Consider the following 56707-nt stretch of genomic DNA (forward strand, 5'->3'; position numbering starts at 1 on the left):
AGGCGCGGATGGTGGTGGATTTGCCCGTGCCCCGATCCCCCATGATCAGCACGCCGCCGATGCGGGGATCGATAACGTTGAGGAGCAGGGCCAGCTTCATTTCTTCCTGGCCAACAATGGCCGTGAAAGGGAAAACCGGGCGACGTTCCAAGTTCATAAAGCTACAACCAGCAATCCACCCTCATTATCCCCCTTCTGGGCTGTTCAAGGCCCCAGTAGGAACCTCAGGGCCACTTTTTGGTCAAAAGAAGTAGGCGCCGGCGACAACTAGCGGTGGCTTGCCTGGGGTAGCTTGAAGCGGGTTGCAGACAAAAGCTACACCTAGGAGAAGATCCCAGCGACACCGGCAACGCAGTGATTGGGTGGGGAGATAGTAGCGGTGTTTGGTCAAGCAGGTCGGAAAGGAGGAGCGGCACTCTCGCTGGCAAGCGTGGCCCAGAAAGGGCTGGTGGGCTTGATCTGGGCTTGTACCTGGATCCCGCTAGTGGGTGTTTCCCTGGCCGTAGCCCAAACCCCTGCCATTCCCCTAGCTCTAAGCGATGAACAGGTTACCAAGTATGCCCGCATCGTCTTGGAGATGGAGCCCCACCGGCAGGAAGCCCAGCAGCGCTCTCAGGCTACCGAGGATCCGGCCACCAAGGATCAAATCCGGCGGGAGTTCATTCGCACCGCCACCGAGATCATCACCCGCCATGGCATGACCGTGCCGGAATATAACCGCATCACCTTGTGGATTCGCTCTGAAGAAGGAAAAGAGCTCAAACAACGCATCGAGGCGGAAATCCTGCGCCTGCAAAGCAGGGACTCCCGTCGCAAGCCCTAGCCTCCTAGATGACCCCACGGCTTGAGGTAGAGGCTTCTACACCGCGCCTTGCGGTGACGGCGGGCAGAGGATGGGGATAGGCTGGAAGCGGATAGAGAGCGGGGGAAGAAGGATGAGCGGACCCATGTCGCAGCTAGGAGGGGCGACGGTTGAGCGCATGCGGTCTCGCTTGCGCTTGACGCGCCGCTTTGGGTTCTGGTTTCAGGGGGTTCTGGGGGCAACGGCCCTGCTGCTGTGGCTTGGTTTTTTAATTGGCCAGAATACCGTCTATCGAGATGACTCGCTGGGGGCTACTATCGCCTTCTGGTTTACTCTGCTGACTTTACTCACTCTAGCAGCCGGCCTCTTCCTCAACTGGCGCTACTTGCTGCACGCAGAGCGCCGCTCAGCTTCCGCTACTGCCTCAGGCCAATTCGATTTGCCCAAGCAATTGCAGTTGGTTACCTACGTCAGCCTCATTGGAGCGTTCCTGGCTTTGATTGGCATGGAAGCCCAAGTCGGCGAGCTATTGGCACGCATTTTCGCCCGCACCCAGGCCAACCAGGTAACAGGAGTACTGCTCTTGGCTGCCAATATCAACGTCACCTTCGCCCACTTTGTCTGCTTGGCAGGAGTGCTCTGGATTACCGGTGTCCTTGACCGCGATCTCTGACTCTTCTAAAAGAGCTACTAGCCTGGGGCAGGGCATTCTGCAAAGACAACTAACCCCTCCGCGAGTGCAAGAGGGGCAAGCCGGAGCTACCGATTCCAGCCGACTGGGACGTTACTTAAAGCCCACCGCCGCCTGCCAGACAAAGGCAAGCAGGAAAAACAGAACGGGGATGATCGGCAAAATATCGACCAGTGGGTCGAACAGTTCATAGCCTTCTGGCAAAGCAGCCAGGAGCATCGTTACAGGCATGACACCAAACCTCACCAGGAAGGAAGTGGGACTAGAGAAACGAGTTCGTTAGGGATTTTCCTATTGGCTCCAGATCTTGGCTGGGTCGCAGTTTTCCTGAACCGCTCTGAAAGACTTATTCAACCCCGGGCAAAAGCAGACTTTCGCTCGGCGTTGAGGCTTTCTTCCTGCTTCCACGACCCGTAGCTAGTAGTAGAGTTCACCTCTACTACCCCGCCAGAGGGATCTCCACAGGCGTCACTTCCCCGCGAGCTGCAGGTAGTTGCCCCTTGCTCTTGATCGAGCACACCGGCTAAAGACGGAGCCAACTTTAGCCTAGGCAAAACGCCTACCCAAGAAGATGTACCTGCTAGCCTACTAGCTCAGCCCATCTACGTCAAGGCAGAAGGTTAGTTAGGTCCGGTGAATCAAGGACTAGAGGAGAACCCTGAGGGCAGGAGTGCTTTCAAGAAGCTGCGTCGCCACCTTACTGGCAAAGCCATAACTAGGCTAGCACAAGGCGACTTGTGCTCGGTCGCGGCAGCAGGGCAGAGCGCTTGGCACGAAGGCCAGGGCTTGCGTTGCCATGCAACCTAGAGAACCCCCATGTTGGAGAGGCCCAAGATTACTCCTACCCCCAGCAGATGACCAAAGCTGGCAACTCCCAAGACTTCTGGCCAGGTCATCCCCAACACCGGTCCAGTTTCTGAAGCCACCCCCGAAGAGGACTTGAAGCTCAGGTATGCCAGTCCTGTGCAGAGCAGAATGATCACCGCGCTTAGGGGAGACCAGGGGCTGGTGTGAGCGGTTATAGCTAGCGGCGCAACAAGGGGCAGCATGGTTTTCCTCCTTGGCTTAGGTTAACCGCCCCCTAGATTACCCCCGTTTTGCAAGACTTAAAGGGATCCCCCCGCGATCTTCACATGAATTGCAACAGAGGCCGCAACAAAACCTCACAACAGTTCTTGCCGGGATCCCTGTCGGCGTCAGTTGGGGTTGGCGGGAAAATCAGGCCTGACGGGACAAGCTGAGCAGTTCTGTGCCGTATACTAACGAAAGTTAACAAAGTTTATCCCTGACGCTTGCTGGGGTTTGGCGGGTTGCCTTAAACCATCCCCACCGTCTGCGCTGTGCACACTCGAGGATGGCTGCCGATGACTGCTGCTGTGACTCCGCAACCGGACTCCAGGCCTTTTACCTTACCTCGTGAGCTGCTGGGGCCGCCGCCAGAATTTTGGAATCCCACCCTATTGATGTTTCTAGGGTCCGTGGCGCTGTCAGCCGCCTGCTTTTGTGGGTATGCCTTTTGGCATTGGCCCCGCTGGTTGGTGTTCTGGCTAAACTTTGTCGCCCTCTATGTGCTGGGCACGGTAATCCACGATGCCTCCCACGGCTCAGCCCACCGCAACCGCTTTTTGAACGAGGCTATGGGGCATGGCTCTGCTCTGTTGCAGGGCTTTGTCTACCCTGTCTTTAAGCGGGTGCATATGCAACACCATGCCCACGTCAACCATCCTGAGAACGATCCGGATCACTACGTCTCCACGGGGGGGCCGCTGTGGCTTATTGCGCCGCGCTTTTTCTACCACGAGGTGTTTTTCTTCAAGCGGCAGCTCTGGCGCAAAGGCCGCTGGGACCTGCTGGAGTGGGCTTTGAGTCGGCTAGTAGTGGTCTTGACCTTTGCCTTGGCCTTCCACTTCGGCTACACCGACTACCTCCTGAACTACTGGCTGCCCCCTGCTTTTATCATGGGGCTTCTATTGGGCTTGTTTTTCGACTACCTGCCCCATCGCCCCTTTCAATCTCAGGAGCGGTGGTACAACGCCAGGGTCTACCCTAGCCGGCTAGCCAACATCCTCCTGTTGGGACAGAACTACCATCTCATCCACCACCTCTGGCCTTCGGTTCCCTGGTACAAGTATCAGGCGGCCTACTGGGTGGCTAAGCCAGAGCTGGACGCTCGCAACTGCCACCAAACCCTGGGCATTTGGCGAAAGGGTGAGTTTTGGAGCTTTCTCTACGACGCCCTAATTGGCCTGCACTGGCACAAGCCTGCCCCTGCGGCTGCCCAGGCCAAGTCACTAGGAGCGTCATCCTCTGCGGATCCTCAGCAGGGCGAAGAGGCCGATTGAGAGGGTCTTGCCCACGCCCGGATCCCTCAGTTGCTGCTGTTTGTCGAGGCAGCTAGCTTGCTGCAGGACGCCGGCCAAGCCGTTGTGGGCGCAGGTGCGCGGGTCCAGGGTCCGGCGGCACCGCTATCGCGAAGGCAAGCCAGCAGGGGCTCGATCCCGCTAGAGGGAGATCTTGGCATAGGCCTGGCCAGCCTCTCGGCGCAGCTCTTGGGCCCGTCGAAACAGCTCTTGCCCGGTGTGCAGGTGGCGGTCGTCGAAGTTAAGCGGAAAATGGCTCAGCTCCTCCAGAGCATCTTCCAGGTGGTTGAGGGCGTAGTAGAGGCAGGAAGCCACTTTCCCCAAGCTGCTGGGGTTGGGAAGACGGCGAAAGATCTGCTGAGCTTGGGCCAATTTCTGCGCGCATTCCTCTAGGTATAGGCCAAAGGCCGCCAGCAACTCGGGATCGAAGGGATCGGCGGACAGAGCGTTGAGCTGGGGTTTTAGGGAAGCCAACAGAGATCCCAAGAGTCGGTTCAGGGGGGTGTAAACCTGTCGAATCCAGGCTTCGCGGAGGAGGGCTTCTTGGCTGACCGTCGGCGGCGGGGAGGCTATCGGCTGAGAGCGGCGCCAGGTCTGGCTGGCAAGCAGTTGCCGGTCGTATTCGCGGCGGGCTTGGGGATCCCGGAGCACGGCGTAAGCGGCGTTGATCTGGCGGATCCGCTCAGCAGCGGCCTGATCCTTTTTGGCTAGCAGACTATCGGGGTGGTAGTACTTGACCAAGCGGCGGTAGGCACGCTTGATCTCGGCTGCCGTCGCCTGCATGGAGACTCCCAAAACCTCGTAGTGGGAAACCGCTTCCAATCCGCTCCCCATCGTCTTCCGCTAGCAAACCTTCACATTCTACGCTGGAGCCTACAATAAAGGTGAGCTCTCCCGTGTTGCCCCATGTCTTCCTCCTCTCCGGGATCCCCCCATCCCCTCAGCGCTCTCTTGGGGTCCACCTTTGCTGCCGGCCTAGGCTACGGTTTCCTGCAATTGCTGCTCTCAATGCTGGCCAAGCTGCCGCCTGTTGATCTAGACAGCGGATCCCTGGCACGGGGAGTCGGCATTTTGGTGCGCTACCTGTTGGTGGGCTCCGTTTCTCTAGTTGCCTTCATGTTTGTCATGGTAGGCTTGGGGCTGGCGGCCTACTCGGTGCAACTGCTGAGGGAGCGGCTGACCTCTTCCCGGCACCGGTCTAGCCTCTAGCTGGAGCGCGCTGGCCAGGGTGCGTCCTTCCCGCGTGTAGAGCTGCCAGTAGTTCCAGTAGTTGCCGAACACCGCCTTGACATAGCCGCGGGTTTCGGCAAAGGGGATCTGCTCCACAAACTCGTCGGGATCCTCAAAGCCAAATTGGCTCAGCCACTTGGCGACGTTGCCGGGACCGCCGTTGTAGCTGGCCAGGGCCAGCAGGGTGTTGTCTTGATAGGCCCGGTGGGTGTAGTCGAAGTACCAGGATCCCAGGCGAAGGTTGTCGGCAGGGTTGGTGAGGCTGTACTGGGCTAGGCCAATTTTTTGGGCAATCCAGCGGCCGGTGGCAGGCATCACCTGCATCAAGCCCAGCGCTCCTGAGGCCGAGACGATCTCCGGCTCAAAGCGGGATTCCTGGCGAATCAAGGCCGCCACCATCAGGGGATTGAGGTTAAACTGTTGCGCCCAGTGGGCCAGGCCAGGCTGGGCATGGGGATCCCTCTCCCACCTGTTCTCGGGGCTGGCGTAGTAGTGCAGCGGGTAGAGGGCCTGCCAGAAGTCTTGCCGTTGCCTTAAGCTCTCCAGCAGCGGATCCGCCTCGGTGCTAAAGCGCAGGGCAGCCACCTGGTTGATGCCCCGCAGGTGCTCGCCGGCGTTGTTGCGCAAAATGCCACTTGCAAAGCGCTCGGCCACACTCATCTGGCCCGCATCCCGTTTCTGCAAAGCCATTTCCCCCTGCCAGCGCTCCCAGGCCATTTGGCTAGCGCCGAGCAAATGCAGGGCCTGGGTGGCCTCGGAAACAGCAGGCAGAGGTTGGCGAACCGGCTGGAAATCCACTTCAACCCTTTGGCGCCCGCTGGAGAAATCTCCTACTGGCCAGCCCAGTTGCGCCGCCGCCCGCCAGCCGTAGTAGGTGCGAGGAAATCGCTGCAGCACCTGCTGATAGGTTTGCCGCGCCGCCGCCATGTCCCCCAGTCGTTCCCGCCATTTGCCTGCCCAGTAAAGTAGTTGCGCCCCCATTTCCGTATCCCGCTGGGCCAAGCCAATCTGCTGGGCCACAGCAATAGCTGCCCTCAGGTTGCCCGCCTGCGCCTGGCGCCAAGCCACTGTCCAGGCGGCGTTGGCTGCTGCTTCGCTGGCCGGGAAGCGCTCCCAAAGAGCCTGCCGCACCGCTTGGGCCAACTGGGGACTGTTGTTGCGCTCATGAAGCTGGCTGAGGCTGAGGAGAGCCTCTGGGGCCTCTGGATCCGAGCCGGATCCCACCTGGCGAAGTAACTGGATTGCCGTCGGCAGGTCGCTCAGCTCGGCCAGGCGACGCCGGGTGAGGGAGGCCTCTGCAGCGTTGGGAAATTGCGCCAGTAGCGCTTGGTAGGCGGCCCTGGCCTGGGGAAACTCCCCCGAGATCTGGTGGCTGCGGCCCCAGCGGTAGAGGTTCTGGGGGGTGGCAGGGGCGTACCTGTAGGCGCGGGCGGCTTTGCCGTACTCCCGTTGCTCCCAGTAGGCATCGGCCAGGATCTGCCAGTCGGAGGCCGTAAGGGATCCCTCTTGGGCTTGCCGCCAGCGATCCAGGAGGGGGGTTAACCCAGGGGTTTGCGGGTGATGTTGGGCCAAGTCCCGCAGCAGGTCATAGTGGTTGGGATCCTGCTCCAGCAAGTGCTTGAGGGCGCGAGCAGTCAAGGGGTGGGTGGGAAATTGCTGCCGCAGTTGCTCCACCTGGCCTATTCCCCAAAGAGCATAGGCGGCTACAGGACTGTGGGGGTACTCCTGCAAAATCTTGGGCCACCAGACCCTCTGAGCAGTTTCTCGATCCCCCAGCTTTTCGTAGGCCTGGGCCCTGAGCTTCCAAATCTCATCGGTTAGAACGGGTAGCTTCTCTTCCAAGCCTTGCAAGTCCTCCAGGGCCGCTTGGGCTTGGCCGGCCTGCAAAGCTCTGTAGGCGCGCAAAAAGGCCGCGCCAGCAGTCGAGCTCAGGGGTGCTGGAGGCACTGCTGCCATCTCGACAGGTTCTGCCCAGGTGTAAAAGCCCCAAAGGGCACCGCTTAGCGCTCCGCCTGCGGCTAAAGCGCCAACAACCCATCGCCGCCAGCGTCCTCGGTTGCTCATTGGGATCCCCATGCCTTTACGATACTCAACGGCAAAGTCTCGAGCTCCTTACCGGCTGGGAGCCGGTCCTCAAGGGGAAGCGCTCCAGTTTTTGATCGCAACTGGCTCGATGGGCTCTGCCAGGGGAAACCCCAGGATCTGGGCATAGAAGTAAAGCTCTGCCTCCAGGGCCCGTTTGAGGTTGGCTGCCTGGCGAAAGCCGTGCTGCTCTCCAGCAAAAGGCACGTAGGCCACTGGGATCCCTTTGGCCTGTAGGGCAGCCACCATCCTCTCCGCCTGGTTGGGAGGGACGATGGCGTCTTCCAGGCCCTGAAAGAAGATAACCGGGCAATTGAGGTCCTCTAGGTGGTAGATGGGAGAGCGTTCCCGGTAGAGATCCTGCCGCTCCGGGTAAGGGCCGATGAGGCTGTCGAGGTAGTGCGACTCGAACTTGTGGGTCTCTTTGGCCAAAGCTTCCAGGTCGCTGATGCCATAGTAGCTAGCGCCGGCCTTAAAGACGTTGTGAAACGTCAAAGCCGCCAGGGTGGTATAGCCGCCAGCGCTGCCGCCGCGAATGAGCAATCGCTCCCCGTCCACCCGGCCTTGTTGGGCCAGAAACTTGGCCCCAGCGATGCAATCTTCCACGTCCACCCGGCCCCATTGGCCCTTGAGGGCCTCCCGATAGGCCCGTCCATAGCCGCTGCTGCCGCGGTAGTTGACATCCAAAACGGCAATCCCGCGACTGGTCCAGTACTGGATCCCGAGATCGAGTACAGCTGGCGTTGCCCCTGTGGGCCCACCGTGGCTTTTGACCAAAAGAGGCGGCTTCTCGCCGGCAGAGGCCACGAAGTCGGGGTTCTTGGGAGGATAGAAGAAGCCGTAGGCCACTGCCCCGCCTGAGGTGGGAAAGGCGATGGGCTCGGGGATCGACAAATACTCTGGATCGACTGCCACATGGCTGGAGCGGGCCACCACCTCCAGCTGTCCAGACGGCAAATGCAAGCAGACTAGGGCAGGGGCTTCGCTAGGGGAGGCGGCCAGAAAGGCAGCTTTTTCGCCGCTAACTTGGAGGTTGTGCAGCTCGGTGTAGGACAAGGGGATCTCCTGAAGCTCTCCTGAACGGGGATCCAAAAGCGCCAGGTGGCAGAGCCCCTCTTGGCGATAGATGGCCAGGATCCGCCCGTCCTCACAAAAGCCGTAAGTGCTCAAGCCAAACACCCACTGGGGTTCTCCAAACTCGGCTTCCATAGGGCAGAGGGGAAGGGGGCCCTGGGGATCCCAGCGGTAGAGGTTCCACCAGCCGCTGCGGTCAGAAACCAAGTAAAGCTCCCCCTGCGGTGACCACTGGGGCTGGAAGATGGACTCAGCCGGGCCGCCGGCCAGTTTCTGGGGCTCTCCCAAACTGCCGTCGGGGGCAACCTCAGCCCGCCACAGCTCCGTGCCGTCCCAGGGCATCTGGGGGTGATCCCAGGTCAGCCACACCAGGGCTTGACCGTCTGGGCTGAGCCGCGGGCTGGCGTAGAAATCGTGGCCCCCGGCCAAAACCTGCTGAGCTCCGCTTTCAAGGTCAATGGCAACCAGCGTGTTTTCTGGCTCTCCCTGGCGGCTATGATCCTCGCGCACACAGAGAATGCGCCGGTGCCTCCTGTCCACCACCCCGTCGGCATAGCGGTAGGGGCCAGCTTCGGTGAGGGGCCGGATCTCCTCCCCTGGGGACAGGTAGTACAGCCGTTGATCGGCAAAGTTGCAGAAATACACCACTCCCTCAGAGACCCAGTAGGCGCCGCCACCGTACTCGTGGACTCGCGTGCGCACGTTAAAAGGCTCCGGTGTCAGCTCCTCCACCTTTCCGTTAGCCAAGCGCCGCCTCAGGACGTTGCGTCCTTTTTCCTGGGGCCGGCCCTCGATCCAGTAGAGATCCTGCCCTTCCCAGACCGGTTGTCCCAGGCGCAGGGATCCGGCTACCACCAAATCCGCGCTAATCGGGGACCGCCAGGATCCATAGCCAGCCTGTTGCACCATTTCTGCTCTGATCCAGGTCGATGCCTTCTTTTTCTACCATCCCGCCAGAGAGAAGGATCTCCACAGCCGTGACTTCCCCCCGAGCTGCAGGTACCTAGCCCTCAGCGTCGCCTAGGCAAAATGCCTGCCAGAAAAGACGCACCGGCAAGCGTACTAGCCAAGCTAGTCCAGGTCAAAGCAGGATGCTCGTTGTGCCCCAAAGCACCGTTTGCGCTACGCAAACGCAAGGGATCCCTGCAAGAGGGAGTATTCTACTGCTCCCGCAGGCAGAAATCTGTCAGGATCGAGCAAGAGAGAATCTCACGCCCGTGGCTGCTCCCATTCACGTCACCGCCGAGCCCTGGCTGCACACCTACAGCGAGATTATCGACGTGCGCTCGCCAGTAGAGTATGCTGAAGACCATTGGCCAGGGGCCATTAACCTGCCTGTGCTCGACGATGCGGAACGGGCGGAGGTGGGCACGCTCTACAAGCAGGTGGATCCCTTCACAGCCCGCAAGCGGGGGGCCAGCCTGGTGGCCCAGAACATCGCCCGTCACCTGCAAACCCACTTTGCTGACAAGGACCGGGACTACCACCCCCTGATCTACTGCTGGCGGGGAGGACAGCGTTCGGCCAGCTTGGCCTTGGTGTTGTCCCAGGTGGGCTGGCAAGTAACTGTCTTGCAAGGCGGATACAAAACCTACCGCGCCTGGGTGCGTCGGCAACTGCAGACCTTGCCCCAGCAATTTACCTACCGAGTGCTCTGTGGGCCAACGGGGAGCGGCAAAACCTTGTTGCTCCACTATCTCCATCAGCAGGGGGCCCAAGTCCTGGATCTGGAAGAGCTGGCCTGCCATCGGGGATCCCTTCTGGGGGCCGAGTGGGGGAGGCCCCAGCCCAGCCAGAAGAGCTTTGAAAGCCAGTTGGTCCAGGTCTTCCTCAAGTGGGATCCCGCCAAGCCAGTTTGGGTGGAGGCAGAGAGTGCCAAAGTGGGCCAACTCCACCTGCCCCCTGCCCTTTGGCAAGCCCTCACCCAAGCCGACTGCATCGAGGTGCAGTTGCCCCTAGAGGAGCGCGTGAAGGGGTTGATTGCCCACTATCCCCACTGGATAGCCCATCCCCAGGCGCTCAAGGAGAAGTTGCTGCCCCTAAAAGCCCGCTATGGCCGAGCGCGTCTGCAGCGCTGGTTTGAGCTCATCGACGCCCAAGACTGGCCGCAGTTTGTCCGGGAGCTGCTGCTGCAGCACTACGACCCCACCTACCAGCACGGCCTACAGTGGAACTTCAATCGTATTCGGGCTCGGCTTGAGCTGCCTGACCTCTCCGAGACCACCCTTAAGAAGGCTGCCACCTACCTCCTCGAGGGGCAGTTTGAGGTTGGCCTGACGGGGATCCCTGCACTTCAATCTCCCAGCCCGCCTCTAGCCTGGATATTAAGATAAGCAAATCAGCACCCAAAGAATTGTCTGGGCCTGAGCCTCAAGGGAGGCTTGCAGTTGGTGCAGAAGTCTCCAGGGTGCCCCTCTAGGTTTAGCAGGAGTGCATGTGAGGAAAGTCGGGCAGCTCCAGTCAGCGCAGCGACGCAACTTAGGCGTCCTGTTCGTAGCCGGCTGGCTCTTTTGGGCCAGTTTGTCCTCGCTGATACCCACCCTGCCCCTCTATGTCCGGGATGCCGGCGGCACTAGCCAACAGGTGGGCTTGGTGATGGGATCCTTCTCCGTTGGGCTGCTAGCCTTTCGGCCTTGGTTGGGGCGCCTGGCAGATGGCTACAGCCGTCAGATTGTGCTTCTTATCGGCATGGGGGCAGCAGCAGTGGCTCCCTTGGGGTATTGGCTTTCGGACTGGATCCCATGGGTAGCGCTGGTGCGGGCCTTCCATGGAATTAGCATTGCTGCTTTCGCCACTGCCTACGTGGCTCTGGTCGCGGATCTTGCCCCCGAGGAAAGACGCGGCGAGATCCTAAGCTTCATGAGTTTGGTCAATCCTCTGGGTATTGCCATTGGCCCCGCTTTGGGGGGCTTTTTGCAGGAACTGGCTGGCTATGGGCCCCTATTTTTCTTCGCCGCTTTGCTGGGAGGGGTGGGCTTTCTCTGTACCTGCGCCGTCCAAGAGCAGCGGCGGGAACAAGGGGGATCCCTGGCCTGCAAGGGGGCCTTCTGGAGCCTTTTGCTTCACCCGAAGGTGTGCTCCCTCACGGGAGTGATGCTGCTGGTGGGGTTGGCCTTCGGCACCCACACAACTTTTGTGTCTCTGTTAATGCAGGAGGCTGGAGTTCCCTTGAATCCAGGTCTTTTCTACACGGCCGTGGCCTTTGCCAGCTTTGGCGTGCGCCTGCTCACGGGTCCCGCTTCCGATTGCTACGGGCGGGGGCCATTTATCGCTCTTAGCTTGGCCACCTATGCGCTGGTTATGGGAGTGCTGCTTGTAGCCAACAGCGCTTGGGCCTTTCTGGCTGCTGGGATTGGGGTGGGATCGAGCTTTGGCACCCTGATCCCGCTCATCTCTGCCCTTGTAGCCGACCGCTCTGAGCCAGCAGAGCGCGGGCGCCTGTTTAGCCTGGTGATGTGTGGGTTTGACTTGGGCGTGGGCCTGGCAGGGCCTCTTCTCGGCACCCTGGCGGTTGGGTCTAGCTATCGAATCCCGTTTGGCTACGCCGCTCTCCTGGCCTTTGCCTCTTGGGTCTGTTTTGTCTGCTTCTGCAACGGCAAGCTGGTCTCCTCCCTGCGCTTTGCTCTAGGCTGGGAGCCGGATCGCTACAGGTGGCAAGACAAGTCCCCTCAGCGGGATCCCGCTAACTTTCCCTCGCCTCTTGCCCTATCCTAAGCTGAGGTGGCTGGAGAAACCCTAGCTAGATGAAAGCACGGCGTTGGCTTGCCTTCCTCGGATCCCTGCTGCTGGGCCTCTGGGGGGAAGAGGTGGAAGGCGCTTGGGCGGTAACGGTGCGGGTTCAGTTGGCTGATACCACCACTCCTTTGGTGGTGGGGGTTTCTCTGCCTGCCCGGCTGACCAATGGTCGCGGAGAGGTGTTGGCAGATCTGCCGCCCCTACGGGGGTTTTGGGCCCGCCCCAGCCGCCGGGGAGTACACCTGCACGAGGCTGTGAGCCCAGTGCTGTTCATCGAGCCGCCGGAGGGGGGTCTTGTGGCAGTCAACGGCCGTTGGTATTCCGGCAAGGTGCTCTTGATGGGCTACAACCGCGTGCAAGCCATCAATTACGTTCACCTCGAGGACTATGTGGCCAGTGTAGTGGAAGCTGAGATGGGAGCCCGCTTCTTGCCGGAGGCCCTGAAGGCGCAGGCGGTAGCTGCTCGCACTTATGTCCTCTACCACCGCAATTCCCGGCGCTGGTTTGATGTGTTTAGCGACACCCGCTCCCAGGTGTACCGCGGCCTCTCGCAGCGCTCGGCAGCCGCCCTAGAGGCAACACGGGCTACCCGCGGCGTGGTCTTGGTATATGGAGGAAAGTTTGTCAATGCCATGTACAGCGCCAGTGCCGGAAGCCGAACTGTGGGAGTGGACGGGATCCCTTACCTGCAGAGCCTGCCGGACTTTAGTCCCTACCCCAAGTTTGGCCATGGCATTGGCATGAGCCAGTGGGGTGCCCAGGAATTGGCCCGCCGGGGCTGGAGCTACCGCCAAATTTTGGCCTACTACTACCCAGGCGTTAGACTTGCCCGCTTGCCAGACTAAGACGTTCCTTGAGGTCTTTTGAGGGAAGGGGGGAAATGCCGCAGAATAGGGATGGCTATCCCCGCTTAAGTTTGCTTGCGCACCTCACCATGAACGAAACGACTTCCTACGATCCAGCCACAGCGGCCCCTGCTGGGGATCCTGCTGCTCCCAAAACTGCCGCGGGCTCTGAAAAGGGATCCCTTGGCCGCCGTCTCCGCCAATTGCTGGGCATGAAGGGGGCGGAGGTAGAGTCTCGCTCCGTCTGGCAAGTCCACCTGCAACTGATGAAGCCGGTTACCTGGATCCCGTTGATGTGGGGCTTGATCCCAGGAGCGGCTTCCTCTGGCCACTTCACCTGGACTTGGGAGAACGTGGCGCTAGTCTTGGCGGGCATGGTCCTAGCCGGCCCTCTGATGGCAGGTTACACGCAAACTCTGAACGAGTACTATGACCGCGACATCGACGCCATCAACGAGCCCTACCGCCCCATCCCTTCCGGGGCCATTTCCCTGCGGCGGGTGGTCATCCAAATCTGGGTGCTGCTGATCCTGGGGCTGGCGCTGGCCTATGCCCTCGACTGGTATACTGGCCACCCCTTCCCGGTGATTACCGGCATTGCCCTGGGGGGAGCCTTGCTGGCCTACATCTACTCGGCGCCGCCCCTGAAGCTGAAGCGCAACGGCTGGCTGGGCAACTACGCCCTGGGCGCTAGTTACATCGCCCTGCCCTGGTGGACGGGCCACGCTCTATTTGGTGAGCTGAACTGGACGGTCTGCATCCTAACCCTCCTCTACAGCTTGGCGGGCCTGGGGATTGCCGTGGTCAACGACTTCAAGAGCATGGAGGGGGATCGGCAGTTTGGCCTGGCCTCGCTGCCGGTGATGTTTGGCGCCATGGGGGCAGCCTGGATCGCGGCGCTGATGATCGACCTGTTTCAGCTTGGCATGGCCGCGTTTTTGCTGGGAGCTGGTCTAAAGCTCTACGCCGCGGTTTTGGTGCTGCTCATTCTCCCCCAGATCACCTTCCAAGACATGTACCTGCTGCGGGATCCGCTGAAGAACGACGTGAAATACCAGGCCAGCGCTCAGCCTTTTTTGGTGTTGGGCATGCTGGTGGTGGGACTGGCGTTGGGCCGCTCAGGGCTGTGGTAGTCAAGCCAAGGTGCCCATTCTGGCAACCGAGGTGACGGTTTCTGCCCTAGATTGCCCCCGCTGTCTGGGCCAAGATCAAGCCAGGGATCCCGCTGGGATGAACAGTGGGATGGCCCCAGGCCAAAGGAGGTGTTCGATGAAGCTGTTTCTTCCCCTCCAACTTAGCCTGAGCCTGGCTTTGCTCTTGGGGACTGGCGCTCCTGCCCAGGCACAGCGGATTGTTACCGACGAGCGTGGGATTGTGGTTGAACCCAGCCCAGGTGGCCTGCTCATTCCCAACCAGCCGCTTTTTGCTCCGATCCCACCCGGGAGAGTTCCTTTTTCCATCGATGCAGAGGGCCAAGTGGTCTCTGCCCCTGGCTATCGCTGCAGTGCCGCTACCGCTGCCGACAACTCTCCCATCCTCTGCCGATCCCAGTTCAACCCTAGCGAGGTGGTGGTGTACGAGCGGGATGGCCGCCCCAACACCTTCTTTGCCGACAACGTGAACCGGCCCACCGGCAGCGGCCTGCGGATTCTGCCCAACCCTGGGCCAGGGCAGTCCTCCGGTAGTGGCCTACGCATTATCCTCAACTAAGAGGCGAGGAGCGTCCAGCCCGCCTTGCTTCCAGTTCCTGCAGGATCTGCCGATGGCGCTGCCGGGTAATGGGGTAAAGCCACACCAGCCAAATGCCGCCGATCAAAGCCACTGCCGGCAGGGGGCCGATGGCGAGGCGGATGGCCAGCAAGGCTGATTCGGGCTGGGAAGGCAGAGGCTCTCCAGCTACCGAAGGGATAAAGCCAGCCCAATCTAGAACTTGCCCCAGGAAAAACAGCCCCAGCCCCAGGCCTACCTTTTGCAGGAACACCATCAAGGCATAGAAGATCCCTTCCCGCCGCTCCCCGGTTTGCAGCTCGTCCAGGTCAATGACATCTGGCAACATCGACCAAGGCCCGAGGTAGGCCGTGGCTGAAACCCCTGCTCCTGCCAACAACGCCAGCGCAATCATGAGCTGCTCCTGGCCGGGCTGTAGGAAGAACAGGCCTGCCTGCGCGATCAACCAGAACCCCGCCCCGATCAGGTACATGGCGCGCTTGCCTAGCCGGGCGCTCAGTCGCGTCCAGGCAAACAGGGTCAGCACGGCAACGCTCTGAACCGCCAGCACCACCAGGGAAATCCACACCTCGGGCAAGTCCATCCAGAAAACGATGAAGTAGGGGATGATGGTGGCCGTAAACTGAAATGCCAGCCAGGAACACAGGTAGATGCCGCTTACAAATAGATAGGGGCGGTTGCTGAGGGCCACCCCCAACTGCTGGAGCAAAGGCAGCGGATCCCGCCAGGACTGATGCCGTTCCCGCACCCCCCAAAAGCAAAGCACTAGAGGCAGAGTGGAGATCACCCCAAAACAGCTCCCTGCCAGCAAATGCCCACTAGCTCGATCCGGCAGCAGGTTAACCAAGAGGGGAAAGGTGGCCACCGCAACCATGCTGCCCCCCACCGAGAAAGCAAAGCGGAATTGGTTAAGCTGGGTGCGCTCGTCGTAATCCTGGGTCAGCTCCGCCGTCAGGGAGGCATAGGGGATGTTGGCAGCCGAGTAGAAGGCGTTAAACAGCAGCGACACCGCCAGGTAGTAGGCAAACAGAAGCCCAGTTCGACCGGGAAAAGGGATCCACCACTGCGCTACAAAGGTTAGGCCAAAAGGGATGGCTGAAAACAGGAGCCAGGGGCGGCGGCGACCCCAACGGCTGCGAGTGCGGTCGCTGAGGAGGCCGATGATGGGATCGTTGATGGCATCCCAAAAGCGGGTGAGGGCGGAGATGCTGCCGGCCAAGCCTGCTGCCATGCCGACGGTGTTGGTGAGAAAGGGCAGCAGGAAAAAAATGAGGATACTGGCCGTCATGCCCGTGCCCAGATCCCCCACCCCGTAGGCCAGCTTTGTCTGCAGGCTGAGTTGTTGTCTGGTCATCATCCCCCCTGGAATGCCAGGATTCCAGTGTAGGGGGTATGGGGATCCCTTTAAAGCTCAGGGTCTTCTCCCAGCTCTCGGAGCCGCTGGGCCAGTCGTTCGGCCCGGGAGCGTTCTAGGTCCGCCCGCTGCCGCTCCATTTCTGCTCTCTGCCGTTCCAACTCTGCCCGCTGTCTCTCCAACTCTGCCCGTTGCCCCTCTAACTCCGCTGCCGTGGGCAACAATTGCCCTGCTCTGTCGTACCAGCGCACCCAAAAGCGTTCTCGCCCCTCGTAGGATCCCCACCACCGACCGATGCTCAAGTCCAAATCGGGCAACAGAATTGGGGGATGTTCCCCAGCGCCTGAGCCGGGGAGCAGCTCATAGTGTCCGCCTTGGAGCTGATAAACGTTCAACTCACTGGTCTCTAGCTCGAAGGTGACGTAGTAAGGGATCCGCAGCCGCCTTTCATAGAGCTGGAACTTGGCTTGCCCGGGTTTTTCTTCCCCCAGGTCGTTGCAAATGATCTCCAAGATGAGGACAGGCAAGATATTCCCTTCATCCCAAACCACATAGCTTTTGCGGGCCGTGCCATCCCGCCAACGAGGAACCCCTAGCACTAGAAACAAATCTGGAACAACGACCTGCCGGGGTAGGGCGTAGTAAAGGCCCATATTGCAAGCCACAAAAAAGTCTTGCCGGTCTGACCAGTGCAGCAGCAGCGGTTCCCGCAGCAGGGGGTATTGGCGGCCTTGATCCTCGTTGTCCAAGGGAGTGTCATCTGTGTCGGGCAGGTCGTGCTGGGTGGGCCAGCGATAAGGGGTAACGGTCATGGTCAGGGGGAAGCAGTACACCTCCACTCTAGCAATGGGTCAGGCCTGCATCTGGCTCATCGCCTCCAGATCCAGTACCTTGGCCACTTCTTCCGGGCTCATCAAGTTGCGCTCCAACAGGATCTGGCGGATGGGCTTCCCGGTTTCCAGGGAGATCTTGGCCACCTCTGCCGCCTGCAGGTAGCCAATGTAGGGATTGAGGGCAGTCACCAAAGCCAGGGTTCCCTCGGCATAGCTGCGACAGCGATCTGCCTGGGCCTTGATGCCGCGGACGCAGCGCTCAGTAAAGACGCGCAGGCTGTTGTTGAGGATCTGCAAGCTATGCAGGAGGTTATAGGCAATCAGCGGCATCATCACGTTGAGCTCAAATTGCCCTGCCTGAGCTGCCAAGGTGATGGCGGTGTCTAGCCCGATTACCTGAAAGCAGACCATGTTCAGCATCTCAGCTATCACCGGGTTGTACTTGCCAGGCATGATGGAGGAGCCAGGCTGCACGGGTGGCAGTTGGATCTCTTTGAGGCCAGTTTTGGGGCCAGAGTCCATCAGGCGTAGGTCGTTGGCCACTTTGATGCCGTCTTGGGCCAGGTTGCGTAGGGATCCCGACAGGTGCACAAAGGGAGCCATGCTCTGCATAGCCGCCATGGGATGGGGAGCCGGTGCGAGGGGCAACTGGGTGTACTCTGCCAGCCGCTGCACCACCTTCTGCCGGTACTGGGGATGGGTGTTGAGGCCAGTGCCCACGGCGCTTCCCCCTAGCCCCAAGCTGCACAGGGCTTGGCTGGCCTCCTCGATCCACTGACGATGTTGGGCAAAGATGGCTGCGTAGGCGCCAAAGCTGTCGCCCAGCCGCACCGGCACCGCATCCTGCAAATGGGTGCGGCCCGCCTTGAGGATGTCGCGAAACTCCTGGGCCTTTTGCTCCAGCGCCGCCACCAGGTTGTCCAGCGTGCCCAAAAGATCCCGCCGCACCCGCAGCAAGGCCGCTAGGCGAATGGCGGTGGGAATGACATCGTTGGTGGATTGGCCGTAGTTGACATGGTCGTTGGGGCTGACCCGCTCGTACTTGCCCTTGGGCTCCCCTAGGATCTCCAAAGCCCGGTTGGCCAGCACCTCGTTGACGTTCATGTGGTGGGAGGTGCCTGCCCCGGCCTGGTACACATCCACCACAAACTGATCCCGCAGGGATCCCTGCAGGATCTCATCGGCTGCTTGAACAATGGCCCTGGCCACCTCCACTGGAATGCAGCCTAGCTCGCCGTTGACCTCCGCCGCCGCCTTTTTAATCAGCACGCAGGCTTCCACGTACTCTGGCAGCGGCTTGAGGCCGCTGATGGGAAAATTCTCCAGGGCGCGGGCCGTTTGAATGCCGTAGTACACCGACTGGGGCAGTTGCCACTCCCCCATCGAGTCTCGTTCGCTGCGCACCTGTGAAGGCATGGCCATTTGGCTGGCTTAGCTGGCGGGGTTGGATCCCTTTTCCTGCAAAGCAGCCAACTGCTGGCTGAGGCGCTCGTTGTTTTCCGCCAAGACCAGCACCATGGCTGCACAGGCCAAGTGAACTGCCGCCCGAAACTCTGCCGAAGTCTTATACTGGGCCAACGCCTCGCTGTCGCCTTCGCGGGGGCTGAGGATCAGTTGGACGGACTTTTGAGCCAGCTCTTTCAGTTCTCGTTCCGTTAAACCCAGTTGCACCGCTTTTGCCCTCCCTGTAAACTAGAAGGCTAACTTTGCCCCACCCTCTTTGCCAGCAGGGCTGCCACCTGGCTATCCTACCGCAGTTGTTACCCCAATCCAGCAGTATTTTTCCCGTGGGCAAGCCCAAAGCTTCTAGAAAGAAACAGGAAATACCGGCTAGTATAAGTGCAGAAGCTTCTGCCCTTCTGGCCAATAACAGGGTTTTTTGCCCATTGGCCGGCAGCGGCGCAAAGTAAACTAAATTCTGTTGTTCGTTCAGAGAGAGGAGAACTTGTCCGTCGAACGTCCACTTGACCCCTCTTCCCCCAAGCAGCGCGCAGAGCTGCCCGCTATCAACGAGCGGATTCGCTTCCCCAAAATCCGTCTCATCGATACCGATGGCACCCAGCTGGGGATCATGAGTCCTCAGGAAGCGCTGCGCATAGCAGAGGAAAAGGATCTGGACTTGGTCTTGGTGAGTGACAAAGCGGATCCTCCTGTCTGCCGCATTATGGACTACGGCAAGTTCAAGTTTGAGAAAGAGAAAAAAGAACGGGAGGCCCGCAAAAAACAACACACTGCCGAGATCAAGGAAGTGAAGTTTCGTTACAACATCGGCGAGCACGACTACCACGTGCGCCTGCGGAGTGCCCAACAGTTCCTGGGGGAGGGAGACAAGGTGAAGGCTACGGTAATGTTCCGTGGCCGCGAGGCACAGCACGCCGAGCTGGGGGAAGAGTTACTGCACCGCTTGTTCAGAGACTTACAAGAGGTGGCGGAAATGCAGCAGCCTCCCCAGAAGGAGGGTCGGAACATTACGATGATCCTTGCTCCTAAAGCTGCTCCTAAAAAATCAACCTAAGGAGGGATCCTACCCATGCCCCTTGCTGTTGGGGATCCTGCCCCGGAGTTTACCCTGCCGGATGCCGAGGGTAGGCCGATTAGCCTCAGCCAACTGCGGGGCCAGCGGGTGGTGCTCTACTTCTACCCACGGGACAACACTCCCGGCTGCACCAAAGAAGCCTGCGGCTTTCGGGACACCTATGCCGACTATCGAGCCCACGGGATTCAGATCCTGGGGGTGAGCCCCGACGATGCCCGCTCCCACCAAAAGTTTGCCCAGAAGCTGCAACTGCCCTTTCCGTTGTTGGTGGATGAGGGGGCTAAGGTGGCCACTGCCTACGGGGTCTACGGCCCGAAAAAGTTCATGGGCAAAGTCTACAACGGCGTCCACCGCACCACCTTCGTTATCGACCCGGAGGGGAAGATCGAGGCCGTTATCACTAAGGTCAAGGTGGAAACCCACGCGGCAGAACTGCTCAAGCAGCTAACCGGCTCCTAGCCTTTGGAGCTCAGCAGAGTTTTTGCTGGTGGATCCCGCCCCAAGCAAGGAAAGCGATTCCCCTTGGGCTAGACTGTGTCCCGGCGCACCCGCACCACCAAGTCAATCCACGACAGCTACCAGATCCTAGGCTTGGCTGGACAAGGACAGTATGGGCGAGTCTTCTGCGCCCGGCCCCGCCAAGGAGGGAAGCTGGTGGCTCTCAAGGAGCTGCCGCTGGAGCGCTTTCCCACCCCTAACCTACTGCGGGAGCTGCGCTATCTGCTGACGTTAAACCACCCCAACATCACCCGCTGTTACGCCCTGGAACATGCCCGCGAGGGGCGCTATCTGGTGTTGGAGTACTGCGAGGGAGGTACCCTGCGGGAGCTGATCAACCAGGTGGAGCAGGGGCTGTGGCTGCCCGTCAAGCTGGTTTTGGGCTTTGTGGATCAGATCCTGGCTGGCCTAGACCATGCCCATGGGCAGGGAGTCATTCACTGCGATGTAAAGCCCGAGAACATTTTGCTTAAGCCCACGCCCCAGGGCTGGCAACTGAAGTTGACCGATTTTGGCATTGCCCGCCAGCCGCAGCCAGTTCCTCGGGAGAGCGCTGCTACCGGCTCACCGGCCTACATGGCTCCCGAGCGGTTCTACGGTCAGTTTAGCCCTGCCTCGGATCTCTATGCGGTGGGAATCATCCTGCTGGAGCTGTTGACGGGCCGGCGGCCCTTTTCCGGATCTCCCCCCCAGTTGATGCACGCCCACCTCAACCAGCGGTTTGTCTGTCCGGAGGGGATCCCGGCGCCTTTGCAGGAGGTGCTAGAGGTGGCTTTGCGCAAGCTGCCCCTGCGGCGGTTCCGCACAGCAGCGCAGATGCGTTCGGCCCTGGCGGCGGTTGCCCAGAAGTGGCAAGAGCCAGCTGCCTGTTGGGTTGGCCCGCGCCTGCTGCGCCAGTCCCCCCCCGGGGTTCAGGTTTGGGATCTGCCAGCCAACGGCGGCTTGCAGAAGTTTTATGTCTGTGAGGATCCCAGCGGCTGCCGTTCCCCCCTGCTGCTGCGAGTTACCCCCCAGAGCTTAGAGTGGCTGGAACTCCAGACCCTTGCCCTGGGGGCGCCGCCGCTGGCCTGTTTTCCCTTGGCCGAGCCCCTGCAGGAGGTGGTGTTCCTGGGGACTTTTCCAGAAGCCCTGGCTGTTTCCAAAAGTAGCCTTCTGCACCTCAGTCCCACCCGCATCCGCACCCTCCTGAGTTTTGAGGAGAGGTGGCAAGCCACCTGGCTAGAGGAGCGCCAGGAGCTCATCTGGGCCACTGCCAAGGAAATTGGGGCAGTGCAATGGCTGCCAACTGGGCCAACTGCAGCTCAACCTTTTCCCGAGTTCCACTGCTACTTCCGCTGGCCTTGGCGGGTGCCAACGGGATCCCTGCCCCGTTTACTGGCCCTCTCGGAGCAGCTGGTGCTGCTGGTAGGGCGGGGACGGCAATGGGTGGACATGAGCGTGTTGCCCTATCCAGGAGTTGGGCAGACGGGAGTGCAGCCGCTTTGCTATCGCCTGCCGCTAGATCCCCGAGGGGAGGTGCTCAGCTTGGGAGAACGGCTGCTATTCGCCCCCAGCGAGGGCGGAAGACAGGGCGGCTGCCCCCACCTTGGCGTAGTCCAGCTCAACCCGCTGCGCCTGCGCCGCTGGTTTTTAAAAGGGTGGCCTGTCCAGATGGCCAAGGCCCCTTGGGGCGTGCTGCTGCTGTGTCAGGAGGGGGAGGGGTTCTTGTCCCTCTGGCTGTACAGCAAGGGGGGGGATCCCTTGGCTCAGGTGGCCGTGCCCGCCGCCTCCAGAGTGTTGCAGGTGGGAAAAAAGGGACGGGTCTGGCTGCAGGTGCCCAAGGCCGGGGAGCTGCAGCGCTTTGAGCTATGGCAATTGGATTTCAACCGGTTGCCAGGGGAGGGCCATGCTGCCCGAGTAATTCCCTTGGACTAACTTGGCCCAGGGAAAGTCCTTAAAATCGTACTCTAACCTGGCCTCGGCGTGGCCAGCTGCCGCCCTTTGGGATTCCAGTGGATTTTGCCCTGCTTTCTGGTAGTGGTTGCGGAGGAAGCTTTGCCATGAGTCAGCATTTGCCTGAACCCTCCCCCAGCGGGTTGCTGGAGCAGCTGCGGCGCAGGGAGGGAGGGTGGTTGGACTGGGCCAAGGCCTGCCAAAGCTTGCAGCACCAGAAAATGACCCCCCAGGCCATCTTTGAGGCCACGGGGCTTGAGCCTGCCCAGCAAAACCAGATGGTTGTTGCCGCCCAGGTCTACGAGGGAATGGCCAAGGCAGGCGCCAGCGCGGCCCTCTTGGAGCACTTTGCCCAGCGAGGTAGCGACATCCTCTACGAGCTGCGCATCCTCTCCCCCAAGGATCGCATCCGGGTAGCGGAGCTGGTGGTCAGCCGCAACCTAGGTGCCGGGGAGGCCCACGAGATTGCTCGGGCTGTGAAAAGCTATGCCCAACTGCAGCAGCTTCCGGAAGGGTTTACGGATCACCCCGGCGATGCGGTGGCCTATCAAGCCTGGAAGACTGCCCAGCAAAGCCGCGATCTGCAGGAGCGGACACGGGCCATTGGCCGGGCTCTCCAGTATGTCCACAGCGAAACCGCCCGCCGCCAGATCGAGCAGCTCCTGACGACGCTGGCTCTCGGCTCCCGGCGCAAGCTCTTGCCCAGGCTGTCGGTATTTCGCCCGGAAGAGGAGTTGCCTCGCTTGTTGCCCGTGGCCGGATCCCTGCCGCTAGCCACCGCCACTTGGGAAGGGATCCCTCCTGCTGCACCGCAGGGGCCTTTTGGCTGGGTCAGCAGTGCCGCTGGACAGATGTGGATAGCTTTGCCCGCTTGGCCAGCCCTTCAGAGGGCCGCTGATCCCGTGGCCCTGCAGGTGGAAAATCAACTCCTGGGATCCCTCTTGGACCAGCCGGTGGCCGCTGAGGAGGAGCGGGATCCCGTCCTGCTAGTGGTCGATCGCGCCGTTCGCACCTGGGAAGGGAGAGCGGGGGTTTTTCTAGTGGATCGGGAGGGATGGCTCTCCCTGGAGTGGATCGACGAGGACTTGCCCCCCTCTCCCCCCTTGGGTCAAGTGCTAATGGCCATACGCCCGCCCCGCATCTTCGATGAGGAGGTGGCCCAAGATCCCTGGCAGCTAGAGGAGTAAGCAGCGGCTCTTTTCACGCGGCCGCTAAGAGGGGCCCTTCAAGGGCCGGTGTAAAGCCACAGGGGCAAGCCAGAAGTACTGACCTCAAAGTGCAACCGTTCCAGAGCCTCTGCGACGGGCAGGAAGCGGGCCCACCCCCTGCGCCGGGGCAGCAGATCGTAGAACTTGGCCTCTGGTGGCAGCCCTGCGAGTTCAGCCGCCCAGAGGCGAGCATCTTCTTCCGTTCCCAAGCGATCAACTACTCCCAAGTGCAGCGCTTGCTCGCCACTGAAAATGCGGCCATCGGCAAAGGTTTTGACCACACTCACGCTCAGCCGTCGCGCCGCTGCAACGGTGTGCACGAACTGGCTGTAGGTGATGTCGATCAGCTCCTGGAGGATGTTGCGCTCTTCGGGAGTCAGCTCGCGATCAAAGGAGAGGATATCTTTGTAGGGGCCGGACTTAATTACCTTAAAGGAGATCCCAATTTTGTCTAGCAGCTTTTCAAGGTTGTTGCCGCGAATGATAACACCGATGCTGCCGGTGATGGTGCCAGGGTTGCTGACAATTTTTTCCGCTCCCATGGCAATGTAAACTCCCCCCGAGGCTGCGATGTTGCCAAAGCTAGCCACAATGGGGATACCTTTTCGATCCCGCAGGCGCACAAGGGCGCTGTAGATTTCCTGCGAGTCCGCCACCGTCCCGCCAGGGCTGTCGATGCGCAGCACCACGGCAGGGATCTGTTTTTCTTCCACCTCTTTCAAGGCTTTGAGAACCCGCTCCCGGGTTTTGCTATCGATAACTCCCGCCACCTCAATGCGGCCAATTTGCCGACGTAAACCACCCGAGAACCATTGCTTCAGCATAGTAAAGAACGGCACAAAAATAAGCCCATATCTCCTATCATGGTAAGGTGCTTGGTGGCTGGGTCAACCAACTGGATTAGACATTGCCATACACCGGGATCGCTGCCCCTCTGAGATCGCGGGCTGCTTCCGAGACCAAAAAGGCAATCACCTGCCCAATCGACTCCGGCTTCACCCACAGCTCTGCCTGCTCAGATCCCATGGCGGCGCGATTGGCGGGGGTGTCAATAATGCTGGGCAGGATGACGTTGGCGGTGATGTCGGTGCCTCTGGTCTCGGCGGCAATGGTGCGGGTGAGGGCCACTACCCCGGCTTTGGAGGCACAGTAGGCCGCCAGCTGAGATCCCGGTTCTACTGCCCCTCGGGAGGCTATCGTTACGATTCGTCCATAACCCTGTTGCCACATCTTGCGCAGGCTGTGCTTGCAGGCCAAAAAAGTGGTGGTGAGATTGAGGTCGAAGTCGCGCCGCCAAGCTTCTAGGCTGTACTCGTGGGTGGGGCCCATGGCAAAGCCACCCACCAGGTGCACCAAGCCATCGACGCGGGGCAGATCGTCAATGAGCCGGGCCACAGCCGCTTCGTTCAGCAAGTCCACCTGCACAAAGCGCACCCGATCCAGGCTATTGGCTGGCAGGCGCTGCCGCAAAGCAGCCAGCTCCTCTTCTTGGCGGTAGGTCAAGGTCAACGCTGCCCCTGTGTCCAGGAGCACAGGGGTTACTCCCAGCCCCAGCCCACCGGTACCTCCAGTAACAAGGATCTGTTTGCCCTGGTTGTTGAGCATAGGTTGTTCTGGGCGAGAACTCCCTCTCACCCTACCGCGGTTTTCCCTTGCCGGAAACGGCAGCCATCCTAGGCATCTGCTCCAGCAGTAGATTGCTCAGGGCCAGCCAATCGCCCAGATCCAGCTCTTCGGCGCGCGCCGTGGGGCTGAGGCGGAGTTGGGCCAGAGCGGCGGCCACGGTCTCGCGATCCACGAGCCCTCTTAGAGCGTTGACAAGCTGCTTGCGGCGGGCAGAGAAGCCCTGGCAAACCAGTTGGGAGAACCAGCGGGGATCGTGGGCGGGGGTGGGGGCAGGGCGGGGAGTGAGGCGAACCACTGCTGACTCCACTTGGGGAGGAGGCTGGAAGGCGCTAGGGGGCACGCGGCAGATGAGCTCGCACTCAGCTAGGTAACGCACCCGTACACTCAAAGCGCCGTAGGCTTTGCTGCCAGGGCCGGCCTGCAGGCGCTCAGCCAGCTCTTTTTGCACCATCAAGACGATGCGCTCAAACTGCCTCACCGGCTGGGCTGGGGATCCCAGAACTTTCTCCAAAATGGGGCCAGTGAGGTTGTAGGGGATGTTGGCCACCAGCAGGCGGGGCTGAGGCGGGAGCGGCAGGCGCAGAAAATCTCCCTCCAATAGCTGAAAGCGGGACTCGTTGGCAAAGCGCTTGCGCAGCAACTGGCACAGATCCCGATCGATCTCCACTGCCACCACCTGGGCGCCTTGGGCCAACAGCCGCCGTGTTAACTGCCCCGTACCTGGGCCAATCTCCAGCACCCAGGGGGGATCCCTGCCCTCTTGGGGTGGTGGCAACTGGGCGGCCTCCACAATTGCCGCGTGGACAGCAGGATCTTTGAGCCAATGCTGGCCAAAGCGCTTGCGGGGATAGGGCATGGGTGGGCTGTCGGCTGGAGAATCAGGGTGAGACCGGCGTCTTCTCCTGGGGCAGGTTGGGATCCCTCCCTGGGAGAGGCTGGCGGTAGAGCGGCACGGTAAAGGTAACGGTGGAGCCCAAGCCCTCTCCCAAGCTGTAGAAATGGATCTCCCCCCCCATTGCCTGCACCAGGCGTTGGCTGATGGCCAAGCCTAGGCCGGTGCCCCCGTACTGGCGAGTGGTGGAGCCATCTACCTGGGTAAAGGCCTGGAACAGCTTTTGCTGCTTTTCCAACGACACGCCGATCCCGGTGTCGATAACGCGAATGCGGGCCATCCCCGGCTCGCCAGGCAGGAGGTCTGCTCGCACCGTTACCGAACCCTTGGGGGTAAACTTGATAGCATTGCCCACTAGGTTAAGCATCACCTGCAGCAGGCGTTGGTAGTCGCCATAGAGCAAAATGGGCTCCGCCCTGGGGGGCAGGTGAAAGCTGAGCTGCAATCCCTTTTGACTGGCCTGCAAACTGGTTTTGGCCTCCACATCCTTGAAGAGAGCTTGCAGGTCGCAGGGTTGAAACTGCAACTCCAGTTTGCCGGCTTCAATTTTGGCAATATCCAGCACGTCGTTGATTAAGGCCAACAGGTGCAGGGCAGAGCGGTAGGCTTCCTGCAAAAAGTCCAGCTCCTCTTCCCGGCTTTCGGCCATTCCATCCAGTACCAGCCTAATGAAGCCGATGATGCTGTTTAAAGGGGTGCGCAGCTCGTGGGAGGTGTTGGCCAGAAATTGGCTTTTGAGTTGGTTGGCCGATTCTGCTTGGGCGCGGGCCAGCTCTAGCTCTTTGTTTTTCTGAAGCAAGGTTTGGTTAGCCAGTTGCAGACGGGTGGCCAGTTGGCGACTTTGTTCGAGCAACCTGGCGTGGGCAATGGCAGTACCCAAGTAGGTGGCAATAATCTGCAGCAGCTGGAAGTGGCCGGTCTGCCAGGCAGGAGCTGTCTTGGGGGGCAGCACTTCTAGCCAAAGCAAGCTGTTGGGATGGCTGCGGTAGCACATGGCCACAGCGAGGTGGCGTTCTGTTACCACTGGCTCTTCCTGTCTAAGGGCCTGGAGCAAATGGGGGTGATCTCCTAGCCGCAGCGTCTGGTTGAGCAGCGAGGGAGTTTCCGGATAGCGGCGGTACTCGGCGTTAACCGTCAGGAAATCCTGTCCCACCTCGTAGAGGGCAAGTAGACACCGATCCACCCCAAACAACTGCCCCAACTGTTCTACCGTCTGCTGGCACAGCTCGCGGATACCTGCCGAGTGGCCAATGCTGCGCAGAAGCTGAGCTGTAACCGCCTGGAGCGGCTCACCGTCCCTGAAGGAATAGGGCGACCTAGGAGTCTTGCTTGTCCCTCCAGCCAAGTTGAAGGGCGTTGCCCCCAGCACCCTGCCCACCACCGCAACAGCTACCACCTCCCCCTCTGTATCCCGCACGGGGTTGAGGCAAAGGTGCAAATGCAGCTTGTAGCGGAGCGAGAGGACTTGGCATTCGTGCTGCAGGGGCTCCCCTGCCGCAAACACCTGGCTGAGCTTGGCTTGGTACTCCTCCCCGTTCACCAACTCCCATCCCTGCTGTCCGGCCACAATCTGCTGCGGGTAGATGCCGTAGCTCTCAGCGCCTTCCCAGTAAAAGCTTTGAAAGCGCTGCTGGCGATCCTGCGTGTAGAGGATGAGATCCGGTCGAAGCACACCCACCTTGCTTTGAGCTTTGAAAAACCAAGCTCTTGGGATCCAGAACTTAGGTTTTTGCAGAGGAAGCTGAGGTAGTGGGGTTGGAGTCTCTGTCGGCAAGGCGGGCAAAGAGCATTCGCCCTGCCGAGGTCTGGATGGAGCCAGTAACCACGACCGAGCGAGTTTTGCCTACGGCCCGCTGTCCCTCTTCCACCACCACCATCGTGCCATCTTCCAGATAGCCTACCCCCTGGCCTGGCTCCTTGCCCTCACGAGTAATCTTGATGTCGAAGCTATCGCCAGCGATGTAGATAGGCCGCAAAGCCTCGGCCAGCTCGTTGACATTCAGCACCTTGATCCCTTGCAGCAGAGCTACCTTCTTGAGGTTGTAATCAGTAGTTACCAGCGTCCCGCCCACACTTTGGGCAAGGCGCACCAGCTTCTCGTCGACGGTGTTTAGGTCAGGGTAGTTGGCTTCGTGGATAACAAAGCAGTTGGGGTTGGCCTGGCGAAGGGCCTGCAGCGTATCCAGCCCCCTCCGACCCCGCTCCCGTTTTTGGGGATCGGCCTTGTCAGCAATGGCCTGTAGCTCGGCAATCACAAAGCGGGGAACGACTAGCGTTCCCTCCAGAAAGCCCTTCTCAATCAACTGAGCCACGCGCCCGTCAATGATGGAGCTGGTATCCAAAACCTTGGGGCTGGCTGCCACCACACTCCCTTCTGCTGCCGCCTGTAGGGCATAGTTAGGGTTGAATAGGCGCAACAGCGCCGGGCCGTGGGTATCGGCCAAACTCACTCCCAAGTAGGCAAAGGAGAGGCTAAAGAAGACAGAGGCCAGGGGTTCCAGAAAATTGTTCAGCTCCTGGGGCAGGGGCAGTAAATAGACAGGAGCCATAGCCAAGTTGGCAATCACCAGGCCAATGACCAATCCTACCGAGCGGCTAATCAACACATCCGGTGGCAGCGAGCGCACGTTGGCCTCGAAGCGGCGGTAGCCCCAGCGCACCAGGGATCCCAGCGCCAAACCTGCCAAGGCCCCAAAGCCGCCAGTAACCACGCGCGCCCCTTCGACGTTGGCTCCTTCAAGAGCAGCAGGGGGGAGCAAATCCAGGCCGTAGAACCCAAGGCCCGAGCCCGCTAAGATGAAGATTGCAATGAGTAAAATGTCCAACATGGCGCGGAAAGTGCCCCTGCTGGGAATGGCAAGCTGTCAGCAAGGGGCAAACCTGCCCCCTATTCTAGTCTTCGGGCTGGAGGCGGATCTCCTCCCCAAACTCTAGAAAAAGGAGGCTATGCTGAAAAAGGGCGATCCCTGGCCGGCTTAAGTGCTAGTCAAGCTTAACGCCACCAATCAAGGTCTGAGCAAGCTAGAAGGAACCATGGCCCAAACCCTAGAACTAACTGCCGAAAATGTGGAAAAAGTCCTCAACGAGCTGCGCCCCTATCTGCAAGCTGATGGCGGCAATGTAGAGCTGGTGGAGATCGATGGCCCAGTGGTGAAGCTGCGCCTGCAGGGGGCCTGTGGCGCCTGCCCCAGTTCTACCCTAACCCTGAAGATGGGCATTGAGCGCAAGTTGCGGGAGAGGATCCCCGACATCCTAGAAGTGGAGCAGGTGTTCTGAGGATCCCTGCCCCGAGGACTTTGGGCTGAATTCCCCTCTCTTGCGAGGGTAGCTGTCTCCTCTTTTGTTGTTGCCAGCACATGCCGATTCTTCTCTCCATCGCCATCCTAGCCCTCCTCATTCTGGTGCACGAGGCGGGCCACTTCGCAGCAGCCAAACTACAAGGGATCCACGTCAACTGCTTTTCGCTGGGGTTTGGCCCCGTGCTGTGGCGCTACCAGGGCAAGGAAACAGAGTATGCCATTCGCGCGCTGCCCTTGGGAGGCTACGTAGGGTTTCCTGACGATGACGAGCGCTCCCCCTACCCCCCCGATGACCCGAATCTCTTGAAAAACCGCCCCCTTGCAGATCGCCTGGTGGTGATGAGTGCCGGAGTGCTGGCCAACTTGGCCTTTGCCTACCTGGTGCTGGTGCTGACGTTTGCTCTGCTGGGGATCCCCTCGGTTACCCGCATCCAGCCCGGCATTCTCATTGCTCAGGTAATGCCAGGTAGCCCGGCAGAGCGGGCGGGCCTGCAGGCAGAAGATGTGGTGCTGCGGGCAGCTGACCACGACTACAGCGACCTTGCCGATGCTGCCTCGGCCTTGGCGGCCCTCAACGATTTTCAGACGCTCATCCGCAGTAGCGCAAACCAACCCGTTCCCCTGCAGGTGCGACGAAGGGAAAAAGAAGCGCTGCTGGAGATTACCGTAATCCCGGAGCGGCAAGGGGAGAAAGTAGCCATCGGGGTTAGCCTAGCGCCCAATCAGGAGGTGAACCTGCGCCCCGCCCAAAACCTGGGGGAGATCCTGACGGAAGCTGGAAACGCCTACCAGCGCTTGGTGACGATGAATCTCACTGGCCTGCAGGAGCTGCTGCGGAACTTCCAAAACACCGCTACTCAGATATCCGGGCCGGTGGGGATCGTCAAAATTGGCGCAGACCTAGCGCGGGATGACGTTGCCAGCTTGTTGAATTTCACTGCCTTGATCAGCATCAACTTGGCCGTCCTTAACCTGTTGCCCCTCCCTGGCTTGGATGGAGGCCACATTGCCTTTTTGATCTTGGAAGCCATCCGTGGCCAGCGGCTGCCCAGGGAGGTCGAAGAGCGGGTGATGCAGACAGGCTTGGCGCTTCTCCTGGGGCTGGGAGTGTTCCTAATCTTCAAAGATACTCTTGCCATTGTCACCGGGTCGGGCTAGTTGCCAATGACCAGCAAGCGGGCTTTGCGCCAAAGAGCCTTGGAGATTTTGCTGCGCCTGAAGCGCCATTACCCCAACTCCAAGTGTACTCTCCACTACCAGACGCCGCTGCAACTGCTGGTGGCGACGATTTTGTCAGCCCAGTGCACTGACGAGCGGGTTAACCAGGTAACCCCAGAGCTGTTTCGCCGCTTCCCCGATGCCCAGGCTCTGGCCACAGCCCCGCGGGAGGAGATTGAGGCTCTAATTCGGCCCACCGGCTTCTACCGCAACAAGGCCAAACACATCCAAGAGGCCTGCCGCAAGATCTTGACAGACTTTGGCGGCCAGGTGCCGCGCACCATGCCGGAGTTGCTCACCCTGCCAGGAGTGGCCCGCAAGACGGCCAACGTGGTACTAGCCCATGCCTTTGGCATTAACGCTGGCGTAACGGTCGATACCCACGTCAAGCGCCTCAGCCGCCGCCTTGGCCTTACCGAGCACGAGGACCCCGTGCGCATTGAGCGGGATCTCATGCAGCTGCTGCCGCAGGTGGATTGGGAGAATTGGTCCCTTCGCCTTATCGAGCATGGCCGAGCCATCTGCACCGCCCGCCAGCCTCTCTGCCAGCAGTGCTTCCTAGCTGATCTCTGCCCCACTGCCTCCCTTCTAAAGCCGGAGGCAGCTGCCAATTGAAATCCGCAGGAGCTGGCCCTCTCTCCGGAGGGAGTCCTCAAGCCCCTGCTTTGGCATGAGCGCGGTCACGCTACCCCAGCATCACCTTGGGAGAGAGCAACAGCGTCAGGGATCCCTGGCCACAATCAATGCGCCCTTGAGCAAAGCGCACGCGAGCCAGGCCTGCTTTCTTGAGGGTAATGGCCTCGGGATGGGCTGGCTGTAGCCCAATGGCTGCCTGTACCCAGAGGCTCAGATCCGGCTGGTGGCCAACTACCGCCAGCGAGGTGAAGGGATCCCGCTCTGTCTGCCAGCGCACCAAGTCGGCAAAGCTGCCGCCGGGGGCCAACGGCTCAAACACTTCCAGGGCTTCGGCCAAGTTCTCGTCCACGAAGATCTCTGCCGTCTGCCGCGCTCTGACCAGAGGACTGGTGAGCAGGAGATCCCACTTCCAGCCCATGCTCCTGAGCTGGCGGGCAATTTTGCGACAGCGCTGGCGGCCTTTATCCGTTAGGGCGCGCAGGCTATCCTCCTTCCCTGGTTGGGGCTCTTCGGCTATGCCGTGGCGAACAAAATCCACGGTCACTGCCCTGCCTGTTACCTGACTGTTGTCGTCTGGTTCAAGCTCAAACACCATCGGCACCCGGCAACCTTTCACGTTTCTCCTAGGATACCTTGCCCTGCTCGGGAAAAGCCCAGTGGCGACCCTAGTTGTGGTACGATGATAAACAGGATACTAAATGATGTTTTAGGAGTTCCCCAGGCATGTCTGCGGCAATAGACATTGCTGATGCTACCTTTGAAGCCGAGGTGCTGCGCAGTGAGATTCCAGTTTTGGTTGATTTTTGGGCACCCTGGTGCGGCCCTTGCCGGCTGGTAGCTCCTGTGGTGCAGGAGATAGCAGAGCAGTATGCTGGTAAAATCAAGGTTGTAAAAATCAATACCGACGAAAATCCCCAAACTGCCAGTCAGTACGGCATTCGGAGTATTCCTACCCTGATTCTCTTCAAAGGTGGCCAAAAGGTAGATGTGGTGGTTGGCGCCGTTCCCAAGGCAACGCTGACCACGATTTTGGAAAAGCACCTTGGAACCTCTGCTGAGGGCTAGGGTTTTGGCCAAGACCAGGGATCTTGCCGGCTCTCCACCAGAAGGCAAGTACCCCAGCCGGGGGAGCTTATTGCAGTAAAAGTGGGTAAAAGAAGTAGACAGAGGATTCTGGATCCCAGCTTGACGGATTCTCTTTCCTTGCTGCTGCAAGAGATTTTTTCCAGTGCGGAAGCTCGTCTCAAGCAGTCACACCACCCCAACCGAACAGCTTGGTTGCGGATCTTGCGGTCGCTGCAGCGGATGGGATCCCTGAAGCTCAGCCGTCTGGACGCCAAGATCCTGGCAGCTACGCTTGAGGATCTGGAGCAGGGTTTTGCCACCTTCCAAAACTACACCCATCGGCGCAAGGTAACAGTCTTTGGCTCGGCGCGTCTAGGGGAGGACAGCCCCGAGTACCAGCAGGCGCAGCTATTTGCCCACCGCATTAGTCAGCTGGGCTTCATGGTGCTGACAGGGGGCGGCGGCGGCATCATGGAAGCCGGTAACCGGGGGGCGGGGCAAGAAAACTCGTTTGGGCTGAATATTCAGCTGCCCTTTGAGCAGGTAGCCAACCCTTTCATTGCCGCCAGCGACCGGGTCATTAACTTTAAGTACTTCTTTTCTCGCAAACTTTTCTTTGTCAAGGAAACAGATGCCCTAGTGCTGTTTCCTGGCGGCTTTGGCACCCAGGATGAGGCTTTTGAGTGTCTGACCCTGATGCAGACCGGGAAGACCAAGCTGATGCCGCTGGTGCTGGTGGACAGGCAAGGCGGCTGCTACTGGAAAGAATGGGATGAATATGTGCGAGAGCACCTGCTCAGCCGCGGCTTAATCAGCCCCGAGGATCTCCACCTTTACTCCCTAACTGACGATGTCGGGGAGGCCTGTCAGCAGATCGTCGATTTCTATCGCATCTTTCACAGCAATCGCTACGTGCGGGAGCTTTTGGTTTTGCGCTTAAACACCAAGCTTTCACCGGAAGCCCTAGAAATTTTAAACCAAGAGTTTGCTGACATTCTCGAGTCGGGCCGGATTGAGCAAACAGAGGCTCTGCCCGAGGAAGCTGAGGAAGACATTGCCCATCTGCCGCGGCTAGTAATGCGCTTTAACCAGCGCAGCTTTGGGCGGCTGTGGCAAATGGTGCGCCGAATCAACAAGCTCCCTCCCGAAGGGTCAGAGCCTTTGATGCAATCTGAACAAAAGTAGCATCAATCCCAATGGGCCGGTTGTTTGTCAAAATCTGCGGCATCACGCGGCAGGATCAGGCCGAAGCCATTGCGGCGCTGGGGGTAAGCGCCCTAGGGTTTGTGGCCGTGCCCAACACGCCGCGCTATTTGCCTCTTTCGGCAGCGCGCTGGGTGGGATCCCTGCCCCGCCATGTGGAAAAGGTAGGGGTTTTTCTGGATCAGGATCCCGGCACCATCGCCACCTGGGTGGAAACGGCTGGCCTCACGGCTGTTCAGCTTCACGGCCAGGAATCTCCAGAGATGTGTCGGCAACTGGGAGAGTGGCTCCCCGGCATCCGCCGCATCAAGGCCCTGCGCATCCGGTGCCCAGCAGACCTGGAGGTGGCCGACCTCTACCGCGACTGTGTAGAGACCTTACTGCTGGATGCCTATCACCCCCAACGAGCAGGTGGCACTGGGCAAACGCTCAACTGGTCGGAACTGGCCTCCTGCTCTCTGCCCTTGCCCTGGCTCCTGGCCGGTGGCCTCAGCCCAGACAATGTTCTGCAAGCGCTCAGCCACCTTCAGCCTGCCGGCATCGATCTCTCCAGCGGTGTCGAACGCCAGCCGGGCGACAAAGACCTAGACAAAGTCCGGCGTCTGCTGCAGCAGTTAGCATCCCAAGGTTGGGCAATCGCCCCTGGCCAGTCTCAACCCCCTGCAAGCCAGGGAGGCTCGCGCCCGATCCCTACTGCAGGGATCGAAGGTTCAGCCCTGGCTCAAACCTCACCTCTTTCACCTCTCCAAACCGTCCCATCAGTCCCAGAGGGCGGTCGTTGAAGGTCACCAGCACCCCGCCCGCATTGCCAGTGCGCAGCACAATCGATCGCTCGGCCTCCCAGTTCAGCTCCGCCCCTGGCTGTAGGGTAGCCTCAAAAACAGTTTTTCCGTCGGCAATAACCCGCAGCCAAGAAGGATGTTCCACCACGCGAATACCAAGGCGCACTGGCTTGCGCTGCTGGGCTTCCAAGACGTCGGGGAAAACCCCCTCGATGCGCGTCCATTGCTCTAGGGTAGGAAACATCTGGCGAAGGGTCGGCTCGGGGTCTGGCTTGCGCTCAGAGGAGTTGGCCGCCGGCGGCTGTAGCTGGGCTCCCTCACCGCCCGAACGGCTAGCTAGCCACTGCCCAAAGGGATTGCCCCTGCTCTCCAAAAAAGCCGACAGCCCTCCCACCGCCAGCACGACTAGCCCCACATAGGCAGCCCAGAGGTGGAAGGGGCGCAAAGCAAAGGCGGGCTGTTCGCCAACAGCAGTTCGCGGAGGTGAGGCAGAGGGCATTTTGGCCGATAGCAGCGGCAACGCTTGCCGAGATAGCCTTTCGCCATCCAGCCCTAGGTAGTTGGCGTAGCGTTTAATGAAGCCTTGCACGTAGACTGGCTCCGGCAAGCGGCTTAAGTCGGCTTCCTCCAGGGCCTGCAGGTATTGGGAGCGGATGAAGGTATCGTTAGCTACCTCTGTCAACGTCAGCCCCCGTGCCTCCCGTGTTTGCCGCAACAGGGATCCCACGGCCTCTAGAGAGTGTGCTGGCTCTTGCATCGCTGCTTACCTGTGAATGCACACTCAGGTGACATCCTCCCCCTCAATTCACGGGAGATACCTAACACGCATATGGTAACGTACCCCAAGACGGGATCCTTGCAGATCGCGCTCCCCTACTCTCTGAGCGCTTGGCCATTGCCGGCAAACGAGGCCAGCAAAGCCTGAACCTCCTGGGGCTCCAACAGGCGAAACTGACCTGGCTTGAGGTTGCCAAGGCGCAGCGGGCCAATCGCCTCCCGGTGTAAGCTGAGCACAGGATGACCCAGCTGCTCGGCCACCCGCCGAATTTGCCGCTTACGGCCCTCAAACAAGACCACCCTCAGCCACGAGGAGTTGGAGTTTTTTCTAAAGGGAGGCGGATTACAAAACTCCACCACTGCCGGCAGAGTAGTAGACCCATCCAAATCGACGCCCTCCCGCCACCGTTGTAGGGTGGCCTGGCTAGGGCGCCCCTGCACCTGCACCCAATAGGTCTTGGGCAGATGATAGCGCGGGTGGGTCAGCTTCAGGGTCAGGTCGCCGTCGTTGGTGAGCAGCAAAGCGCCACTGCTGTCAGCGTCCAGCCGGCCCACTGGATAGAGACGGATCTGCTGGTTCCAGGGTGGCGGAAGCAGATCCAGGACGGTCTTGCGCCCCCAGGGATCCTTGCAGGTAGACAAGACCCCCCGGGGCTTGTGCAGGAGCAAAACGTAGCGGGCCGGATCCCCGCAGGAGATTGCCTGCCCATCCACTTCGATGCAATCCCGTTCCGGATCGGCTTTAAAGCCCAGCTCGGTGACCACCTTCCCATTGACCCGAATGCGCCCGGCCAGGATCCAGGCTTCCACCTGGCGGCGGGAAGCTAGCCCCTGCCGAGCCAAAAGCTTCTGGAGCCGCTGGGGTGCTGCCATAGGCACTGGGTAGCAAAGGAAGCAGAACCTTACCTCCTAGGAGGAGGCGGGTGTGGTGCCGGCTCTGGGCAGATAACTAGAGGAAGAGCTGTAGGACACCTTAAGCCTAACAAATCCTAGAACTTTGCGGTTGCTAACCTCTCAAAAGGCAACCGATGAGCTATCGCCCTGCTGGACTGCAAGGTTCACCAACCGGTTGCGGCCTCTTAGGCAGCAGGACGGGTCTCCTCTTACCTCCTGCAACCCCCGATGGTTAAGGGCTGAAATGGTGCAGCTACTGGCCGTCCAACTCCTCGGCCTCGCCACCATCCCCCTCTTCAACCGTTTCCTGGTCTTTGGAGGAGGATCCCTGCTGTCGAGCCTCGGCTTCCCGTTTCAGTTGGTTGAGCAGGGCCAAGACTCGGGACCCCCGTTCCAAGGAGCGATCTTGTAAAAACGCCACCGTCGGCACTCGTCGCAGGCCCAGCCGCTGGCCAATCTCCCGCCGCACGAAGGGGGTGGCGGCGACCAACCCTTCCATTGCTTGCCGCTGGGCTGCTTCGTCGCCATAGATGCTGACGAAGATGCGGGCGTTTTGCAGGTCGCTGGAAACCTCTACGTCCACAATGCTGACCATGCCCGCCCCCACGCGGGCATCTTTGATCTCCGAGAGCAGGATCTGGCTAACCTCTCGCTTGATCTGCTCGGCTACCCGGGCTACCCGTCGCTCTGTTGCCATTTTTCGATCCTCAGGTTCCTGTCCTCTGCAAACTTCGGCCCTTGGGGAGTGCTGGCTTCTCCGCGCCATGTTCTCAGAACAGTAGCAGATGCTACGCGCCTCTTCTCCTTCCCCCTCTATTTTGGGTCAATGTCCACCCTCTCCTGAGTAGGAATACCTAAAGCCAGCGATGGATGGAGACAAGATGATCAAGACCCCAGAGGCGCTGCGGCGCTCCGTGGAGCAGTTCATGCTCGATGTAACGGAGCCGCTCGATCCGCTACTTGCCCTCAAGCTAACTCAGGTGGTGGTGATGCTGGGAGATACAGCTTACGCCATGGGCTACAGCGATGGCCAGCGAAGTCTCTGCCCTGGCCGTCTTTTGGGAGATAGACACTGCCGGCAGCCTGAGGGGAATTGAAGAGAGGAAGGAAAAGCAGCCAAGATGGGATCCAGTTGCTTGGCCTCCTATGACTTCCCTAGTTCTCCTCTGGCATCGCCGCGATCTGCGCCTAGGAGACAACACAGCCCTCCATGTGGCAGCCCAGCGCAGCCCCCAGGTAGTGCCGGTTTTCGTTTTCGACCCCCAACTTCTGCAGCGGGCAGACATGGCCCCAGCCCGGGTGGCGTTTCTGCTCCAGGCGTTGCAGGACCTGCAGGAGCGCTACGCCCAGATGGGGATCCCACTCCTGTGGCGGCGGGGAGATCCAGCCGTGGAGCTGCGGCAGTTGGCCGCCGAGCTAGGGGCGCAGGCCGTGTTTTGGAACGAGGATCTGGATCCCTGGGCTCGGCAGCAGGAGAGTCGGGTGCGGGCCAGCTTGGCGGAAGCTGGGATCCCGTCTTTTTCTTACCAAGACATGCTGCTGCACGGGCCAGGGGAAGTGTTGACCCAGGCGGGGGAGCCCTACTCGGTTTTTACCCCTTTCTGGCGCCGCTGGTCTAGCTTGCCCAAGCCGGATCCCTTCCCCATCCCCAAGGGTCTGCAGCCGTTGTCCAGCCTGAAAGCCCAACCTCTGCCCAGCTTGGCGGATCTGGGCTTTGTCTGCAACCAGCGGATCCCGGCCGCGGGTGAGAGTGTGGCTCAGAGGCTTCTAGAGGATTTCTGCCAGGGCCTGCGCATTTTCGAGTACGAGCGGGCTCGCGACTTCCCCGCCGAGCAGGGCACCTCTCTTCTTAGTCCCCACCTCTGCTGGGGAACCATCGGCATTCGGCGGGTGTGGCAGGCCACCTGTGAAGTGGAAGCGGAGGCCCGCAGCGAAGAGGCCGAGAGCAGCCTGCGCACGTGGCGGCAGGAGCTGTGCTGGCGCGAGTTTTACAAGCATGTCTTGGCCCACTGGCCCCATGTGGAAAGCGGAGCCTACCGACGAGCCTTTGATGCGCTGGAATGGGACAACCGCCAGGACTGGTTTCAGGCCTGGTGTGCCGGCCAGACGGGCTACCCCATTGTGGATGCGGCCATGCGCCAGCTCAACGAAACTGGCTGGATGCACAACCGCTGCCGCATGATCGTGGCCAGCTTTTTAACCAAGGATCTCCTCATCGACTGGCGCTGGGGGGAGCGCTACTTCATGCAAAAGCTTGTAGACGGGGATCTGGCTGCCAACAACGGCGGCTGGCAGTGGAGCGCCGGTGTGGGCACGGATCCCAGGCCCCTGCGCATCTTCAACCCAGCCACCCAGGCGGCCCGCTACGACCCAGAGGGGGAGTATATCCGCCGCTACCTGCCGGAGCTAGCGGGGCTGGATACCCCAGCTTTGCTGTGGGTGGGGAATGACCCCAAGGGATCCTGGGCTCTGCAGGAGCGGCGGCGCTGCGGCTACCCGGATCCCATCGTGGATCACAAGGTGCAGCAGCAGGAGTTCAAGCGGCGCTACCAGGCAGTGCAGCACGGCCACTCTAAGCCCGCTCAAGGCAGTCTTTCTCCTCCTTTCTGACAAGACGTGGCAAGGACTCCTCGTCACTCCCAGAAGCGCTCCGCGCCGCCAGCAGGTTTGCGACAGCGTTGCGTAGCAATAAAAAAGGGGATCCGAGGGATCCCCGCCAATCCCCACTTGCTTGAGACTACCGCCTTAGCTCGCTGGGGATGCGCTCCCCAAAGAGCACGAAGTAGAGGATGCGGTAGATGTCTGTGTTCAGGATTCCAGTGACCGGCACTAGCTCTCGAGCGTTCAGGCCCGCCGCGCGAGCAATGACCCCGCTGCCCACATCGTCCTTGCTGGCCCAGGAGATGCCAAAGGGAAAACGCTTGCCATTTTTGTCCGGAGCGGAGAGGAAGGGCTTTGTACCAGTGCCGTCCACCCCGTCAAGGGGAGCGCCGCTTTCTTCAGTAGGCGGCAGAGGATTATCGGCAGACTCGACATCCACCAGCTGCATCCCGCCAGCATTGCTGTCGCTGGTGGTAATCATGAAGGTCTTGGGATTCTTCTCGATAAAGTTGAGAATCACCCCGATGGCATCGTCAGCCCGCTTCACGGCCTCCAGGCAGCCGGAAGCGTTGAGGTTGTTGCACATGTTGTCGGTGCCCTCTTCTTCGATGACGGCGAAGAAGCCCTTGGGATTGCGGGAGATCCGCTCCAGGGCAAACTGTGTCATCTCGGCAATGGTGGGGGCGCTGGCGATGTAGTTGGGCAAGTTTGCCTTGCGCAGCTCTTCTTCAGGCTTATCGTAGAAGGTGTCCTCGACGTTGAACACCCCCAAAACCTTGGAGACATTCGCCGGCAGCTTCAGCAGCTCGTCGCGGGTATAGACGACGGCATACCCTTTTTTCTTGGCTTCCTCAATGAGGTTGCGGCCATCCTTGCGCTTCCCTTGGCCAAAGCGCCCCTGGACACCTTCCGGCAGCAGCCATTCCTCGCCAGCGCCGAGGATGATGTCTACCCCTGACTCCACCACCTGCAGGGCAATCCCCTCATAGTCGCTGCGCTTAGCAGCCTCGGCAACGAACGCAGCCGTCCCCGGCTCAATGATGGATCCCGTTTGCACCAAAGCTGTACCCAAGCCTGCCGCCACAGCCTCTTCCATGATCGTGTTCAGGGTGCCGTTGGCCGAGGGATACTCCTTGCCGTCCGGATCCAACCCAAAGCTCTTGGCGTGAGCCCGAGTTCCTGTGGCATGGGTCACCGCTCCGGCGTTGGAAGTTCCCCCAAGCTGGTCGAAAAGGTGCCCGCGATAGGTGGTAATCACGGGAAGACGATCCCAGTTCAAGAAGCCATCTGGGCCCTTGTAGAGAATGCGCGTAATATCCCAGTGGGAGGCCGAAGTGCCATCCGGGTGGAAGAAGATGGCCCCGTTTCCGGTCGGCTTTGGCGCCGCCTGGGCCAGGCTAGAGGAAAAAAGCGAAGAGGACAGCAAACACAGCGTTGCAGCCAAAGCTGCCCTCAGAGGATGGTTACGCATAGCTAACCTGCTCTTGCTTGCTCAAAGCTGAACGTCAAGGAAAGTAACACAGCCTTGAGCAGTTAGCAAGAGCGCAGGCAAACACCCCTGCAGAACTTACCTGCAGCGACGACCCTCTCCTAAGGTTTGCTACTTGGCCGGGGCAGGTTGCGAGGTCTATACCTAGAGTTAACTATCTCTTAACTGCCGCATAACGTCAAGGCTTCTCGTAGAGCTTTATAGCCGTCTTCCAGTCAAGCTGTTCTTTTGGGAGCAGGCGTCGAACTCTTGGCCTGCCAGGACCGCTTAAGCTGTCTAAGGTGGTGTTGCCAACGCTGCAGTTCCCCGGCTTCCAGCGGGATCCCGCCAAAGCGTACTTCCAGGTAGCGCTGCAGGAACCGGATGGCCAGTTCAACCTGAGGCAAGTCGGCCTGGCGCAAGTGTTCTAGGCAAGCTTCTGGCCCTAGGTGGGCGGGGATCCCCACTGCCGTCGCCAGATCCCGAAGTTGTAGATAAAGCCTTGAGATGACCTGGCGGCGCCGCTGGGACTTGGGCAGGGCTGCCGGCAGCCAGCGCATCCCGGCAAAGGCTAGACTCGGCAGCAGGATCCCAGCTATCCAGGTGGGCCAGGGGGGCGGAGGCTGCCACAGGGATCCCAGCAAAACCCCATTGCCGGCAGTGGCCAACAGAATCCACCCCCCATCCTGCCAGCGCAAAGCCCGATAGCGGCGGCGGCGACCCCAGTAGGCCATGGAACTGGTGATTAAAATCACCCCCACCAGGGGCAGGCTGTTCTGTTGCAGCGCTTGTCCCCAGCCCAGCAGGCTACGGCGGAAGGCGGCGACGACATCCTCTTGCTTTTGGGGGGCGGTCACGCGGCTAGCCAGCTCTTGGATTTGCCGCCAGATCTGCCGCTGGGTGGATAGGTCGTATTGAATCACATACTTAAACCAGCGAAAGCGCAGGCTGTCGTAGAAGTCTAGGATGGGATCCCACCAGGTTTCCCGCTGGCTAACATTGGCCTCTGCCGGCGTGGCATCGAAGATGATCCATCCATAGGGGCCAAAGGGGATCTCCGTCCAAGAATGGGCATCAGCGTTGCGCACCGCCAGGTACTTTTCCTGCGCCACCCAGCGACCGCCCAAGAAGCCATTGACCACGCGGGCCGGTATGCCAAGGCTGCGGGCCAGCACCGTCAGAGCGGTGGCAAAGTATTCGCAGTGGCCGCGGCGATGGGTAAACAAAAAAGCCTCCAAAGGCGGCTCGGCACCGGGATCTGGCAAATTGGTGGTGTAGGCGTAGTTCTCTAGCAGGTAGTTCCGCAGAGCCGTTACCTTGCCAAAGACATCGGGGATCCCAGCCGTGATCTCCTCTGCCAAGGCGGGAATGCGCGGATCCAGGTCTTCTGGCAACTGCAGATAGGCTTGTTGCTGGACTGGGTCAAGAGCGCTCAGCAGCTCCTCCCGGCCAAGCTGGCGCAGGCGGGGTTCCAGATCTCGTGGGATCCGGCTCACGGCACGGTAGAGATAGGGCATCCGGGGGGGCAGAGAATGGCTGACATCTCCAGTCTCGCGCAGGAGCAGGCGGCGGTTTTGCCATTGCCACCTCTGCTGTGGAGTCATCGCCCCACCTCGATCCAGCCATTCCACCTCCACCAGCGGCGCCACCCCAAAAACGGTGTTGGTGTCCAGCGGCTCTAGGTAGATGAGCTGCTCCAGCGGGAAGAACTGCAGGTCGGAGGCAGCAGGGATCAAGGGGGAGGCCGAGAGCTCAAAAACCCCTGCCGCGTTGGGGAAAATCGAGAGCGACCGATCCAGCGTCCGCGACCAAGCCCGCCCGTCGTAGCGATCAAAGCTCATGCCACGCCAGTAGAGAGACTCCACCTGGGGCGGCACCCCTGCCGGGAACTCCACCCGCATGACAACGGTGTTGTCAGTCTTGAGGGTGCCGAACTCCCCCAGGCTGACCTCTTCGGCAAAGCCAGTGGTCATCACCGGCGAACGGGCCTGCCGGCCTAAGATCCCCAAGCCGACGCGCGGAAATAGGAAAAACAAAGCCACTGACAGGACCATGGCCAGCAAGGCTAGGGATCCAAGAAACCCCAGAAAGCCAAGGTCGATCCTGCGGACTTGGCTGGCCGCCTGCGGGTGCTGCTCGGCTTGGAGGCGCAGATGATAAAGGGTGAGGTTAACTAGCCCTACCCCCACGTAAAGCAGGAAGAGGAGTCCAAAGCTAATATCTTGGTTGAACAGGGTGGCAATCGCCATCAACAGCAGCGACAACACCGCCAACTGGATGTGATCTGCTGCCCGCTCCCGCTGAAACAACTTGGCCCCCGTTAGGTAGAGCACCAGGCCAATGGCCCCATCCGAAAGCTGCAGGAAGCCCGAGAGCACCAACGCCGCCAAGCTGACCAACACGCTCACCGTCAGCGGCATCCAGAGGGGCGCATAGCGGGCAAAGCTAATCCGGGGTGGCTCCCAGAACCAACTGCCCACCCCCGCCGCCAAGCAGAGGGCGATAACCGCCGGCGACAGGGCCTGATCTCCAAGGCAGAGGGCCGTGAAGGCGATCCCCACCAGCAGGTAGATGAAGACTTTTTGGACAGCAAGCAGCGGCCAGGCCATGGGCTAGGTTGCTTTGGGATCCCTCAAGTGGCCCTTCCAAGATAGCCAAGTCTTTTTCCTTCTCCTGCCCACGATAGACCCAGCTGGCTGGTACCCCTTCTCGATTGGAGAAGACAGACCTCTGCCGCGGCACTAGAAGGCACTAGAATCGTTAATGTTCCTTAACTTTCGTTGTTTTTCGACCTGCGCTGCGCACAGAGGGGACGAGATGTCCGGCCAGAACGAAATCCACGTAGTGGGGGCGCGGCAGCACAACCTCAAGAACATCGAGCTGCGGATCCCGCGCAATCGCCTGGTGGTGTTTACGGGCGTCTCCGGGTCCGGCAAATCTTCGCTGGCTTTCGACACCATTTTTGCCGAGGGGCAGCGGCGCTACGTGGAGTCCCTCAGTGCCTATGCGCGGCAATTTCTAGGGCAACTGGACAAGCCGGATGTGGATCGCATCGAGGGCTTGAGCCCGGCCATTGCCATCGACCAAAAGTCCACCAGCCACAACCCCCGCTCCACGGTGGGCACCGTTACCGAGATCTACGACTACCTGCGGCTGCTCTACGGGCGGGCTGGGATCCCGCACTGCCCCCATTGCGACCGGGTGATCGCTCCCCAGACGGTGGATCAAATGGTGGATCAGATCCTGGCCTTGCCGGATCGGACGCGCTTTCAGCTGCTTGCGCCTGTGGTGAGGGGGAAAAAGGGCACCCACGCAGCGCTCCTGCAAAGCCTGCGCCAGCAGGGATTTGTGCGGGTGCGTGTCGACGGCCAGGTATGGGATCTCAGCGAAGAGATCACCTTGGACAAAAACAAGACCCACACTATCGAGGTGGTGGTGGATCGGCTGGTCAAGGGCCCCGACATGGCAGAGCGGCTGGCCGATTCCCTGACCACCTGTCTGCGCCAGTCGGGGGGACTGGCGGTAGTGGAGCTCTTGCCCCGCGAGGAGGAGCGGGAACATCTGTTGCAAAAAGTAGCCGAGGTGGCGGGGCAGTACCTCAACGGCAAGCCGACGGAGCTGATCTTCTCTGAGCAATTTGCCTGCCCCGACCATGGCTCGGTGCTGAGCGAGCTGTCGCCGCGGCTATTTTCCTTCAACTCGCCCGTTGGCGCCTGTCCTGTCTGTCACGGCTTGGGCTTTGAGCCCATCTTCGACCCCGACCGCATCGTGCCCGATCCCAAACTTCCCCTCTACGCGGCCATCGCACCTTGGGCCGAGCGGGAGAACCCCTACTACCTGGGGTTGCTGGCAGGGGTCGCCAAGGCCTTTGGCTTTGACCTCAGCAGCCGCTGGTGCGACCTCACGCCCGAGCAGCAGCAAATCCTTCTCTACGGCACCGACCAGGAGATCTACGTTGAGGCAGAATCCCCCTACCGGGGCCGGGGCTACTACCGTCGCTACGAAGGGGTGATCCCGCAGTTGCAGCGGCACTACCAAGAAACCACCTCCGAGACCTACCGGCAAAAGCTGGAAACCTACCTCACCTACCGCCCCTGTGCGGCCTGTGGGGGGGCTCGCCTTCGCCCTGAGGCCCTGGCAGTGCGCGTCGGCGGCTACCGCATTACTGATCTCACCGAGGTCTCTATCCGGGAGTGCCTACACCGCTTAGAGCATTTGAAGCTCACCCCTCGCCAGGCGCAGATTGCCGAGCTGGTGCTGCGGGAGATCAAAACCCGGCTGCAGTTTTTGATCGACGTGGGCCTTGACTACCTCACCTTGGCCCGCCCGGCCATGACCCTTTCGGGGGGTGAAGCGCAGCGGATCCGGCTGGCTAGCCAGATTGGCTCTGGCCTGGCGGGCGTGCTCTATGTGCTGGACGAACCCTCCATTGGCTTGCACCAGCGGGATAACCACCGCCTCTTGCAGACCCTGTTTCGCCTACGGGATCTGGGCAACACCCTAATCGTGGTGGAGCACGACGAGGAAACCATCCGCGCCGCCGACCACATTGTGGACATTGGCCCTGGAGCTGGCATCCACGGAGGAGAAGTGGTGGCCCAAGGGTCTCTAGCCAACATCCTGGCCTGCGAGCGCTCCATGACGGGAGCTTACCTTTCGGGGCGGAGGCGGATCCCTACCCCTGCCCAGCGCCGACCGGGGAAAGGGGTTGCCCTCAAGCTCACCAATGCCCACAAAAACAACCTCAAACACATCGATGTGGAGATCCCCCTGGGCAAGCTAGTCTGTGTTACAGGGGTCTCCGGCTCCGGCAAGTCCACCTTAGTCAACGAACTGCTCTACCCCGCCCTGCAACACTACCTCGGCCAGAAGGTGCCCAAGCCGGCGGAAATGGGGGAGTTGCACGGCATCGAGCACATCGACAAGGTTATTGTCATCGACCAATCCCCCATTGGCCGCACCCCTCGCTCCAACCCTGCCACCTACACGGGTCTGTTTGATCCCATCCGCCAAGCCTTTGCCCAGACTCGGGACGCCAAAGCCAGAGGCTATCCAGCTGGCCACTTCTCCTTCAACGTCAAGGGAGGGCGCTGCGAAGCCTGCAAAGGGCAAGGGGTGAACGTGATTGAGATGAATTTCCTGCCCGATGTGTATGTTACCTGCGAAGTCTGCGGCGGCAAGCGCTACAGCCGCGAGACCCTCCAGGTCAAGTACAAGGGCAAAAACATCGCCGAAGTCCTGGATATGACGGTGGGAGAGGCGCTGGAGTTTTTCGCTGCCCTGCCCCCTGCGGCCAAGATCCTGCAGACCCTGGCCGATGTGGGCCTCGACTACATCAAGCTGGGTCAGCCGGCTCCAACCCTCTCGGGTGGGGAAGCGCAGCGGGTGAAGCTGGCCGCAGAACTGGCCCGCCGCTCCACCGGCAAAACCCTTTATCTACTGGATGAACCCTCCACCGGCCTGTCGTTTTACGATGTTCACAAACTTTTGAACGTCCTGCAGCGGCTGGTGGATGCGGGCAACACCGTGCTGGTGATCGAGCACAACCTGGACATTCTCCGCTGTGCCGACTGGATCATCGACTTAGGGCCGGAAGGGGGCGACCAGGGCGGCCAAATTGTTGCCGTCGGCACCCCGGAAGAAGTAGCCGAACACCCGGGATCCCATACGGGGCGGTACCTGAAGCAGGTTTTGCAGCAACACCCCCCAGCCCCTGAGCTGCCTTAGCTCCAGCTGGGAGTCTGCCTCCACTCGGCCTTCGGCCAACTTCAAAACAACAGCTCTTCAATAATCTCGTTGGAAAACAGCCAGCCCTCGGGCGGGACTAGCCGTAGCCGTCCCCCTTCGCAACTGGCCCAACCTTTTTCAAAGTAGGGATCCAGCCTCTGCAGAGCCTGCTCCACCCTCCTGCTGCCAAAGCGCTCCTGTAAAGTTGCCAAATCCAGCCCTTCCTGGAGGCGCAGCCCCAACATCACCGTATCCATCCAGATTTCTTCTAGAGAGGCTGGCGGCGGGAGGGGGTGAACTTGGGCTTTGACCTGTTCAAAATACTTGTGGAGAGTCCTCGGCTGGTGAATGCGCCGCCCCCCTTCGTAGCCGACAGATCCCATGCCAAAGCCAAAGTAGGGGCGATTTTCCCAGTACACCCGGTTGTGGCGACAGGCATACCCAGGGCGGGCAAAATTGGAGATCTCGTAGTGGATATAGCCTGCCTGGGTGAGGAGACGCCGGGCCATCAAGTACATTTCAACGGTCGCCTCTTCGCTGGGCAGGGGCGCCTCTCCCGGCCGGTACAGACGACCAAAGCGAGTTTCGGGCTCGAGGGTGAGATCGTAAACGGAGACGTGGGCCGGGTTGATTTCAAGAACAGCTTGCAGCGACTCCTGCCAATGTTCCAAAGTTTGGTAGGGCAGCCCGAAGATCAAATCCAGGTTGAAGTTCTCAAAGCCCACCGCCTTCAAGTCGGCCACAGCTTCATAAATTTCTTCCACTCCGTGTAGGCGACCGCAGGCGGCCAGCAGCTCTGCCTGAAACGCCTGGGCTCCCAAGTTAATGCGGTTGACCCCCAGGTCCCGGTAGCCCGCCAACTGCTCTCGGGTCAGGGTGCCGGGGTTGGCCTCGAGCGAGATCTCGCAGTCGGGATGAAACGGGATCCGCTCCCTAAGTTGAGCCAAGATCCGGCCCAATTGCTCCACCGTCAGCAGGGAGGGGGTGCCGCCGCCGAAAAAAATGCTGGTCAAGGGTTGGGGATCCCCGGCCAAATGGCGGTAGCGATAGGCGCCACCGATCTCTTGGCAGAGCACCTGCACATAGGTTTCTATCAGCTCGCGGGTGCCCAGGCCAGTGGCAAAATCGCAGTAGTGGCAGCGCTGCCGACAGAAGGGGATGTGCAGGTAGGCAGCCTCCGGCCAGCCAAGCTGAGCGGAGAGGGTCAGCTCTTCCGTAGGTGCTGCGACTGCCATAGAACCACTATACTGATAGGCCCTTGATAAGGATCCATGAAAGCCGTGCGCCTGGCGGTGATCGACTATGATGCCGGCAACTTGCATTCGGCTTGCAAAGGGCTGGAGCGGGCCGGGGCCGAGGTGCAGCTAGTAACAGAGCCGGCTGGGCTGGAGACTTTTGACGGCATCGTCTTGCCTGGAGATGGAGCCTTTGATCCGGCCATGCAGCAGTTGCGAGAGCGAGGTTTTGTGGAGCCCATTCGGGAGGCGGTGCAACGGCAGCAGCCCTTCCTGGGCATCTGCCTTGGGCTGCAGGTTTTGTTTGAAAGCAGCGAAGAGGGAAACGAGCCAGGGCTGGGCATCGTGCCAGGACGGGTGCAACGCTTTCAACCAGAGCCAGGCCTGCGCATCCCCCACATGGGCTGGAATCAGTTGCACCTCACCCAGCCCCAGTCTCCCCTTTGGGCAGGGATCCCTGACCAAGCCTGGGTCTATTTTGTTCACTCCTACCACGCGGTGCCCCACGACCCAAGCTGGGTGGCCGCCACCACTCAGCACGGCAGCCAAACCTGTGTGGCCGCCATTGCCCAGGGCGCCGTGTTGGCCACCCAGTTTCACCCGGAAAAGTCCGGTCCGGTTGGTTTGAAGATCTTGCAAAACTTCGTGGACTTTGTGGCCGGATCCCTGGCCCGCACCTAGACCTCGGCTTTTCCCAAGCCCCATGAACTACTGGCTGATGAAATCGGAGCCCAGCGTCTACAGCATCTGGGATCTGCAGCGGGAGGGCCAAACTCTCTGGGACGGCGTGCGCAACTACCAAGCCCGCAGCTACCTGAAGGCTATGCAGCCTGGGGATCGCGCCTTTTTCTACCACTCCAACGCCAACCCTCCCGGCATAGCCGGCTTAGTGGAGATCGTGGAAACCCAGGTGGTGGATCCCAGCCAGTTTGATCCCACCAGCCCCTACTACGATCCCAAGTCAACCCCTGCAGCTCCCCGCTGGTACACGGTGCGGGTGCAATTCGTTGCTGCCTTTGAGCGCTTGATCCCTTTGGCCCAGTTGCGGGCCACTTTTACCCCTGCAGAGCTAGAGGTGGTGCGGCGGGGCACGCGACTGTCGGTGATGCCTGTGGCCCCGGCGGTTGCTGAGCGCTTGCTCTCGCTGGCACTCTTCTCCTCCTGACCCAAGACAAGCTAAGCTTCTCAACCGTTCCGCTTTTTCGGCTGCCAGTCGATTGATTATTCGGCTCCCTCCTCCTCATCGCTTAAAAAGCAGGTAGCTGGAGCTCCTTAACGAATTCGAAAAGTAGGAAACTGGCTATTCAACACTTGCCTAGGATTGAGGAAAGACACACACCATAGAGCGAGGTTAGTGTGGCGCTGTGCAACGACTATGGCCGTTGGAACCGAGCAATTGTTCAATGGGCAACACGGGGAGTTCCTCACGGCACGCCAGTTTACCTCAGCGTAGATGAAGAAGTTTTAGCAGGTCTAGGCCTAGGCACAGTTGAGGATTTCTGCCAAGCGGTGCGATCCCAGGTGGTTGTTGGCGATCGGGTGCAGTTATCGGCTCTGCAAAACCACGGCTCACCTGAACCGGCAGGAGTGGCCTTCTTGGCGCTGATGGTGCTTGCCGCCAACGACATGATGAGGGATGACAAGCTGGATGCCAAGGACTTCTTCACCCATTTTCGCAAACGGCTGGGTGTATCTGGCGACAACCGTCCGATAGGGATGAAGGAAGAACGCCTATGGCAGGAGTGGAACCGGTGGCTAGAGGAAAGGGGATGGATTGCCACTGCCAAACCAGGGGAGGGCTCGCGCAAGTACGTGAATTACCCCATTTCCCAAGCTCTGCTGCGGAAGGCAGATGTTCAACGGTTGTGTCGCGTGTTTTATGAGAGAAAGTGGACTACCGCCCGCAGCGAAACCAAGTTGCTAGTGGATTTGGCAAGCGAAGAGAACCTCAACCGACATCTCGCGGAGCTGCTGGACGATCGCCAGCGACACGAAGTACTGGGCGCCGAAATCCTAGCTGTCCATCAAGAGTGGCTAGATGCAGGATGCCCAGAACCGAAACGATTTAGCCGAGCGTTTCAGCCTCCTACGCGCTTGATCGCAGGGCTGTATCGCACCGAAGATCGGTGGGGGAACCCAGAATTCTACCTCTACCCCAAAACTCCACGTCACTGGGCAGTTGGGGAGGTGACGGTAGAAAACCTAGGTAGCCTGCGTTCCGAGCGCGCGGGTTGGTTTTGCCCCGTTGGAGCGCCGCTCTCTGCTAGGGATGTAACAACGGGAAGATCCTGGCCCATCCGGGGTCATGCCTACTTGCGGGAACTCCAACTGCTCGCCCAAGACTTTTGGGTGTTGGTGCCCGATCCTGAAAATGCAGAGTCCGGTGCTCTGGCTACTTGGGGAGCACCCCAACTTGGCAGTCATTTCACGCTGTTGTTTCGGGAGGCGCTGTGGCCGGATTTGCAGCGGCTGCAGGAAGAAAGTCTACTGCAATGGTCAGGTGAGCGTCAGCGTGCCTTTGCCGAAAAATCAGACTGGTGGGAAATCCAAGAATGTCAGGTGCTGGCACCGGTATGGGACGGTTTGTTTTTACAACATCCTGAGCTGAAAGAGGCCTTACAACCACGCGATCGTCTGCACATTGCCTTGGGTGGAGGGCTACGGGTACCGCAAGGACAAGGTTGGCTCGAGGGTCACTTGCCAAAGGTGACTGTGTACGGGTTTCAGCCTACGGTAGCCGTGACTCTAACTGAAGTGCGTACCGGGAGCATATATCTTCCAGAAGACCATCGCTCTACCAACCAGCCTTGGGATTTGCCCGCAGACTTACCTCCCGGTACTTACCAGATCCAAGTACGGGGCGGAACTGCCCACCAGGAGCGCTTTTTGAAGATCCTGAGTTGGGGTGATTTGTCATTAGCTTCCCTAGAGTAGAGGCATAACTCTATGTCGAAAAAATCTTCTCGGTCAGAGCAAACTTACTGGGGCTTTCGCACCCATACCTCCAGATACAAACCCCAAAAGTTGCTGAATTACTTACAAAAGCGGGTTACTCAAGAAAACTTGGCCGATGTTGTGTCTCATGTTCGTATTGAGAAGGGCATTAAGGAAAGAATTAGGGGAGAGTATTACTTCTACTTGGGTATTAAGACAAATGCGCGCTCTGATTGGTCATCCACACAAAACACCCTTGAGCAACTGATTAAAACAGTGAGAGGTATCAGTATAGTTAGGATTGGAAGAGAAGGATTTTGCTGGGAAGACATTCGACACATGGTGGGTATTGCATATGATTTGGGGGAGGATACCCAACCCCTAAAATATTTCTCGGTTGCACGGCCGCCTAAAGTCAACCCACTTAGTCTGGAAACACCCATAGCTGAGTCGTCAGAAGGCGATCGCTCCCAGGCGTGCGAACGGTTGCTATGGTGGCTATCAGCAGCCGGCTCTGGCTCATGGGAAACCTTCCAAGCCGTGTGCGACCGCCTAGACCTACCCCAACCGCGTCGATTGTTGCGTCGGCTGCAACTGCTAGGGCATCTCACGGTGGCTCAGGATGGCAAACGCTGGTACATGCAGCCGCCTTCCTTGCAGCCAGTGGGTGAAAATCGCTACGTGCTATACGGTCAGCGGAATGCAGCTCTCCAGAAAGATCTTCGGCAATTGGGTCGCCTTGAGGAGATCCTTCAACCTCGAAGGAATGCTCCTGCCTGCTGGCAGTTCGAGCCTCAGGATGATGTTGCCACCGCGATCGCCAAGTTGCAGGTCAGCTATCCCACTCTGACCATTTGCCCAGTCGAGGCTCCTCCACAGTGGGCAGATTGGGTGGCCGGGCTCTCGGTTGTCGATTGGGTGCCGCTCCACCGCTATCGGCTAAAGCGTTACGATGGGAGCACCTTCGCAGACGTGCCGACTGCTGAGGAGACAGGCTTCTACGAGCTGCACGAGGAGGGATCCCAACGGCAACACGCTCTGTTTTACGACCGCGAGCAAAACACTTGGTACAGCAGCGAGTGGTACGGCCTGCGTTTTTTGGCTTTGACCTGTCTCCGGCCAGGAGAGTTGGTGGCCAATTACCACCCAAATTCTCAAGAGTTAACAATTCCCAGCAGCCAGCGCTGGCCGTTGGCGTACGAACGCTATTTGGTCATGCAATCGGGTTGTTTGCCTGACTACAATCCTGACACTGGAGAGCTGATTTATCGAAACATCACGCCGACTGTATGGCAATTAATTGGCGAGCGACTGCCACATCTCAGCGCAAGGGAATAGCAAATTTGTAGATTACAGTTGTACGGAACGCCAAGGAAAAACCATGTACGATCTCGTCGGTGCCTATCAACGGTTAGATTGGGTCTATCGGCTTTACATCAAGAGTGCTTTTCCCTTGCGGTATCCGGCTCTTAGCGCTGAGCGCGATTGCTGCTTGCAGTCCAGCCCTGAACATCCCTTGCTAAGCGTTCCTCCTTTGCTAGAGCCGACACCGGTCTATCCTTCTTCCGGCAAGACCCTTGAGGCAGCAGCACAGGCGTTACCTGATGGTTACGAAGATTTGGCACATCTTGGTCGGTCTTTGTTTCCAAATTTCCCTCTCTATGAGCATCAGTGGCGGAGCTTGGAAGCAGCCATCGTTCACCAGAAGGATATTGTGGTAACGACGGGCACCGGCTCAGGCAAAACCGAATGCTTTTTGCTACCAATTTTAGCCTATCTTGCTCGAGAATCCCGCACCTGGGATCCCATGTCCCCTCAGAGTGGCGATACGTTCTGGTGGCAGCAGGAAGACAATCCAAAGTGGGTACCACAGCGCCAAGGGCAACAACGACCGGCGGCGATACGGGCCTTGATTCTCTATCCTTTGAATGCTCTGGTGGAGGATCAATTGCGACGGTTGCGCAAGGTGTTGGACAGTCCGGAAACCCATGCCTGGCTCGATCGCGAGCGCGGCGGCAATCGCATCACCTTCGGTCGCTATACGGGACAGACACCCCTCCCCGGTCGTCAGACCCCTGAAAAGGTCAAAGAATTGGCCAAGCTATTGAGAGATCTTCAGGAGCAGCAGGGAAGAGTTGCTGTTCGGAACAAGAATTCGGATAAAGATTCGGATTTAGTATTTTATTTCCCTCGCTTAGATGGGGGAGAAATGCGCTCACGCTGGGACATGCAAGAACATCCCCCAGATATCCTGATTACCAACTATTCCATGCTCAACATTATGCTGATGCGGCAAATTGAGGCTGGGATGTTCGAGCAAACGAAAGCGTGGTTGCAAGCGGATCGAGGTAATAAATTCTTGCTGATTGTGGATGAGTTGCACACCTATCGCGGGACACCAGGGTCAGAAGTAGCTTATTTGCTGCGCTTGCTGCTGTACCGCTTGGGGCTAACAGTCAACTCAGAACAGCTACAAATTTTGGCGACCAGCGCCAGCTTGGAAGAGGGCGAGGCGGGCCGCCGGTTTCTCCGGGAGTTTTTTGGGCGCGATAACTTTGCGGTGATCGCTGGAGAACAAGTTGCTCCGGATCCCGAAGCCCCAGCGCGAGTGCGTCAGTATCAAGTTGCTTTTGCTCAATTTGCCAGAGATGTGCAGGCGGATCCCCTCCAGCCCCTGCGACCTCTCCCTATCCCCGAAGAAGCTCTGACCAAGCTGGTGCAAGAGCTGGGGGGCGATCCCAGCTCAAAACCACTGGAGCAGGCTTTGGGGGAGTGCCTCGAAGAACTCAAGGTTGGCGATGCCTTGCGGGAGGCCTGTCGGCAAGCTAGTGGCAGCGTGCGCGCCACCCCCATCCAAAAAGTTGACCAGCAACTGTTCCCGGGGGCGGCCGTGCCCCAAGGCGGTCTGGTCTCCGAGGCCTTGCGAGGATTGTTGATGGCGACGGCGGTAGCTCAGCGAGAAGACGGGCGATCGCCCCAGCCCGTGCGCGGTCACCTTTTCTTTCACAACCTGCAAGGTCTCTGGGCGTGCAGCAACCCTCACTGCAGCGTTGCGCAACGCTCTCCGGAGAACAACCAGCCGCCTTCACCCATTGGCGCTTTGCACAGCCAACACCGTCTCAGTTGCGACTGCGGGGCGCGTGTCCTGGACTTGATCGTCTGCGAAGTTTGCGGGGAGGTATTCCTGGGGGGCTATGCATACCAATCCGGCGAGTCCCTTATCCTCACTCCCGATCAACCTGACTTGGAAGGCATTCCTGATTTGGTGAACCTTACGCAGAGGTCTGGGAATTATCGCGTTTTTTGGCCCCTGCCCCACGACCCGGAACCTTGGGCGACCCAGCCGCAATATTTGGAGTGGACTGCTGGCAAGACGAAGCGGGGGTGGGTTGAAGCCAAGCTCAACCCCGCTACTGGTGAACTCCGACAAGATAAAAGCCCCCCTAGAGAAGGCGAGGTTCCCGGCTGGGTGTACCAAGTGAAAAAGGGGGATGGGAATCAGCCCGCCTTGCCGAGCCGCTGCCCTCGCTGCGATACCGATCGCGCTCTCCGTGAGGCCTATCCCACTCCTTTGCGCGTGCACCGCACTGGATTCCAAAAAGCCTGTCAGGTGATTGCCGGAGCTTTGTTGCGGGAAATGCCAACACCGCAATCCCGCAAGCTGGTGGTTTTTTCCGATAGCCGCCAGGACGCAGCCAAGTTAGCCGCCGGTATGGAAATGGATCACTATCGCGATATGGTGCGCTTGCTGCTAGTGCGATCAGCAGAGGAGTATAGGCAAGACCTGCGGGCCTTTCTGCGCAGCATTTTGCCTAGCCCAGAACAACAACGGCAGCGGTTGCGTGACTATCCTCGGTTGCTGCGAGAGGTTGAGGGGATGGATGAGGATCTGGATCGCTACAAGCGCTTCGTCAGTGGTCTGCAATCCTTCCTCAATGACGAGGCATGGCGTTGGTCGCAGGACATGCAACCGGCCAATCATGAGATCCGCCAACAATGGCTGGAAATGCTCGAGTCTTACGGTGAGAAAGTCCCGCTCCGCGAGCTTCGACGCACTCTGGCCAACCAACTCTTGCAGTTGGGATTGTGCCCTGGCGGGATGTCCTTTAGCGCCCTTTACTATTCTAAGGATCGGCGTCCCTGGACTGAGCTCTACAACTGGCAAAGTCAACCAGTAACACGAATTGATGCCCCAACACCAGCGCAAAACAGCCACCTCGATAAACTCGATGACTATTTAGCTGATGAAATGATGTTTACGCTGTTTGCCCATGCGGTCAGAAACATCGAGTCTTTTGGACAGGGCTATGTTACAGCTCAAGTTCCTCCGGAACTGCAAGACGTTGCCAGCGCGGTTATCCGCCAATTGGGAATTCGCAAGCGGCATCGATACTCCAAATTCTACAGATCTGGTACTAGGCGGGAATTACCCCAGTACGTGGAGCGATACTTGAGAAAATTAGAGGAACAGGGCAAGCCAGACTTAAAATCCCAGATCGAGCGGGAGTTGGACAAAATCGGTACCGGTAGCGAGAACGGATTGGTTTTGGATCCAGATCGCCTCTACCTTGTGCCCGTCTCTCGCGAAGGTCTTCAAGGCTACCGCTGTCCTCAATGCGGGGCCTTTTACTTGCACACTGCGGGGGGATGGTGCCCAGAGTGCAGTGGCGGTCGCAACACCAGCAAACGCTCTGACCCGCAGGCCATCCGACTGCAGCCGAGCAGCTTGCCGCGCGACTTCGACTACTACGCCTACCTCTCCGATCCTGACAACGAACCGTTTCGGATGAATGCTGCCGAATTGACAGGGCAAACCGACAAGGAGGATCGCCTCAAACGGCAGCGCTGGTTCCAGGAAGTGTTCCTAGAGGGAGAAATACCGCTGGCTCAGGGCATTGATTTGTTAAGCGTGACTACCACTATGGAGGCTGGCGTAGACATCGGCGGCCTGCTGGCAGTGATGATGGCAAACATGCCGCCCCGACGGTTCAACTACCAGCAGCGGGTGGGACGGGCTGGTCGGCGCGGTGCCGGGGTCTCCTTGGCAGTTACGTTTTGCCGGGGTCGCAGCCATGACGATTTTTACTTTCAGCGCCCTGAGGCCATTACCGGCGATCCGCCACCCCCGCCCTACATTGACCTGCGCAGCCTCACCATTGCTCGGCGCGTCGTCGCTAAAGAAGTCTTGCGGCAGGCTTTTCAAGATCTATCGGTTGCAGCGGATCTCGAAGATGCAACCAGTGTCCACGGCGAATTTGGCTTGGCCAAAAACTGGCGGCAAGTGGAACCGTCGGTTCGGGATTGGATTGACAACCATCCCCAAGACATTCGAGCTGTGATTGCCCAACTTTGCCAGCAGACTTACATTTCAGCCGAACAGCAGGAAGAGCTGTATCGCTACATCCGCGAGGAGTTGGTCAATAAAATTCGCGAGATTGCTGAGTCTGAAGCCTACAGCCAAGATCAACTTAGCGAACGTCTGGCCAATGCCGGCATTTTGCCCATGTTTGGCTTTCCCACACGGGTGAGGTTACTTTACACTCGCCGGTCTGCCAGCGAAGGCACCATTGATCGCGACTTGGATACGGCGATTGCACAGTTTGCCCCTGGCTCGGAAATCGTCAAAGATCGGGCAGTACACACCGCCTGCGGATTGGTGGAGTTGGTGCCTCACCCAAGAGGCGTACAATCGCGTCCCGGCTTGGTGCCGCCCCTCGACAAACCCAATCGCTGGCTAGGTCTGTGCTGCAACTGTCAAGCCATGATAGAGGACTACCAGCCACAGCAGCCGCTTTGCTCTCCTCCCCCAGCTACCCACAAGCCGGCAAAGCAAGCCTGTCCGGTATGCCAGCAAACCACCCTCCGCTGCATTGATGCGCGGGAACCCAGGGGCTTTTTCACCAACTTGCAGCCGCGGGATTTTGATGGTCAATTTGAGTGGCAACCCCGCGTCAGTCGGCCAACCTTGGGCGCGGGCGGACTTAAGGCGGAAGCGACGACCGCAACGACCGGCAACGCTCACCTGCGGGGAGGCAGCGATGACGTTTTAATCGTCAATGATCGCGGCGGCGAGGGGGGGTTCCTGTTACAAGCGGATAAGAGGTGGCCAGGAGCTTATGTTTGTCCTGAAGTTCAGGGGGAACATTTCGAAGGAATAGGCCCTACCTATCGGATTGCCCTACTGTCTAAGCGACGCACTGACGTGCTGCTGGTCAGCCTTCAAACTTGGCCGCCTGGCGTGTTTGCTGACCCAACAACTGTGGAAGGGCGAGCAGCTTTGTATTCCTTCGCCTTCTGGTTGCGAGCGGCTGCCTGCACCTTTTTGGATGTCGATCCTGACGAGTTGCAAGCCAGCTTTCAGACGAAGGAAGAGGCTGGCCGAGTGGTGGGTCAGGCTTTTCTGTTCGACAAGCTGGAGAATGGCGCGGGGTATTGCCTCTACCTCGCTCAGCCGGAGGTCTTCTCGAAGCTGCTGGAACAAGAGGACTTGTCTCAACCCAACAGTTTGGCCTTCCGTTGGCTGCAGCACCAGCAGACCTGCGACACGTCCTGCAACAACTGCTTGCGCGATTACTCCAACCTAGCCTACCACGGGCTCTTGGATTGGCGACTAGCCTTGGATATGGCGCGCCTTCTGCGAGATGCTAGGGCACCGGTCGATTTGCAGAGCCCTTGGGGGGAAGAGCAGGAAAATCCCTGGCGGCGCTTGGTGGAGCAGGTACTGCCGCCACTGCTGGAAAACCTAGGCTTCCAGCAAGTGTCTCAGGATTTTCTCCTGCCGGTGTGGACGGGAAACCGGGGGCGGGAAGTGCGGATTGTGCGCCATCCTATTTGGACTGATGAGCATCCCATCTGGCAACAAACTGTTGAGCAAGTCCGTCAGGCCTATCCCCAGGCCCACATTCAGGCAATCAATCCTTTTTTGACGTTGCGACGACCAGGGGATGTCTTGGCAAAGTCAACAAAAACTACCCGCTCTAAGCGTCCTGGTGCTGCCTGACTTTATTTCGCTCAGTTTCTTTAGCCTGCGGTGGAAGAGGGCAGCGCGACTCAGTAGTCCAACACTGCCGACGCTCTCTCTACGGGCTAAACACGTTGGCAGAGGCGATTTCTTTCTATTCCAGGGCCTAATAGCCTTTCTATTCTCTGACTCTGAACTGCACCAATCCCTACAGAGCTCCCTCCAATCCAGAGCCAAAAGCCGAGAGCCCCCACTGCTGCAAGCTATCGAAGGCAGCATAAGCCGTTAGATCTGGCTGCAGGGGCGTAATCGACACATAGCCCTCGGCAACTGCCCGCACATCAGAGCAGGGATCCACCTCCTCTTCCACCACCTCTCCTGCCAGCCAGTAGTAAGCCTTGCCGCGGGGATCCACCCGTTTCTCGTAAAGATCTGTGTACTTGCGCCAGGCCAGGCGGGCCAAGACCATGCCGCGTATTTC

Annotated in this window: 49 protein-coding genes and 2 pseudogenes (2 of these 51 only partly in view); 27 read left to right on the top strand and 24 right to left on the bottom strand. The window is 59.6% G+C overall.

All coding sequences use genetic code 11. The annotated features are described in order from the left end of the window. On the bottom strand, nt 1–157 hold the beginning of the coding sequence (gene bchI, locus NW806_RS03380) for a magnesium chelatase ATPase subunit I (protein WP_414396168.1). Its footprint begins 902 nt before the window's first position; the window shows 157 of its 1059 coding nt (coding positions 1–157); it begins with the start codon at nt 155–157; its stop codon lies off the left edge, out of view. Between the two features lie 273 nt (nt 158–430). Between bchI and NW806_RS03385 the strand changes: the two genes are divergently transcribed. Together NW806_RS03385 and NW806_RS03390 are read left to right on the top strand one after the other, a co-directional pair. After that, complete coding sequence (locus tag NW806_RS03385; RefSeq protein ID WP_414410018.1) at nt 431–823, top strand: DUF4168 domain-containing protein; 393 nt, start codon at nt 431–433, stop codon at nt 821–823. 112 nt (nt 824–935) lie between these two features. After that, complete coding sequence (locus NW806_RS03390) at nt 936–1475, top strand: DUF3611 family protein (protein ID WP_414405007.1); 540 nt, start codon at nt 936–938, stop codon at nt 1473–1475. Nucleotides 1476–1586: 111 nt separating this feature from the next. On the opposite strand, the gene NW806_RS03395 is transcribed toward NW806_RS03390, so the two are convergent. Together NW806_RS03395 and psaK are read right to left on the bottom strand one after the other, a co-directional pair. Continuing rightward, nucleotides 1587–1724, bottom strand: coding sequence for a photosystem II reaction center protein K (locus NW806_RS03395; RefSeq protein WP_414396163.1), 138 nt, complete (start codon nt 1722–1724; stop codon nt 1587–1589). Between the two features lie 572 nt (nt 1725–2296). Then, on the bottom strand, nt 2297–2542 hold the full coding sequence (gene psaK, locus NW806_RS03400; RefSeq protein WP_414410019.1) for a photosystem I reaction center subunit PsaK: 246 nt from the start codon (nt 2540–2542) through the stop codon (nt 2297–2299). 315 nt (nt 2543–2857) lie between these two features. Between psaK and NW806_RS03405 the strand changes: the two genes are divergently transcribed. Beyond that, nucleotides 2858–3835, top strand: coding sequence for a fatty acid desaturase (locus NW806_RS03405; RefSeq protein WP_414410020.1), 978 nt, complete (start codon nt 2858–2860; stop codon nt 3833–3835). A gap of 159 nt (nt 3836–3994) precedes the next feature. Here the strand turns inward: NW806_RS03405 and NW806_RS03410 are convergent, their stop codons facing one another. Next, nucleotides 3995–4687 carry a J domain-containing protein gene (locus tag NW806_RS03410; protein WP_414405009.1) on the bottom strand — a complete coding sequence of 231 codons (693 nt, stop codon included), beginning with the start codon at nt 4685–4687 and terminating at the stop codon, nt 3995–3997. Between the two features lie 72 nt (nt 4688–4759). Here NW806_RS03410 and NW806_RS03415 point away from each other — a divergent pair, with 72 nt between their 5' ends. After that, complete coding sequence (locus NW806_RS03415; protein ID WP_414410021.1) at nt 4760–5062, top strand: DUF3082 domain-containing protein; 303 nt, start codon at nt 4760–4762, stop codon at nt 5060–5062. Here the strand turns inward: NW806_RS03415 and NW806_RS03420 are convergent. Further along, nucleotides 4958–7147 carry a transglycosylase SLT domain-containing protein gene (locus NW806_RS03420; RefSeq protein ID WP_414410022.1) on the bottom strand — a complete coding sequence of 730 codons (2190 nt, stop codon included), beginning with the start codon at nt 7145–7147 and terminating at the stop codon, nt 4958–4960. The genes NW806_RS03415 and NW806_RS03420 overlap by 105 nt on opposite strands. Before the next feature lie 69 nt (nt 7148–7216). Continuing rightward, nucleotides 7217–9148, bottom strand: a complete 1932-nt coding sequence (locus NW806_RS03425) for a S9 family peptidase (protein WP_414410023.1) — start codon at nt 9146–9148, stop codon at nt 7217–7219. A 308-nt stretch (nt 9149–9456) separates the two neighbouring features. Between NW806_RS03425 and mnmH the strand changes: the two genes are divergently transcribed. The 5 genes from mnmH to NW806_RS03450 all read left to right on the top strand — a co-directional run bounded on the left by mnmH (nt 9457) and on the right by NW806_RS03450 (nt 14529). After that, the gene (gene mnmH / locus NW806_RS03430) at nt 9457–10572 is read left to right on the top strand and encodes a tRNA 2-selenouridine(34) synthase MnmH (RefSeq protein ID WP_414410024.1); all 1116 of its coding nucleotides are present in this window, start codon (nt 9457–9459) and stop codon (nt 10570–10572) included. A gap of 103 nt (nt 10573–10675) precedes the next feature. Continuing rightward, nucleotides 10676–11953, top strand: coding sequence for an MFS transporter (locus NW806_RS03435; RefSeq protein ID WP_414410025.1), 1278 nt, complete (start codon nt 10676–10678; stop codon nt 11951–11953). A 29-nt stretch (nt 11954–11982) separates the two neighbouring features. Further along, nucleotides 11983–12819 (top strand): SpoIID/LytB domain-containing protein, encoded by an 837-nt coding sequence (locus NW806_RS03440; protein WP_414410026.1) that lies wholly within the window; start codon nt 11983–11985, stop codon nt 12817–12819. Nucleotides 12820–12908: 89 nt separating this feature from the next. After that, nucleotides 12909–13952: a chlorophyll synthase ChlG gene (gene chlG, locus NW806_RS03445; protein WP_414410027.1), complete on the top strand. Its 1044-nt coding sequence runs from the start codon at nt 12909–12911 to the stop codon at nt 13950–13952. Between the two features lie 136 nt (nt 13953–14088). Beyond that, the gene (locus tag NW806_RS03450; RefSeq protein WP_414410028.1) at nt 14089–14529 is read left to right on the top strand and encodes a hypothetical protein; all 441 of its coding nucleotides are present in this window, start codon (nt 14089–14091) and stop codon (nt 14527–14529) included. On the opposite strand, the gene NW806_RS03455 is transcribed toward NW806_RS03450, so the two are convergent. From NW806_RS03455 to NW806_RS03470, 4 genes are read right to left on the bottom strand one after another with little or no spacing between them, the layout of a single operon-like run. Next, the gene (locus NW806_RS03455; RefSeq protein ID WP_414410029.1) at nt 14522–15901 is read right to left on the bottom strand and encodes an MFS transporter; all 1380 of its coding nucleotides are present in this window, start codon (nt 15899–15901) and stop codon (nt 14522–14524) included. The genes NW806_RS03450 and NW806_RS03455 overlap by 8 nt on opposite strands. A 50-nt stretch (nt 15902–15951) precedes the next feature. After that, nucleotides 15952–16713 (bottom strand): Uma2 family endonuclease, encoded by a 762-nt coding sequence (locus NW806_RS03460; protein WP_414410030.1) that lies wholly within the window; start codon nt 16711–16713, stop codon nt 15952–15954. 39 nt (nt 16714–16752) lie between these two features. Next, the gene (locus tag NW806_RS03465; protein WP_414410031.1) at nt 16753–18156 is read right to left on the bottom strand and encodes an aspartate ammonia-lyase; all 1404 of its coding nucleotides are present in this window, start codon (nt 18154–18156) and stop codon (nt 16753–16755) included. A 9-nt stretch (nt 18157–18165) separates the two neighbouring features. Next, entirely contained in the window at nt 18166–18405 is a 240-nt protein-coding gene (locus NW806_RS03470; RefSeq protein ID WP_414396133.1) for a hypothetical protein, read from the bottom strand. Nucleotides 18406–18679: 274 nt separating this feature from the next. Here NW806_RS03470 and infC point away from each other — a divergent pair, with 274 nt between their 5' ends. The 4 genes from infC (at nt 18680) to raf1 (ending at nt 22887) form a co-directional block, all read left to right on the top strand. Continuing rightward, nucleotides 18680–19249: a translation initiation factor IF-3 gene (infC, locus tag NW806_RS03475; RefSeq protein ID WP_414396131.1), complete on the top strand. Its 570-nt coding sequence runs from the start codon at nt 18680–18682 to the stop codon at nt 19247–19249. Nucleotides 19250–19264: 15 nt separating this feature from the next. After that, nucleotides 19265–19729 carry a thioredoxin-dependent thiol peroxidase gene (gene bcp, locus NW806_RS03480; protein WP_414396129.1) on the top strand — a complete coding sequence of 155 codons (465 nt, stop codon included), beginning with the start codon at nt 19265–19267 and terminating at the stop codon, nt 19727–19729. Between the two features lie 75 nt (nt 19730–19804). Further along, nucleotides 19805–21682, top strand: a complete 1878-nt coding sequence (locus NW806_RS03485; RefSeq protein WP_414410032.1) for a serine/threonine-protein kinase — start codon at nt 19805–19807, stop codon at nt 21680–21682. 125 nt (nt 21683–21807) lie between these two features. Continuing rightward, nucleotides 21808–22887 (top strand): RuBisCO accumulation factor 1, encoded by a 1080-nt coding sequence (gene raf1, locus NW806_RS03490; protein WP_414410033.1) that lies wholly within the window; start codon nt 21808–21810, stop codon nt 22885–22887. Nucleotides 22888–22925: 38 nt separating this feature from the next. On the opposite strand, the gene sppA is transcribed toward raf1, so the two are convergent. The 5 genes from sppA to NW806_RS03515 form a co-directional block, all read right to left on the bottom strand. Then, nucleotides 22926–23732 (bottom strand): signal peptide peptidase SppA, encoded by an 807-nt coding sequence (sppA, locus tag NW806_RS03495; protein ID WP_414410034.1) that lies wholly within the window; start codon nt 23730–23732, stop codon nt 22926–22928. A 76-nt stretch (nt 23733–23808) separates the two neighbouring features. After that, nucleotides 23809–24513: a 3-oxoacyl-ACP reductase FabG gene (fabG, locus tag NW806_RS03500; RefSeq protein ID WP_414396123.1), complete on the bottom strand. Its 705-nt coding sequence runs from the start codon at nt 24511–24513 to the stop codon at nt 23809–23811. Between the two features lie 31 nt (nt 24514–24544). Continuing rightward, complete coding sequence (gene rsmA / locus NW806_RS03505; RefSeq protein ID WP_414410035.1) at nt 24545–25390, bottom strand: 16S rRNA (adenine(1518)-N(6)/adenine(1519)-N(6))-dimethyltransferase RsmA; 846 nt, start codon at nt 25388–25390, stop codon at nt 24545–24547. A gap of 22 nt (nt 25391–25412) precedes the next feature. Then, entirely contained in the window at nt 25413–27098 is a 1686-nt protein-coding gene (locus NW806_RS03510) for an ATP-binding protein (protein ID WP_414410036.1), read from the bottom strand. Between the two features lie 49 nt (nt 27099–27147). Further along, nucleotides 27148–28254, bottom strand: a complete 1107-nt coding sequence (locus tag NW806_RS03515) for a PIN/TRAM domain-containing protein (protein WP_414410037.1) — start codon at nt 28252–28254, stop codon at nt 27148–27150. A 205-nt stretch (nt 28255–28459) separates the two neighbouring features. On the opposite strand from NW806_RS03515, the gene NW806_RS03520 reads away from it, so the two are divergent. From NW806_RS03520 to nth, 3 genes are all read left to right on the top strand, one after another. Further along, the gene (locus NW806_RS03520) at nt 28460–28702 is read left to right on the top strand and encodes a NifU family protein (protein WP_414396728.1); all 243 of its coding nucleotides are present in this window, start codon (nt 28460–28462) and stop codon (nt 28700–28702) included. A gap of 80 nt (nt 28703–28782) precedes the next feature. Further along, nucleotides 28783–29883, top strand: a complete 1101-nt coding sequence (gene rseP, locus NW806_RS03525) for an RIP metalloprotease RseP (RefSeq protein WP_414410038.1) — start codon at nt 28783–28785, stop codon at nt 29881–29883. A gap of 6 nt (nt 29884–29889) precedes the next feature. Beyond that, nucleotides 29890–30558, top strand: a complete 669-nt coding sequence (gene nth / locus NW806_RS03530) for an endonuclease III (protein WP_414405029.1) — start codon at nt 29890–29892, stop codon at nt 30556–30558. Nucleotides 30559–30628: 70 nt separating this feature from the next. On the opposite strand, the gene sixA is transcribed toward nth, so the two are convergent. Continuing rightward, nucleotides 30629–31195, bottom strand: a complete 567-nt coding sequence (gene sixA, locus NW806_RS03535) for a phosphohistidine phosphatase SixA (protein ID WP_414410039.1) — start codon at nt 31193–31195, stop codon at nt 30629–30631. A gap of 107 nt (nt 31196–31302) precedes the next feature. On the opposite strand from sixA, the gene trxA reads away from it, so the two are divergent. From trxA to NW806_RS03550, 3 genes and pseudogenes are all read left to right on the top strand, one after another. Beyond that, entirely contained in the window at nt 31303–31644 is a 342-nt protein-coding gene (gene trxA / locus NW806_RS03540; protein ID WP_414410040.1) for a thioredoxin, read from the top strand. A gap of 120 nt (nt 31645–31764) precedes the next feature. Next, nucleotides 31765–32829: a TIGR00730 family Rossman fold protein gene (locus NW806_RS03545; RefSeq protein ID WP_414410041.1), complete on the top strand. Its 1065-nt coding sequence runs from the start codon at nt 31765–31767 to the stop codon at nt 32827–32829. Between the two features lie 11 nt (nt 32830–32840). Continuing rightward, nucleotides 32841–33467, top strand: a pseudogene (locus NW806_RS03550) (phosphoribosylanthranilate isomerase); the annotation flags it as partial. A 70-nt stretch (nt 33468–33537) separates the two neighbouring features. Here the strand turns inward: NW806_RS03550 and NW806_RS03555 are convergent. The 4 genes and pseudogenes from NW806_RS03555 to rbfA form a co-directional block, all read right to left on the bottom strand. Next, nucleotides 33538–34128 carry a DUF4115 domain-containing protein gene (locus NW806_RS03555; protein WP_414410072.1) on the bottom strand — a complete coding sequence of 197 codons (591 nt, stop codon included), beginning with the start codon at nt 34126–34128 and terminating at the stop codon, nt 33538–33540. Nucleotides 34129–34176: 48 nt separating this feature from the next. After that, nucleotides 34177–34386, bottom strand: a pseudogene (locus tag NW806_RS03560) (helix-turn-helix domain-containing protein); the annotation flags it as partial. Between the two features lie 116 nt (nt 34387–34502). Continuing rightward, nucleotides 34503–35279: a pseudouridine synthase gene (locus tag NW806_RS03565; protein ID WP_414410042.1), complete on the bottom strand. Its 777-nt coding sequence runs from the start codon at nt 35277–35279 to the stop codon at nt 34503–34505. Nucleotides 35280–35553: 274 nt separating this feature from the next. After that, nucleotides 35554–35997 (bottom strand): 30S ribosome-binding factor RbfA, encoded by a 444-nt coding sequence (rbfA, locus tag NW806_RS03570; RefSeq protein ID WP_414410043.1) that lies wholly within the window; start codon nt 35995–35997, stop codon nt 35554–35556. Nucleotides 35998–36181: 184 nt separating this feature from the next. Between rbfA and NW806_RS03575 the strand changes: the two genes are divergently transcribed. Then, a complete protein-coding gene (locus NW806_RS03575) occupies nt 36182–36397 on the top strand; it encodes a hypothetical protein (RefSeq protein WP_414410044.1) in 216 nt (71 codons plus the stop codon). Nucleotides 36398–36446: 49 nt separating this feature from the next. Next, complete coding sequence (locus NW806_RS03580; protein ID WP_414410045.1) at nt 36447–37910, top strand: cryptochrome/photolyase family protein; 1464 nt, start codon at nt 36447–36449, stop codon at nt 37908–37910. A gap of 127 nt (nt 37911–38037) precedes the next feature. Here the strand turns inward: NW806_RS03580 and NW806_RS03585 are convergent, their stop codons facing one another. Then, entirely contained in the window at nt 38038–39372 is a 1335-nt protein-coding gene (locus tag NW806_RS03585) for an alkaline phosphatase (protein WP_414410046.1), read from the bottom strand. Between the two features lie 233 nt (nt 39373–39605). Then, nucleotides 39606–41978 (bottom strand): DUF3488 and DUF4129 domain-containing transglutaminase family protein, encoded by a 2373-nt coding sequence (locus NW806_RS03590; RefSeq protein WP_414410047.1) that lies wholly within the window; start codon nt 41976–41978, stop codon nt 39606–39608. A 208-nt stretch (nt 41979–42186) separates the two neighbouring features. On the opposite strand from NW806_RS03590, the gene uvrA reads away from it, so the two are divergent. After that, nucleotides 42187–45096 carry an excinuclease ABC subunit UvrA gene (gene uvrA, locus NW806_RS03595; protein ID WP_414410048.1) on the top strand — a complete coding sequence of 970 codons (2910 nt, stop codon included), beginning with the start codon at nt 42187–42189 and terminating at the stop codon, nt 45094–45096. A 41-nt stretch (nt 45097–45137) separates the two neighbouring features. Here the strand turns inward: uvrA and hemW are convergent, their stop codons facing one another. Then, on the bottom strand, nt 45138–46331 hold the full coding sequence (gene hemW / locus NW806_RS03600) for a radical SAM family heme chaperone HemW (protein WP_414410049.1): 1194 nt from the start codon (nt 46329–46331) through the stop codon (nt 45138–45140). 36 nt (nt 46332–46367) lie between these two features. On the opposite strand from hemW, the gene hisH reads away from it, so the two are divergent. From hisH to NW806_RS03625, 5 genes are all read left to right on the top strand, one after another. Then, nucleotides 46368–47012, top strand: coding sequence for an imidazole glycerol phosphate synthase subunit HisH (gene hisH, locus NW806_RS03605; protein WP_414410050.1), 645 nt, complete (start codon nt 46368–46370; stop codon nt 47010–47012). A gap of 22 nt (nt 47013–47034) precedes the next feature. Beyond that, nucleotides 47035–47496 carry an EVE domain-containing protein gene (locus NW806_RS03610; RefSeq protein WP_414410051.1) on the top strand — a complete coding sequence of 154 codons (462 nt, stop codon included), beginning with the start codon at nt 47035–47037 and terminating at the stop codon, nt 47494–47496. A 191-nt stretch (nt 47497–47687) separates the two neighbouring features. Beyond that, complete coding sequence (locus NW806_RS03615) at nt 47688–49265, top strand: hypothetical protein (RefSeq protein ID WP_414410052.1); 1578 nt, start codon at nt 47688–47690, stop codon at nt 49263–49265. 540 nt (nt 49266–49805) lie between these two features. Then, entirely contained in the window at nt 49806–50603 is a 798-nt protein-coding gene (locus NW806_RS03620; protein ID WP_414410053.1) for a hypothetical protein, read from the top strand. 43 nt (nt 50604–50646) lie between these two features. After that, complete coding sequence (locus NW806_RS03625; RefSeq protein WP_414410054.1) at nt 50647–56265, top strand: DEAD/DEAH box helicase; 5619 nt, start codon at nt 50647–50649, stop codon at nt 56263–56265. A gap of 169 nt (nt 56266–56434) precedes the next feature. On the opposite strand, the gene surE is transcribed toward NW806_RS03625, so the two are convergent. Beyond that, on the bottom strand, nt 56435–56707 hold the end of the coding sequence (gene surE / locus NW806_RS03630; RefSeq protein WP_414410055.1) for a 5'/3'-nucleotidase SurE. The gene runs 525 nt beyond the window's last position; 273 of the gene's 798 nt are visible here — the last part of the coding sequence; its start codon lies beyond the right edge, outside the window; it ends in the stop codon at nt 56435–56437.

The organism is Synechococcus sp. W65.1, from assembly GCF_047461615.1.
In the GTDB taxonomy this organism is placed as follows: Bacteria; Cyanobacteriota; Cyanobacteriia; order Thermostichales; family Thermostichaceae; genus Thermostichus.

Excerpts from the sequence above, each read along its gene's own strand:
- NW806_RS03390 (WP_414405007.1), top strand. The coding sequence starts at position 936 with ATGAGCGGACCCATGTCGCAGCTAGGAGGGGCGACGGTTGAGCGCATG.
- NW806_RS03395 (WP_414396163.1), bottom strand. The coding sequence starts at position 1,724 with ATGCCTGTAACGATGCTCCTGGCTGCTTTGCCAGAAGGCTATGAACTG.
- psaK (WP_414410019.1), bottom strand. The coding sequence starts at position 2,542 with ATGCTGCCCCTTGTTGCGCCGCTAGCTATAACCGCTCACACCAGCCCC.
- NW806_RS03405 (WP_414410020.1), top strand. The coding sequence starts at position 2,858 with ATGACTGCTGCTGTGACTCCGCAACCGGACTCCAGGCCTTTTACCTTA.
- NW806_RS03410 (WP_414405009.1), bottom strand. The coding sequence starts at position 4,687 with ATGGGGAGCGGATTGGAAGCGGTTTCCCACTACGAGGTTTTGGGAGTC.
- NW806_RS03415 (WP_414410021.1), top strand. The coding sequence starts at position 4,760 with ATGTCTTCCTCCTCTCCGGGATCCCCCCATCCCCTCAGCGCTCTCTTG.
- NW806_RS03420 (WP_414410022.1), bottom strand. The coding sequence starts at position 7,147 with ATGAGCAACCGAGGACGCTGGCGGCGATGGGTTGTTGGCGCTTTAGCC.
- NW806_RS03425 (WP_414410023.1), bottom strand. The coding sequence starts at position 9,148 with ATGGTGCAACAGGCTGGCTATGGATCCTGGCGGTCCCCGATTAGCGCG.
- NW806_RS03440 (WP_414410026.1), top strand. The coding sequence starts at position 11,983 with ATGAAAGCACGGCGTTGGCTTGCCTTCCTCGGATCCCTGCTGCTGGGC.
- chlG (WP_414410027.1), top strand. The coding sequence starts at position 12,909 with ATGAACGAAACGACTTCCTACGATCCAGCCACAGCGGCCCCTGCTGGG.
- NW806_RS03450 (WP_414410028.1), top strand. The coding sequence starts at position 14,089 with ATGAAGCTGTTTCTTCCCCTCCAACTTAGCCTGAGCCTGGCTTTGCTC.
- NW806_RS03455 (WP_414410029.1), bottom strand. The coding sequence starts at position 15,901 with ATGACCAGACAACAACTCAGCCTGCAGACAAAGCTGGCCTACGGGGTG.
- NW806_RS03460 (WP_414410030.1), bottom strand. The coding sequence starts at position 16,713 with ATGACCGTTACCCCTTATCGCTGGCCCACCCAGCACGACCTGCCCGAC.
- NW806_RS03465 (WP_414410031.1), bottom strand. The coding sequence starts at position 18,156 with ATGGCCATGCCTTCACAGGTGCGCAGCGAACGAGACTCGATGGGGGAG.
- bcp (WP_414396129.1), top strand. The coding sequence starts at position 19,265 with ATGCCCCTTGCTGTTGGGGATCCTGCCCCGGAGTTTACCCTGCCGGAT.
- raf1 (WP_414410033.1), top strand. The coding sequence starts at position 21,808 with ATGAGTCAGCATTTGCCTGAACCCTCCCCCAGCGGGTTGCTGGAGCAG.
- sppA (WP_414410034.1), bottom strand. The coding sequence starts at position 23,732 with ATGCTGAAGCAATGGTTCTCGGGTGGTTTACGTCGGCAAATTGGCCGC.
- fabG (WP_414396123.1), bottom strand. The coding sequence starts at position 24,513 with ATGCTCAACAACCAGGGCAAACAGATCCTTGTTACTGGAGGTACCGGT.
- rsmA (WP_414410035.1), bottom strand. The coding sequence starts at position 25,390 with ATGCCCTATCCCCGCAAGCGCTTTGGCCAGCATTGGCTCAAAGATCCT.
- NW806_RS03515 (WP_414410037.1), bottom strand. The coding sequence starts at position 28,254 with ATGTTGGACATTTTACTCATTGCAATCTTCATCTTAGCGGGCTCGGGC.
- NW806_RS03520 (WP_414396728.1), top strand. The coding sequence starts at position 28,460 with ATGGCCCAAACCCTAGAACTAACTGCCGAAAATGTGGAAAAAGTCCTC.
- rseP (WP_414410038.1), top strand. The coding sequence starts at position 28,783 with ATGCCGATTCTTCTCTCCATCGCCATCCTAGCCCTCCTCATTCTGGTG.
- nth (WP_414405029.1), top strand. The coding sequence starts at position 29,890 with ATGACCAGCAAGCGGGCTTTGCGCCAAAGAGCCTTGGAGATTTTGCTG.
- trxA (WP_414410040.1), top strand. The coding sequence starts at position 31,303 with ATGTCTGCGGCAATAGACATTGCTGATGCTACCTTTGAAGCCGAGGTG.
- NW806_RS03555 (WP_414410072.1), bottom strand. The coding sequence starts at position 34,128 with ATGCCCTCTGCCTCACCTCCGCGAACTGCTGTTGGCGAACAGCCCGCC.
- NW806_RS03565 (WP_414410042.1), bottom strand. The coding sequence starts at position 35,279 with ATGGCAGCACCCCAGCGGCTCCAGAAGCTTTTGGCTCGGCAGGGGCTA.
- rbfA (WP_414410043.1), bottom strand. The coding sequence starts at position 35,997 with ATGGCAACAGAGCGACGGGTAGCCCGGGTAGCCGAGCAGATCAAGCGA.
- NW806_RS03575 (WP_414410044.1), top strand. The coding sequence starts at position 36,182 with ATGATCAAGACCCCAGAGGCGCTGCGGCGCTCCGTGGAGCAGTTCATG.
- NW806_RS03580 (WP_414410045.1), top strand. The coding sequence starts at position 36,447 with ATGACTTCCCTAGTTCTCCTCTGGCATCGCCGCGATCTGCGCCTAGGA.
- NW806_RS03585 (WP_414410046.1), bottom strand. The coding sequence starts at position 39,372 with ATGCGTAACCATCCTCTGAGGGCAGCTTTGGCTGCAACGCTGTGTTTG.
- NW806_RS03590 (WP_414410047.1), bottom strand. The coding sequence starts at position 41,978 with ATGGCCTGGCCGCTGCTTGCTGTCCAAAAAGTCTTCATCTACCTGCTG.
- uvrA (WP_414410048.1), top strand. The coding sequence starts at position 42,187 with ATGTCCGGCCAGAACGAAATCCACGTAGTGGGGGCGCGGCAGCACAAC.
- hemW (WP_414410049.1), bottom strand. The coding sequence starts at position 46,331 with ATGGCAGTCGCAGCACCTACGGAAGAGCTGACCCTCTCCGCTCAGCTT.
- hisH (WP_414410050.1), top strand. The coding sequence starts at position 46,368 with ATGAAAGCCGTGCGCCTGGCGGTGATCGACTATGATGCCGGCAACTTG.
- NW806_RS03610 (WP_414410051.1), top strand. The coding sequence starts at position 47,035 with ATGAACTACTGGCTGATGAAATCGGAGCCCAGCGTCTACAGCATCTGG.
- NW806_RS03625 (WP_414410054.1), top strand. The coding sequence starts at position 50,647 with ATGTACGATCTCGTCGGTGCCTATCAACGGTTAGATTGGGTCTATCGG.